This window comes from Cupriavidus sp. HE11 (genome assembly GCF_056097175.1).
Genome location: NZ_CP184465.1, coordinates 1,142,895 through 1,200,565, shown reverse-complemented (window position 1 = coordinate 1,200,565; position 57,671 = coordinate 1,142,895). Strand labels below are relative to the sequence as shown.

Annotated in this window: 45 protein-coding genes and 2 riboswitches (2 of these 47 cut by a window edge); of the genes, 13 read left to right on the top strand and 32 right to left on the bottom strand. The window is 67.3% G+C overall.

The window, feature by feature from the left end:
• The 3 genes from ACOABP_RS22700 to ACOABP_RS22690 all read right to left on the bottom strand — a co-directional run.
• Positions 1–715, bottom strand: the 5' portion of a protein-coding gene (locus tag ACOABP_RS22700) for a D-amino acid dehydrogenase (protein WP_474227907.1). Its footprint begins 554 nt before the window's first position; 715 of the gene's 1,269 nt are visible here — the first part of the coding sequence; it begins with the start codon at positions 713–715; its stop codon lies beyond the left edge, outside the window.
• A 162-nt stretch (positions 716–877) separates the two neighbouring features.
• Positions 878–976, bottom strand: a riboswitch (glycine riboswitch).
• Positions 977–1,035: 59 nt separating this feature from the next.
• On the bottom strand, positions 1,036–2,247 hold the full coding sequence (locus ACOABP_RS22695) for a M20 aminoacylase family protein (RefSeq protein ID WP_474227906.1): 1,212 nt from the start codon (positions 2,245–2,247) through the stop codon (positions 1,036–1,038).
• Positions 2,248–2,291: 44 nt separating this feature from the next.
• Positions 2,292–3,611, bottom strand: a complete 1,320-nt coding sequence (locus ACOABP_RS22690) for an MFS transporter (protein WP_474227905.1) — start codon at positions 3,609–3,611, stop codon at positions 2,292–2,294.
• A 281-nt stretch (positions 3,612–3,892) separates the two neighbouring features.
• On the opposite strand from ACOABP_RS22690, the gene ACOABP_RS22685 reads away from it, so the two are divergent.
• Positions 3,893–4,807: a LysR family transcriptional regulator gene (locus ACOABP_RS22685; RefSeq protein WP_066740950.1), complete on the top strand. Its 915-nt coding sequence runs from the start codon at positions 3,893–3,895 to the stop codon at positions 4,805–4,807.
• Between the two features lie 24 nt (positions 4,808–4,831).
• Here ACOABP_RS22685 and ACOABP_RS22680 read toward each other — a convergent pair whose 3' ends face one another.
• The 3 genes from ACOABP_RS22680 to ACOABP_RS22670 form a co-directional block, all read right to left on the bottom strand.
• Complete coding sequence (locus tag ACOABP_RS22680) at positions 4,832–5,512, bottom strand: type 1 glutamine amidotransferase domain-containing protein (RefSeq protein ID WP_474227904.1); 681 nt, start codon at positions 5,510–5,512, stop codon at positions 4,832–4,834.
• 105 nt (positions 5,513–5,617) lie between these two features.
• A complete protein-coding gene (locus ACOABP_RS22675) occupies positions 5,618–6,178 on the bottom strand; it encodes a cytochrome b/b6 domain-containing protein (RefSeq protein WP_474227903.1) in 561 nt (186 codons plus the stop codon).
• A gap of 2 nt (positions 6,179–6,180) precedes the next feature.
• On the bottom strand, positions 6,181–6,447 hold the full coding sequence (locus ACOABP_RS22670; protein WP_474227902.1) for a PepSY domain-containing protein: 267 nt from the start codon (positions 6,445–6,447) through the stop codon (positions 6,181–6,183).
• Positions 6,448–6,703: 256 nt separating this feature from the next.
• On the opposite strand from ACOABP_RS22670, the gene ACOABP_RS22665 reads away from it, so the two are divergent.
• Positions 6,704–7,702, top strand: a complete 999-nt coding sequence (locus ACOABP_RS22665) for a LysR family transcriptional regulator (protein ID WP_474227901.1) — start codon at positions 6,704–6,706, stop codon at positions 7,700–7,702.
• 47 nt (positions 7,703–7,749) lie between these two features.
• On the opposite strand, the gene ACOABP_RS22660 is transcribed toward ACOABP_RS22665, so the two are convergent.
• The 3 genes from ACOABP_RS22660 to ACOABP_RS22650 all read right to left on the bottom strand — a co-directional run bounded on the left by ACOABP_RS22660 (position 7,750) and on the right by ACOABP_RS22650 (position 14,295).
• Positions 7,750–8,256 carry a DUF6630 family protein gene (locus tag ACOABP_RS22660; RefSeq protein ID WP_474227900.1) on the bottom strand — a complete coding sequence of 169 codons (507 nt, stop codon included), beginning with the start codon at positions 8,254–8,256 and terminating at the stop codon, positions 7,750–7,752.
• 31 nt (positions 8,257–8,287) lie between these two features.
• The gene (locus ACOABP_RS22655) at positions 8,288–8,977 is read right to left on the bottom strand and encodes an ArsR/SmtB family transcription factor (protein ID WP_474227899.1); all 690 of its coding nucleotides are present in this window, start codon (positions 8,975–8,977) and stop codon (positions 8,288–8,290) included.
• Between the two features lie 89 nt (positions 8,978–9,066).
• On the bottom strand, positions 9,067–14,295 hold the full coding sequence (locus ACOABP_RS22650) for a trifunctional serine/threonine-protein kinase/ATP-binding protein/sensor histidine kinase (RefSeq protein WP_474227898.1): 5,229 nt from the start codon (positions 14,293–14,295) through the stop codon (positions 9,067–9,069).
• On the opposite strand from ACOABP_RS22650, the gene ACOABP_RS22645 reads away from it, so the two are divergent.
• A complete protein-coding gene (locus tag ACOABP_RS22645) occupies positions 14,294–15,571 on the top strand; it encodes a Bug family tripartite tricarboxylate transporter substrate binding protein (protein ID WP_474227897.1) in 1,278 nt (425 codons plus the stop codon). The two genes, ACOABP_RS22650 and ACOABP_RS22645, sit on opposite strands and share 2 nt — an antisense overlap.
• Positions 15,572–15,735: 164 nt before the next feature.
• Here ACOABP_RS22645 and ACOABP_RS22640 read toward each other — a convergent pair whose 3' ends face one another.
• Together ACOABP_RS22640 and ACOABP_RS22635 are read right to left on the bottom strand one after the other, a co-directional pair.
• The gene (locus ACOABP_RS22640) at positions 15,736–16,986 is read right to left on the bottom strand and encodes an SfnB family sulfur acquisition oxidoreductase (RefSeq protein WP_474230434.1); all 1,251 of its coding nucleotides are present in this window, start codon (positions 16,984–16,986) and stop codon (positions 15,736–15,738) included.
• A gap of 1 nt (position 16,987) precedes the next feature.
• Entirely contained in the window at positions 16,988–18,256 is a 1,269-nt protein-coding gene (locus ACOABP_RS22635) for an SfnB family sulfur acquisition oxidoreductase (protein ID WP_474230432.1), read from the bottom strand.
• Between the two features lie 281 nt (positions 18,257–18,537).
• Positions 18,538–18,599: riboswitch (Fluoride riboswitch) on the top strand.
• 88 nt (positions 18,600–18,687) lie between these two features.
• Here ACOABP_RS22635 and crcB point away from each other — a divergent pair.
• Complete coding sequence (gene crcB, locus ACOABP_RS22630) at positions 18,688–19,074, top strand: fluoride efflux transporter CrcB (protein ID WP_474230430.1); 387 nt, start codon at positions 18,688–18,690, stop codon at positions 19,072–19,074.
• Between the two features lie 71 nt (positions 19,075–19,145).
• Here crcB and ACOABP_RS22625 read toward each other — a convergent pair whose 3' ends face one another.
• Both ACOABP_RS22625 and ACOABP_RS22620 read right to left on the bottom strand, forming a co-directional pair.
• Positions 19,146–19,289 (bottom strand): MarR family transcriptional regulator, encoded by a 144-nt coding sequence (locus tag ACOABP_RS22625; protein WP_474230429.1) that lies wholly within the window; start codon positions 19,287–19,289, stop codon positions 19,146–19,148.
• An 11-nt stretch (positions 19,290–19,300) separates the two neighbouring features.
• Positions 19,301–20,353 (bottom strand): alpha/beta fold hydrolase, encoded by a 1,053-nt coding sequence (locus tag ACOABP_RS22620; protein ID WP_474230427.1) that lies wholly within the window; start codon positions 20,351–20,353, stop codon positions 19,301–19,303.
• Positions 20,354–20,984: 631 nt separating this feature from the next.
• On the opposite strand from ACOABP_RS22620, the gene ACOABP_RS22615 reads away from it, so the two are divergent.
• Together ACOABP_RS22615 and ACOABP_RS22610 are read left to right on the top strand one after the other, a co-directional pair.
• Positions 20,985–21,224, top strand: coding sequence for a hypothetical protein (locus tag ACOABP_RS22615; RefSeq protein ID WP_474230425.1), 240 nt, complete (start codon positions 20,985–20,987; stop codon positions 21,222–21,224).
• Between the two features lie 255 nt (positions 21,225–21,479).
• On the top strand, positions 21,480–22,193 hold the full coding sequence (locus ACOABP_RS22610) for a response regulator transcription factor (RefSeq protein WP_474230423.1): 714 nt from the start codon (positions 21,480–21,482) through the stop codon (positions 22,191–22,193).
• Between the two features lie 27 nt (positions 22,194–22,220).
• On the opposite strand, the gene ACOABP_RS22605 is transcribed toward ACOABP_RS22610, so the two are convergent.
• The 14 genes from ACOABP_RS22605 to ACOABP_RS22540 all read right to left on the bottom strand — a co-directional run bounded on the left by ACOABP_RS22605 (position 22,221) and on the right by ACOABP_RS22540 (position 43,115).
• Positions 22,221–23,378: an FAD binding domain-containing protein gene (locus tag ACOABP_RS22605; protein WP_474230422.1), complete on the bottom strand. Its 1,158-nt coding sequence runs from the start codon at positions 23,376–23,378 to the stop codon at positions 22,221–22,223.
• Positions 23,379–23,434: 56 nt separating this feature from the next.
• Positions 23,435–25,708, bottom strand: coding sequence for a xanthine dehydrogenase family protein molybdopterin-binding subunit (locus ACOABP_RS22600; RefSeq protein WP_474230500.1), 2,274 nt, complete (start codon positions 25,706–25,708; stop codon positions 23,435–23,437).
• Positions 25,708–26,196: a (2Fe-2S)-binding protein gene (locus tag ACOABP_RS22595; protein WP_474230420.1), complete on the bottom strand. Its 489-nt coding sequence runs from the start codon at positions 26,194–26,196 to the stop codon at positions 25,708–25,710. Before ACOABP_RS22595 ends, ACOABP_RS22600 begins: the two co-directional genes overlap by 1 nt.
• Positions 26,193–27,494, bottom strand: a complete 1,302-nt coding sequence (locus ACOABP_RS22590) for a c-type cytochrome (protein ID WP_474230418.1) — start codon at positions 27,492–27,494, stop codon at positions 26,193–26,195. Before ACOABP_RS22590 ends, ACOABP_RS22595 begins: the two co-directional genes overlap by 4 nt.
• A 182-nt stretch (positions 27,495–27,676) precedes the next feature.
• A complete protein-coding gene (gene poxB / locus ACOABP_RS22585) occupies positions 27,677–29,410 on the bottom strand; it encodes a ubiquinone-dependent pyruvate dehydrogenase (protein WP_474230417.1) in 1,734 nt (577 codons plus the stop codon).
• 172 nt (positions 29,411–29,582) lie between these two features.
• Positions 29,583–35,141, bottom strand: a complete 5,559-nt coding sequence (locus tag ACOABP_RS22580) for a trifunctional serine/threonine-protein kinase/ATP-binding protein/sensor histidine kinase (RefSeq protein WP_474230416.1) — start codon at positions 35,139–35,141, stop codon at positions 29,583–29,585.
• Positions 35,142–35,172: 31 nt separating this feature from the next.
• Complete coding sequence (locus ACOABP_RS22575) at positions 35,173–35,553, bottom strand: response regulator transcription factor (RefSeq protein WP_474230414.1); 381 nt, start codon at positions 35,551–35,553, stop codon at positions 35,173–35,175.
• A gap of 243 nt (positions 35,554–35,796) precedes the next feature.
• Positions 35,797–36,891, bottom strand: coding sequence for a porin (locus tag ACOABP_RS22570; protein ID WP_474230412.1), 1,095 nt, complete (start codon positions 36,889–36,891; stop codon positions 35,797–35,799).
• Positions 36,878–37,156, bottom strand: a complete 279-nt coding sequence (locus ACOABP_RS22565) for a XapX domain-containing protein (RefSeq protein ID WP_066741022.1) — start codon at positions 37,154–37,156, stop codon at positions 36,878–36,880. Before ACOABP_RS22565 ends, ACOABP_RS22570 begins: the two co-directional genes overlap by 14 nt.
• Positions 37,157–37,195: 39 nt before the next feature.
• The gene (locus ACOABP_RS22560) at positions 37,196–38,812 is read right to left on the bottom strand and encodes an MFS transporter (RefSeq protein WP_474230411.1); all 1,617 of its coding nucleotides are present in this window, start codon (positions 38,810–38,812) and stop codon (positions 37,196–37,198) included.
• Positions 38,809–39,243, bottom strand: a complete 435-nt coding sequence (locus ACOABP_RS22555; RefSeq protein WP_474230409.1) for a DoxX family protein — start codon at positions 39,241–39,243, stop codon at positions 38,809–38,811. The genes ACOABP_RS22560 and ACOABP_RS22555 overlap by 4 nt, the downstream gene beginning before the upstream one ends.
• A gap of 48 nt (positions 39,244–39,291) precedes the next feature.
• On the bottom strand, positions 39,292–41,163 hold the full coding sequence (locus ACOABP_RS22550) for an amidohydrolase (protein ID WP_474230408.1): 1,872 nt from the start codon (positions 41,161–41,163) through the stop codon (positions 39,292–39,294).
• Between the two features lie 88 nt (positions 41,164–41,251).
• Entirely contained in the window at positions 41,252–42,256 is a 1,005-nt protein-coding gene (locus ACOABP_RS22545) for an alpha/beta fold hydrolase (RefSeq protein ID WP_474230407.1), read from the bottom strand.
• Between the two features lie 172 nt (positions 42,257–42,428).
• Positions 42,429–43,115 carry a hydrolase gene (locus ACOABP_RS22540; protein WP_066741036.1) on the bottom strand — a complete coding sequence of 229 codons (687 nt, stop codon included), beginning with the start codon at positions 43,113–43,115 and terminating at the stop codon, positions 42,429–42,431.
• Between the two features lie 634 nt (positions 43,116–43,749).
• Between ACOABP_RS22540 and ACOABP_RS22535 the strand changes: the two genes are divergently transcribed.
• Positions 43,750–44,358, top strand: a complete 609-nt coding sequence (locus tag ACOABP_RS22535) for a response regulator transcription factor (protein ID WP_474230499.1) — start codon at positions 43,750–43,752, stop codon at positions 44,356–44,358.
• Between the two features lie 43 nt (positions 44,359–44,401).
• Here ACOABP_RS22535 and ACOABP_RS22530 read toward each other — a convergent pair whose 3' ends face one another.
• Positions 44,402–45,655: an Hsp70 family protein gene (locus ACOABP_RS22530; protein WP_474230405.1), complete on the bottom strand. Its 1,254-nt coding sequence runs from the start codon at positions 45,653–45,655 to the stop codon at positions 44,402–44,404.
• A 621-nt stretch (positions 45,656–46,276) separates the two neighbouring features.
• Here ACOABP_RS22530 and panE point away from each other — a divergent pair.
• Positions 46,277–47,200 carry a 2-dehydropantoate 2-reductase gene (gene panE, locus ACOABP_RS22525; RefSeq protein WP_474230404.1) on the top strand — a complete coding sequence of 308 codons (924 nt, stop codon included), beginning with the start codon at positions 46,277–46,279 and terminating at the stop codon, positions 47,198–47,200.
• 2 nt (positions 47,201–47,202) lie between these two features.
• On the opposite strand, the gene ACOABP_RS22520 is transcribed toward panE, so the two are convergent.
• Both ACOABP_RS22520 and ACOABP_RS22515 read right to left on the bottom strand, forming a co-directional pair.
• Positions 47,203–49,341, bottom strand: coding sequence for a putative bifunctional diguanylate cyclase/phosphodiesterase (locus ACOABP_RS22520; protein WP_474230402.1), 2,139 nt, complete (start codon positions 49,339–49,341; stop codon positions 47,203–47,205).
• A gap of 323 nt (positions 49,342–49,664) precedes the next feature.
• Positions 49,665–51,242, bottom strand: a complete 1,578-nt coding sequence (locus ACOABP_RS22515; RefSeq protein ID WP_474230401.1) for an EAL domain-containing protein — start codon at positions 51,240–51,242, stop codon at positions 49,665–49,667.
• A gap of 219 nt (positions 51,243–51,461) precedes the next feature.
• Here ACOABP_RS22515 and ACOABP_RS22510 point away from each other — a divergent pair, with 219 nt between their 5' ends.
• From ACOABP_RS22510 to ACOABP_RS22495, 4 genes are all read left to right on the top strand, one after another.
• Positions 51,462–53,360, top strand: coding sequence for a bifunctional metallophosphatase/5'-nucleotidase (locus ACOABP_RS22510; protein ID WP_474230400.1), 1,899 nt, complete (start codon positions 51,462–51,464; stop codon positions 53,358–53,360).
• Positions 53,361–53,538: 178 nt separating this feature from the next.
• Positions 53,539–54,744 (top strand): cytochrome P450, encoded by a 1,206-nt coding sequence (locus ACOABP_RS22505; RefSeq protein ID WP_474230399.1) that lies wholly within the window; start codon positions 53,539–53,541, stop codon positions 54,742–54,744.
• A 20-nt stretch (positions 54,745–54,764) separates the two neighbouring features.
• A complete protein-coding gene (locus tag ACOABP_RS22500; protein WP_474230397.1) occupies positions 54,765–55,121 on the top strand; it encodes an antibiotic biosynthesis monooxygenase family protein in 357 nt (118 codons plus the stop codon).
• Between the two features lie 143 nt (positions 55,122–55,264).
• Positions 55,265–56,392 (top strand): extracellular catalytic domain type 1 short-chain-length polyhydroxyalkanoate depolymerase, encoded by a 1,128-nt coding sequence (locus tag ACOABP_RS22495; RefSeq protein WP_474230396.1) that lies wholly within the window; start codon positions 55,265–55,267, stop codon positions 56,390–56,392.
• Here ACOABP_RS22495 and ACOABP_RS22490 read toward each other — a convergent pair.
• Both ACOABP_RS22490 and ACOABP_RS22485 read right to left on the bottom strand, forming a co-directional pair.
• Positions 56,389–56,754, bottom strand: coding sequence for a 2Fe-2S iron-sulfur cluster-binding protein (locus ACOABP_RS22490; protein WP_474230395.1), 366 nt, complete (start codon positions 56,752–56,754; stop codon positions 56,389–56,391). The genes ACOABP_RS22495 and ACOABP_RS22490 overlap by 4 nt on opposite strands.
• 4 nt (positions 56,755–56,758) lie before the next feature.
• On the bottom strand, positions 56,759–57,364 hold the full coding sequence (locus ACOABP_RS22485; RefSeq protein WP_474230394.1) for an IMPACT family protein: 606 nt from the start codon (positions 57,362–57,364) through the stop codon (positions 56,759–56,761).
• 196 nt (positions 57,365–57,560) lie between these two features.
• Between ACOABP_RS22485 and ACOABP_RS22480 the strand changes: the two genes are divergently transcribed.
• Positions 57,561–57,671 carry the 5' end (the start) of a PhoX family protein gene (locus ACOABP_RS22480; protein WP_474230393.1) on the top strand. It continues 1,875 nt past the right edge of the window, so only the first 111 of its 1,986 coding nucleotides appear in the window; it begins with the start codon at positions 57,561–57,563; the stop codon falls past the right edge of the window.

The window sequence follows — 57,671 nt, the reverse complement described above, 5'->3', positions numbered from 1 at the left end:
GGTTGTCTTCGGCCGACACCACCGTCGCGCGCCGGCCCGTGGTGGCAATCGAGCGTACGTCCTGGTTGTACAGCGTCTGCACGCCCAGGCGGCGGATCGCGGCGGCCAGGCCGCCGGTGAACTTGTGGATGTCGCCCGTGGCGTCGCTTTCGGTGTAGTAGCCGCCATAGAAGTTGCCGGCCAGCGTGGGCTCGATGTCGCGCATTTCCGCCGGCGTCACCGCGTGGCGCTCCAGACCGCCTTCGGCAAGCAGCTTCGAGACCCGCCCGGCATGCTCGAAGCCCGCCTTGTTGCGATAAATATGCAGGATGCCGCGCCGCTTCAGGTCGAAGTCGATGCCTTCCGCGTCGGCCCAGGCAAACAGGTGCTGGCGTGCGGCGATTGCCAGCCGCGCGGTCTCCACCGTGTTGGCGCGGTAATGCGGGATCGAGGCCATGAATTCCGCGAACCAGCTCAGCTTGTGCCAGGTGGGGCGCGGATTCACCAGCAGCGGCGCATCGGCGCGCAGCATCCATTTGATGCCCTTGGCCAGCGTGGACCAGTGCGTCCAGACTTCGGCATTCGACGCGGACAGCTGGCCGCCGTTGGCGAACGACGTTTCCATGGCCGCATAGCGATGGCGCTCGAACAGCGTGACGGAGAGTCCGCGTTTTGCCAGCGCGTACGCGGTCGTGACGCCGGTAATCCCGCCGCCGATCACTGCAATGGATTTCATGTGGAAGGTCTTCCAGGACGTCATGGGGTGGCAGTCCACGGCGCACCATGCGCTTCTCGCGGACGCCCCCTCTGTCCTTGACCTGAGAGATTCGCGAGCAGGGCTCGCTTGCTCCTTCGGTACCGCCGGCCGACGTACAGGCCGGGGGTTCTTCAGAGTTCAATGGCGATACCGGTCCTTTTGCCTGAGAGTTTCCGGGGCGGTTGCTCCTTCGGCGCCGCGCTGCCTGGCGGCAGCAACGGGCTCTCCCGATATCGCGGGATACAACGGTGGCAACTATGCCACAGAATTTAAAGATTCGGCTATTGGGTTTTTCCGGGTCAGCACGCGGGGACCAGGAAGCGCTGCGCCAGCCGTACCCACGCCGCGGCGCCCAGCGGCAGCACCTGGTCGTTGAAGTCGTAGCCGGGGTTGTGGACCATGCAGCCACCGAATTCGCCTTCGCCGTTGCCCAGGATCAGGTAGCAGCCGGGCACCGCATCGAGCATCCAGGCGAAGTCCTCGCTGCCGTTCAGGCCCTTGGGCGCCTGCGTGACCACCTGCTCGGTGCCCACCAGTTCCTGGCAGACCTCGGCGGCCAGGGCAGTGGGACCGGCCGCGTTGACCATCGGTGGCGTCAGCTGGCGGTAGTCGATCTGCGCCGTCACACCGTGGGCCTGCGCGGTCAGGCTGACGATCTCGTAGATGCGTGCTTCCACCAGTGCGCGCGTCTCGGGCCGTGCCGCGCGCACATTGAGGCCGATCTTGACCTCCTCCGGAATCACGTTGTGCGTGGCGCCGGCGTGGATGAAGCCGACCGACACCACCGCCGTGTCGTCGGGCGCCACGTTGCGCGCCACCACTGTTTGCAGGGCGGTGATGATGGCCGCCGACGCGGCAATGGGATCCTTCGAACGATGGGGCATCGCGCCGTGGCCGCCCACACCGCGAATCGTCACGTCGGCCACATCGGACGACAGGCTCACGGGGCCCTCCAGTACACGGAACGATCCGGCGGGCACGCCGGGCATGTTGTGCAGCGCGAACACTGCATCGCATGGAAAGCGCTCGAACAGGCCATCGTTGATCATCGCGCGCGCGCCGCACAGGTTTTCTTCGTCGGGCTGGAAGATCAGGTTCAGCGTGCCGTCGAAGCTGCGCGAATCGGCAAGCGCCTTGGCGGCGGCCAGCAGGATGGCGGTGTGCCCGTCGTGCCCGCACGCATGCATGCGGCCCGGGGTCTTGCTGGCGTAGGGCAGGCCGGTGGCCTCGACGATCGGCAGGGCGTCCATGTCGGCCCGGATGCCCAGGCGGCGCGTGCCGTTGCCCACCTTCAGCTGGCCCACCACGCCGCTCTTGCCGATGCCGGTATGCACCGTGTAGCCCCAGCTTTCCAGCAGCGTGGCGACGAGCCGGCTGGTGGCGCCCACCTCGAAGCCCAGTTCGGGCTGCGCGTGGATCTGGCGGCGAATGTTGACGAAGGTCTCGGTGTCGATGGCAGGCAGCAGGTGCGGCAGCAGCTGAAACGGGGTCAGGGTCGGTTCGCGGGTCATGGAGAGGTCTCGGAAAGTGGGGCTCGCGGGAAATCGATGGTGGATCAGTGTTCGCGTTTCTCGGCAATGCGCAGCACGGCAACCAGGGCCAGCACGCCGCACGCCATCATGTAGAAGGCCGGGGCCATCGGATTGCCGGTCTTCGCCAGCAGCCAGGTGACGATGAATTGCGACGAGCCGCCGAACACCGTCACGCCCACGCTGTAGATCACGGCCAGGCCCGTGGCACGCACGCCGGCCGGCAGCATCTCCAGCAGCATCAGGAACAGCGGCGTGGTGCCCAGGTTGATGCTGGCGGTCAGCAGCGCGGACAGGCCCAGCACCAGCGGCACGCTCGGGTAGTGGTTCATCAGCCAGAACGCGGGATAGACGGCAATCAGGCTGAACAGCAGCGACCCCGCCACCAGCGGCTTGCGGCGTTCCAGACGGTCCGCCAGCGTGCCTGCGGCCAGCGACACCACCAGCAGCGTGACACCCGTGACGCAGCCCGACAGGAACGACAGCGACGCCGGCATATGCAGCACGCGGATCATGTACGTCGGCATGAAGAACACCACCAGGTACATCGTGGCAGTACCGGCGGTGCCGGCCAGGATGCCCAGCACCACCTTGCTGGCGTGATGGCGGAACAATTCGCCAACGGGGCTCGGTGCGTGCGCGTCGGCCTCATGCGTTTCATCGAGATTGGCGCGGATATAGAGACCCACCGGTGCGATCAGCAGGCCCATCAGGAAAGGTACGCGCCAGCCCCAGTTTTCCAGCGCGGCAGTGGGCAGCAAGGCGTAGAGCGCGGCGCCCGTGGCGGCGCCGGCCAGCGCGGAAATGCCCTGGCTCCCGATCTGCCAGCTTACGCGCCAGCCGCGGCCCCGCACGTCGCCGCCTTCCATCAGCATCGCGGTGGACGCGCCAATTTCGCCACCAAGCGAGAAACCCTGCAGCAAGCGGCCCGCCAGGATGGTCAGCGATCCGAACACGCCGGCCGTGGCGTAGGTGGGGGCCAGCGCGATGCACAGCGTGCCCAGCACCATCAGGCCGATGGTCAGCGTCATGGCGGCCTTGCGGCCATGACGGTCGGCATAGTTGCCGATCAGCACGCCGCCCAGTGGGCGCATGACAAAGCCGATGCCGAACGTGGCGACGGCCAGCAGCAGCGAACCGTAGGGGCTGTCGGACGGAAAGAACAGCTTGCCGATCAGCAGCGAGAAGAAGCTGTAGACCGTGAAGTCGAACATCTCCAGCGCATTGCCGATGGAGCATGCGGCGATCAGGCGGAACTGGCTTTGCTTCGCCTTGGCCGGGGTGGCGGGGGCAGCGACGGTGGCAGCGGAGAGCGGCGCGCCGGCGGGCAGGGTTGCGTCGTTCATGTGAGGGGCTCCACGAACTGGGTTACGGGAATCGTGGAGCCTGGGGTGGCATCCATCGCGCAAGTCGTACGTCCTTGGCGATGCAGTATTCCGGCAAACACGCCGCCCCAAAAATCATTTATTGTCATCGTGATAACCAAATGGCATCACGGACATCATCACTCGCCGCGCACCATCAGGACTAGTACCTACGCGGCGCATTCAGAAGTGCCATGCACGGCAATTGCGCACGCGCGCACCAAGGCAAGGCATCGGCAACCGGACGATGGGGAGAAACCCTGATGAAGCTGCAACAACTGCGCGTGCTGCTGGCGGTGGCCCAGCACGGCAGCATCCACGAGGCTGCGCGCAGCCTGCATACGTCGCAGCCGGCGCTGTCCAAGGCCATTGCCGAGCTTGAGCGCGAACTGGGCGTCACGCTGATGTCGCGCTCGGTGCGCGGAGTGAGCCTGACGGCCTACGGCCTGGCGCTGGTGCGGCGTGCCACGGTGGTCGAGCAGGAACTGCGGCATGCGCTGGAAGATATCGAATCGATCCGCGGCCATGCCGAGGCGCAGCTTCACATCGGCTTTACCGCCGTGGCGTCCAGCGCCGCGCTGCCCGATGCAATGGCCGCCTACCGCCAGCGCTATCCGAATGTGACGCTGCGCGCGCAGGAGCTGCGCCCGCAACAGATCCTGGAAGGGTTACGTGAAGGACGGCTCGATCTTGGCCTGATCTCGACCAACAGCGGCCCCGGTGGTGGCGGCATGCAATGGGAGCCGCTGTTTTCCGTCGGCATGGGCCTGGCAGTGCGGGCGGGGCATCCGCTGCGCCGGGCACGACGCCTGCGCGCGTTGCTCGATGCCGACTGGCTGACGCTCGATCCGCTGGACGATCCGGGCAGCCCGCTGGCCAGCCTGATGCGCCTGCACCGCCTGGACATGCCCAAGCGCATCGTGCAGAGCGCATCGAACCTGCTGGGGTTGCAGCTGGCGACGAAGACCGACCTGATCAGCGTGTGGTCGAACTACGTGTTCGATGGCACGGGGCCGCTGAAGCTCGATCCCGAGGCGCTGGTGCGATTGCCGATTGCCGACGAGCTGCCGGACTTCCAGCTGTTCCTGGTCTATCGTTCCGAGGACCTGATGACACACGCCTGCGCGCAATTCACGCGCGAGGTGCGGCATGCGGCGAAGCCGCGCCGCTCGCGTTGAGGCGCGCGGGCGCGGCGGCACGAATTACTTCTTCAGCAGCTTCAGCAGTTCATGCGCACCGGCCTCGGATGACGCGGGGTTCTGCCCTGTGACCAGCAGTCCGTCGACCACGGCATAGCTGCCCCAGTCATCGGTTCGCGAGAACTGGCCGCCGTTCGCCTTGAGCACGTCTTCCACCAGGTACGGCACCACATTGGTCAGCTGTACGGCCTCTTCCTCGGTATTGGTGAAGCCCGTGACCTTGCGGCCCTTGACCAGCGGTTCGCCATCGGCGCGCTTCACGTGGCGCAGCACGCCGGGCGCATGGCACACCAGCGCCATGGGTTTGCCGGCGCGGTCGAACGCTTCGAGCAGCGCGATCGACCGCTTGTCTTCGGTCAGGTCCCACAGCGGGCCGTGGCCGCCCGGATAGAAGACAGCATCGAAGTCGTCGGCCTTGACCTGGTCCAGCGTCAGCGTGGCGGCCAGGTGCTTCTGGGCGGCAGGGTCGCTCTGGAACCGGCGCGTGGCGTCGGTCTTGAAGTCGGGTTCGTCACTCTTGGGATCGAGCGGCGGCTGGCCGCCCCTGGGTGTCGCCAGCGTGACATCGACGCCCGCATCCTTGAACACGTAGTAGGGCGCGGCGAATTCCTCGAGCCAGAAGCCGGTCTTCTTGCCCGTATTGCCAAGCTTGTCATGCGAGGTGAGCACCATCAGGATCTTCATTGTCGTTCTCCGGGTTGGTTGGCACCGCTGCCACGCACGCGCAACGGCGTTGGCAACCATCGTAGCCAGCGCGTGGCAATTCCGAAAGCTCGACAATCCCGATTTTCAGGAAGGCTGGTCGGTGTCGCGGCGCTTGCGCCCGGTAAGCATTGCGGCGATCAGGTTTTCGCCACCCTTGATGCTCATCGCAATCGCCGCGGCCACATGCAGCGCCACCAGGACAAGCAGCGTATTCGACAGCCAGCGATGAATGTCGATGGGCCAGTCCTCGCCCCAGAACGGATCGAGCCGCGACATCCAGCCGGTGACGGCCAGCGCCAGGATCAGCGCCCACATCGCCAGCATCATCACCGCGCCCAGCGGGGTATGGCTGATAAAGCGCGGCGCACGGCCGCGCATCAGTGCGCGGCCATAGGCCAGCACACCGGCGGGGGGTGGCAGCCAGGCCCGAAAGCGCGCGTGCTCGGTACCGAAAAATCCCCAGACAATGCGGAACAGCACCAGCCCGGCGGCCACATAGCCCACTACGCGATGCACCTGGTCGCCCGAATCGTCGATCAGGTCATAGCAGACGATGGCCGCCACGCTCCAGTGCGTGAAGCGGACGGCCAGGTCCCAGACGCGAATCGTGTCGCGCGGATACACGCGATCCGCCGGGGTTGCCATGCTTACTTCCCGATTTCGGATTTGACGATGTCCAGCGTCTTGGTATCGAAGTAGATCTCGGCCTTCTTGCCGTCCTTCGTGGTGCCGTAGATTTCGTAGCAGTTGCCGTCGACCTTGAACTTCTTGATGTTGTAGCCCTGGGCCTCGATCTTGGCCTTGGCGTCGGCCTCGGGCATCCATTCGGACTTGGGATGCTTCTCGCAATTGGCACCTGCGAATGCGGCGGTGGAGAACAGGCCGATAAAGGTTGCGGCAACGATCTTGTGCATGGATCCACTCCTCGGACAAAAAAGCCCATCAGGGCGACGTGTGTGAATCGTAGAGTCTAATGAGATCGATTCTCAATGTAGGTTTTCCCGATCTGCACCGTGGCTGCAATCGCACAGTCCATGCAAATGTCACGTTGATGTCACGTTCTCGTAATATCCCTACTTCGAACGTGGACTCCACGATTGTTCGTGTTGTGGGACAATCGCGGCCGATCGGGTAAGGGTTTTCCCGATGCCAAGCTTCGAAAGGTTGCGCATGAAAACGATTGACTGGAAGGACTGGGAGATCTTCTGCCGTGTGGTGGAAGGCGGCGGCTTTACACAGGGGGCCGAACTGGCCGAAGTCCCGAAGTCATCGGCCAGCGCCGCGGTGGCAAGGCTGGAAGGCCAGTTGGGCGTGCGGCTTTTCGAGCGCACCACCCGCCGCGTGCGCGTCACCCAGCGCGGTCAGCAGCTCTACGATCGCGTGTCGCCATTGTTTGGCGCGCTGCGCGAGATCAGTGCCGAGGCGGCTTCGGTCAGCGCCGAAGTCAGCGGCACGATCCGAATCGCCACGCCGTACGAAGTGGGCTCGCAGCACCTGTCGCCGACGGTGAACCGGCTGCTCAAGCAGCATCCGTCGCTGCGTGTGCAGCTGGACATGAACTGGGACCAGCCCGACCTGATCCGCCACGGCTACGACCTGGCGTTCGTGATGACGGATACGAGCCTGCACGACAGCTCGTTTGCCAGCAAGCGTGTGGTGCTGATCGAGCGTGCGTTCTATGCGGCGCCCTCGCTGATCCGCGAGCGCGGCCTGCCACGCGCGCCCCAAGACCTGCAGGGCTGGCCCACCGTCGGCAATCTCGACGACTCGCACTGGGAATTCCTGCGCGACGGCGTGGAGACGCTCTCGCTCGACGTGGAGCCGCGCATCTGCACGCACAACGCCGAGGTGCGGCTGAAGGCGGCGGTCGATGGCCTGGGCGTTACGCGCCTGTCGCCGCGGTTCGTACACGAACAACTGGTGCAGGGGCAACTGGTGCGGGTGCTGCCCGGCTATTCGTCGTCACCGCTCAAGGTCTATGTGCTGATGCCCGCGCGCAAGCTGATGCCGGCCAGCGTGCGCGCCTTCCTGAACGCGCTGGAAGAAACGCTGGGCGTGCCGGAAAACGCGCGGCGCCCCGCATCGCGCCTGGGCGCCACCTTGCTGCCGGACGTCACCGAAGCGCTGGAAGAAGACGATGCCGCGCCCACTATCCTGACGCTCGAATAAACGGCAGGCGGCCGGCAACTGACGGCCGGCCCGGACAGCGGGGCGAATCAGTAAGGCTGGTCGCCGCTGCGCAGGTCGAAGCTGAGCGTGTCGGCGATCTCCAGCATTTCGTCGTCGTCCTCGCTGCGCGTGATCCAGCCCGCGTACGCGTCGCCACCGGTATCCCAGTTCCATAGCGTGTAGCCGGCCACGCGCAGCTGGTCGGTGGCCAGTTCCATCAGTTCGGGCACGCTGGTACCTTCCAGGAAATCCTCGTCCTCGGGGTCGTCGGTGCCCCAGTCGATCTCCAGGTCAATGCGCTCGCAGAGCTGGGTCAGGCAGCCGATAAAGGACTCCACGTCCTTCCAGTCGACATAGAAGCCTGCTTCCCAGTCGATGATCTCCTTGATCTGGAAGAGCAGCATCTCGGCGTCGGCCTCGTCCCCCTCGTCATCCTCCAGCGCTTCCTCGAACAGCGCCAGGTGCCGCGTGGTCTGCTGGGTGTCTCCCAGGTTGATCAGCGCGAACAGCCGGCTTACGGCGTCCTGCGCGTCGTCATCCAGTTCTATTGCCATCTGTGACTCCTTTGTGGCCCCGTTGCTCCAGTCATGCGGCCACTTTCCCGATCTCGCGATGCCCCCGTGGCGTCACGCGCAATGCCCGTGACGCGTGGGTTGGCTCGATCCAGCCCTTCTCCAGCATGGTTTCCAGCAAGGCCGCGCCCAGCGCGCCGCCCAAGTGCGGCTTGCGCTCGCTCCAGTCGGGGCAGGTACAGGCGAACTGGCGGCGCTTGCGCCGCGTGGCGTCCAGGTCGATGCCCAGCAGCGTCATGGCCTGCGTGCCGTCGCCGGTCAGGTCGATCCGCGTGCCATCCACGGCCAGCCAGCCCGCCTGCGACATTCGTTCGAACAGACCCACCGCAAGTTCCCCGGCCAGGTGGTCATAACAGGTGCGCGCCTGGCGGAGTGCAGGGGGCGTGCCGCGCGAAACGGGCACGACCCGCATGCGCGGCGGCTGGCTCACCAGCGATGCCGTGGCCAGCGCCTCGATGGCAACGCCGATTTCCGGCGCCGCCAGGCGGTAGTAGCGATTGCGCCCGCGTGATTCCACGGCAAGCAACCCGCCTTCGGACAGCCTTGCCAGGTGGCCGCTGGTGGACGACGCCGACAGCCCGGCTATGAGCGCCAGCTCGCCAGCGGGCCGGGCACTGCCATCCATCAGCGCCCACAGCATCGCCGCGCGCCCGGGGTCGGCCAGCAGGCCAGCCAGCTGACTGATGCCTGGAGCGTATTCCATAGTTCATGCATGGGTGAAGGGACGGATGCAGTATAGGCAATTTGGGGTTGAAGTCCACCGAACCCCGCCACCGTCACGTCGCACGGGTACTACCGGCTATTCAATCCCCATCGCCCCATCGCCCCATCCTCCACCGCCGGCAGGCTGAAGCCGAACACGGCCCCCCTGGGCCGGTTCTGCCACGCCTGCAAATGGCCGCCGTGCGCTTCGAGGATCGTGCGGCAGATTGACAGGCCCATGCCCATTCCTTCCGGCTTGGTCGTATAGAACGCCTCGAACAGCTGTTCCGGATCGTCAGGCAGGCCGATGCCGGCATCGTGCACCGTTACCAGTACCTCGCGCGCCGGGTTGACGGCCGTGCGTACCGTCAGTTCGCGCGCATGCGGCTCGATGTCCCGCATGGCCTCGATGGCATTGACCGCCAGGTTCAGGAACACCTGCTGGAGCTGGATCTTGTCGGCCGACACAATGGGCAGCGCCGGCAGCAGCTCGGTCTTGAGCATGACCCGATGCCGCGTCAGTTCGCCCGCCAGAAGCGGCAGCGTTCCGGCGATCATCGCGTTGAGGTCGATCCGTTGCGCTTGCGGCCCGGTCTTGCGCAGCATGGCCCGCATGCCGACGATGACGTCGCGCGCACGCTGCCCCTGCTGGACGATGCTGTTCAGCGACTCCACCGCTTCGTCGACGTTTGGCCGCTCCCGCTTGAGCCAGCGCAGCGCCACATTGGCTTCGATGGTCAGCGCGGCCACCGGCTGGCTGACCTCGTGCGCGATTGACGCCGTCAGCGCGCTGAGCGTCATGACGCGGCTGACGTGCGCCAGTTCCGCCTGGGCGCGATGCAACGCTTCGTCAGCTTCCCGGCGCTGTTCGCCAAGCCGGCTGTTTTCGATGGCGCTGGCGGCCTGGAACGCCAGCAGCTTGATCACTTCGATCCGTGCCGGCACGAATGCCCCCGGCGCCAGCGCATTCTCCAGATAGAGCACGCCGATCAGCTTGCCCTGGTTCAGCAGCGGCAGGCAAAGCATCGAGCGCGCCCGTCGCTGGCGAACGTAAGGATCCGCCGAAAACGAAGGCTGGGCCGCGGCATCGTCGATCACCACATGCTCATGGCACTCGAGTACGTGCCGGACGATGGACAGCGGCATCTCGGCGGTGTCGAGCGGCCAGTCGGCCAGCGTAACCACGGTGGTGTCGTCCCGAACCGCCGCTTCGGCGGCCACGCGGTGTTCGGCCCCCTGCGGCAGGATCAGCAGCCCGCGTGATGCGCCTGCGTGCGCGATGGCCGTGCGCATCAGCGTGGCGAGAAGCCGGTCCAGCCGGGTCTCGCCGGACACCGCCTCGGAGATCGCCATGACCGTGGCCAGGTCCAGGTGCCGGAGCGGTGCGCCGATGGTGCCCATCAACGGCGCCGAGGCCGGCACGGCGTTGGCGCTGGCGTCGGCCGCCAGGGCGGGATACAGCTTGTCGAGCTGCCAGACCTTTGCATCGGCACCCCAGTGCAGGTAGCCATGGCGAGCCTGCCGCAGGTACACCACGGCCACGTTGTCGAGCCGGCGGCTTACATAGAAGCGCGCCGCAAGCTCGTTGGCCAGGGCCTGCATATGGATCAGGTCGCTGTCCCGCGCTGACGCGATGGCCGCCTCGTATCCACGCATTGCATCCACGTCGCGCGCTTCGAGCCGGGCAATCTCTGCCTCGACCAGCAAGGCCCGGTGCGCAAACGTCGCCGGGCAGCGTCGCGCCCATTGGGCCAGTTGCCGATGGTGTCCGGCCAGCGCGGGCAGATGCGTAGCCAGGTCATCCGCGATGGCCGGATTGCAGCAGGCGGCCCGCGCCAGCGCGGCATAGAAGTGATACTCGGCCTGCTCGAAGTAGGCCGGTGACGTCCACAGCAGCGGGCGGGCCTGCTCGGCAGCTTCGAGCGCCTCGGCGGCTTCGCCCGCCAGGTAGCGGGCCTGCAGCTTGCGAATCCAGTACCAGCACGCGGCAAGCCGCAGCCCCACGTCGCGGCCCAGGCGCGCTTCGAACTCGGCCTCGCTGAAATCCCTTGCGTCGAAGCGTCCGAACACGGGCGTGAGCCCGCGCAATGTCCGCACGAGCTGGCGCTGCGCGGCGAGACGATCCGCCACCAGCGCGAAGCGCGGCCCCCACGCGAACACGCTGCCCGCGTCGGCATCGTGCTGGACGCGGCCGAGCGGGTCGCCAATCGCGAGCGCGTGGGTCATCAGGTTGCTGCGTATGTAGGCCGCATAGGTGAGGTCGCCGATCTGCCCGGTCAGTTCCAGCGCCTGGCGCAGCAGGCCGCGTGCCACGCGCAGCGGTTGCGTCCAGTGCAGCAGGTTGCCACCGGCGATCTGGTACACCCGGGCGCGGATCCGCTCGACGCCGCGCTGCTCGGCCACCGCCAGCGCCAGACGCTGGAATGCCACGCCGGCCGCCTCGTCGGGGGATGCCGCCGTGCGCAGCATCGCCAGCCAGGCATAGGCCAGGCACGATTCCTCGCTGTTCCCCAGCGTCATACTCAGGTTGACCATGCGCAGGACGACCAGCGTGCGCAGGTGATCGTCCGTGTACCAGGCCGGCTGCAGCAGCGCCGTGAGCACGCGCATCGTGGCAAGACCGCCCGGATCCGTCATGCGCGGCAAGGCGGCAAGGGCGGCGATCTCCCTGCCATCCAGCAGGCTCGCCAGCAACGCCTCTTCCTGCGCCACGACCGGCGCTGCGGGCTGTGCGGACCAGTCGATGCCGGCGCGGCGCAGATAGGCCAGGCCTACCGTAACGGCTTCGGCGCGGCGCCCGCCCGTCAATAGCAAGCCTAGCTGGAGCTGTGTGACAACGGCCAGCGCAGCCAGTGACGACGTGCGCGTAGCCAGTTCCGCCAGCCTGAGTTCGGCGCGGGCCGAATCCCCGGTCAGAAATTCGCATTCGGCCATGTGCTGCGTCAGCGAGAACGCGAGGGTCTCGCATCGCGCAAAGGCATCGCTGCCCAGCAACGCGAGCCCGGCCGACAGGTAGTGAAGTGCCGCCGTATTGGCACAGGCGGATTTTGCGCGCAACCCCGCGGTCAGATTCAATTCCGCGAGCCGGTCGCGCTCGTCCTGATCCTCGATCCGGTCGGCCGCACGGTTCAACTGGCCGACGATCGTAAAGACATTGGCCTCGATTTCCGCCGGCGGCGTGCGGTCCAGCAGCAGGCGGCCAAGGCGCAGATGGAACCCCTGCCGCTCCGGTTCGGGAATGCGTGCGTAGGCGGCTTCGAGGATCCGGTCGTGGCGAAAGCGCAGCACGTGTTCCTTGCGCGAGACCAGGCCCGCACGCACGGCTTCGCGGATCGCCGGGTCGAGCTCGCCCGGGTCGCGCATCCAGCCGCGCGCCAGCGTGTCGACCGTGGTGTCATTGCCCAGGCAGGCCAGCAGCTTCAGCGCCACGCGGGTGCTGGCCGGAAGCCGGGCAATACGTCCGACCATAAGCGCCACGACGTTGTCGGTGAATCCCTTTGCCGCGATCTGGCCGAGGTCCCAGGTCCAACGCGCCGCGCCGTGGTCGAAGCGCAGCAAGCCTTCGTTGGCGAGTTCGCTCAGGAACTGCGTGGCGAAAAACGGGTTGCCGGCCGTCTTCTCCATTACCAGGCATGCCAGCGGCGCGCTTGTCCCGATATCGCAATGGAGCGATTCGGCCACGAGCTGGTGGAGTTCGGGGGCGTCGAGGCAACCCAGTTCGACATGGGCGACGCTGGCGCCATCCGCACGCAAGGCCGCGACGCAGCGCGTGACCGAGTGACCATCGTCAACCTCGTGGCTACGATAGGCGCAGACCACCAGCAGGTTCGTTGTGGCCGGATCGGTCAGCAGCTGGTGCAGCAGCGTGGTGGTTTCATGGTCGAGCCACTGGATGTCGTCGAAGCACAGCGTCAGCGGCTGCGCGGCGCGGGCCAGTGCCGCCAGCAGGCTGTGCAATGCCAGCTGGAGCCGGGGGCCAGCCTCGCGCGACTGCGTGTCGGGCACCCACGGCACCGGACCCAGCATCGATTCGAGTTCGGGCAGAAGCGGTACAAGCAGGCCGGCGTTCGGCCCCAGGGCCTCGGCAATGACGGTGCGCCATGGCGCGGCGTCGGCCGGATCACGGGCCAGCCATGTCCTGAGCAGGCCGCGCAGCGCTTGCGCGAGCGTGGCATAGGGCAGCCGCGCGCCGCCATCTGCGGGCGCATCGGTCGATACATCGGCCGGCGCATCCGATTTGCCGGCAGCGTAGACGCCGCCACGCGTGGCGACGGCTCGCGCGAACGACTGCATGACCGATGTCTTGCCGACACCCGAATGCCCCGACACCATCACGATCTCGCTGCAGCCAGTGGACGCGACGCGGTCGAACGTATCCTCCAGCATCGTCACGGCCTGTTCGCGGCCATAAAGGCGGCCATGTATGACGAAGATGTCGGAAAGATCGCCCTGCCCAAGCGCAAACGGCGCGATGCCGCCCTGCGCGGTCAGTGCCTGGTGGCAGCGCTGAAGGTCACGCAGCAGTCCGGCGGCGGTCTGATAGCGTTCCTCGGGCGCCTTTGCCAGAAGCTTCATGACCAGGTCAGACAGCATCGCAGGCACTGCGGCGACACGCCCGGCCGGCGGCACCGGCGAGCGTGCCAGGTGCGCATGGACCCAGTCTATGGGCTCCGCGCCAACGAACGGCAGCGCGCCGGTGAGCATCTGGTAGAACGTGACGCCAAGCGAATACAGGTCGCTTCGCGTATCGATCGCCCGATTCATCCGGCCTGTCTGCTCGGGCGCCATATAGGCGAGCGTGCCGGCGATTTCGCTGGTTTCCAGGGACGGGTCGGCGCCGCGTGGCATCCGCGAAGCGATGCCGAAGCCGATCAACCAGGCGCGGGTGCGGTCTGCGGCCACCAGAAAATGGGCGGGTTTCAGGTCCTTGTGAATCAGGCCACGCTGATGGAGCTTGCTGACGGCGCAGGTCATGGCCATGGCGGCGTCGAGGAACGACGCGGGATCCATGGGGTCCGCAAGCATGTGGGAAAGCGGCGCGCCGCCCGGGTCCTCGAGCAGCAGCACGGCCGTATCGCGCTCGTGCAGCAGTTGCAGCGGCCGGGCCGCCCAGCTTGCGTCGATCTCGTCGCGAAGTGCGTACTCGTGCGCCAGCCGTTCGAGCGCGTCGGGCGTGCGCTGCCCATCGGCCGCCCAGACCCCGAGCGCGGCTGTCTTGCCGCCGTCGTCATGCAGCAGCCAGCCGCGCCCGAACAGCCGGTCGCCAGCGTCCCACGTGGAATCGAAGCCGAGGCCGACGCCGGCCCGGGGGAAGAACATGGAAAACATCGCAGTGCGGACGGATGGCGAAAGGGAAACCCGCGGATTCAGGGGTGCCGAAGGCAGCCCTGATCTTATCAAATCGCCCACGGCCGGGCAGGCGTATGATCTCGTCCGGAAAATCCTCCGCGACCCTACCTTCTCCATGGCGCTTCAGGCGTTGCCGTCCACTTTGAAACGAACCCGATCTGTACTGCCTGCGGCCATCGAGCGCGTCTCGACGTGGCTCAGGCGGGCAGCGCCGGCACGCTTGCCAGCCTTGCGGCCGTCGATGGCAAGGCGCGCCGGGATATGGCTGGCAGGGATGGTATTCGTCTGGGCGCATCCGGCATGGGCCGCCTATCCGGATCAGCCGATCACACTCATCGTGCCGTACCCCCCCGGCGGGCCGGCGGATCTTATCGCGCGCCCGCTGGGCGCCGGGCTGCAGAAGCGCCTGGGCACCCCGGTGGTACTGGAGTACAAGCCGGGCGCGGGCGGACAGATAGCCCTGCGATATACGCAGCGGGCCAGGAACGACGGCTACACCCTGGTGCTCGCCCTGGCCGCCTACGCCATCGGGCCGCTCGTGAGCCAATCGGCCGGCTACGATCCGGTCAAGGATTTTCAGCCCGTTTCTCTCGTCGCCAAGCAACCGCTGGTGCTCTACGTCGGGGCCAATTCGCGATTCCAGTCCGTAGCCGACCTGATCGCGCGTGCGAAGTCGCATCCCGACCAGGTGACAGTGGCGTCATCGGGGTTTGGCAATACCAGCCACCTTGCCATCGAGATGTTTTCGCAGGCGGCCGGGGTCCGGGTAATGCACGTCCCGTACCACGGCGGGGTCCAGTCGGTGGCCGCGGCAATGAGCGGCGATGTGGATGCCGTGTTCGCAGGAGCCGACGGCCTGCGCTATGTCAGCACAGGCAAATTGCGGGCGCTGGCCGTTGCCAGCGACGCCCGCTTGTCCATCGCTCCCGAAACGCCGACGTTTACGGATGCTGGCGTGCAGAACATGTTCGTCACGGGCTGGTACGGCGTGCTGGCCCCCAGGGGAACGCCCGGGAACAGGATCGAGACCCTTGACCTCGCAATCAGGCAGGTACTGTCGGAGCTGGCGCTGAGCGAGCAGCTGGCGGGCTACGGTTTCAAGGTGCTGCATGCCGGCCCGGCGGATTTTCAGGCGTTTATCCAACAGGAACTGATGCGTTGGAGCCGGCTGATCGACGATCGACACATCGTTCCGGACCAGATCGACCTTCGAGGGCCCAACAAGGCGGGCGCCGGGCGCCGGTAGCGGCGGGCATTCCGGCCGGGCCCGGAATTGCCGAAGTGGCGGCAACCGTTCGACGAGAACGAGAAAATCACCGATCTGTTACGCGCAGTTGCCGGCTCACAGCCCTCCTGGCGCATGACGCACAACGCACACCATGCACGTCTGCCGTGGCGGACGACGGCCCGTCAGATGGCTCCGTGCCTCGGCGGCAACGTGCCGTTCAGGTGGTAATTGCCGATGGCGTGGTACTTCCAGCGTACCGGGTCGTGCAGCGTATGCGTGCGTGCGTTGCGCCAGAAGCGGTCCAGGCCCTGGTTGTCGAGCGTGGCCGATGTGCCGCCCAGTTCGAACAGCCGCGTACCGGCGAGCAGCGACGCGGTGGTCGCCGCCGCGCGGGCGGCGGCCACGGCCAGCGATGCCTGCGCGACGCTCTGCTCGTCGGGCGCACACCGGGCATCGTCGGTGGCGCGCCCGGCCCGACGGACCAGCGCCTCGGCGGCACGCAGCCTGACGTGGACATCGCCGATCTGGTGGATGGTCAGCGGATCCTGCGATGCGGCGGATACGCCGGCATCGATCCACGGCCGCGCGTGGTCGCGCACATACGGCAGCGTGGCGGCAAACGCGCCACGGCCGATGCCGAGGTCGATGGCTGCATGCAGCAACTGGGCAAACGGACCGACCGTCGTCGGCCGTTCGAACGACGCCAGGAATGGCACGACCCAGCCGGCTTCGATCCGCACGTTCTCGAAGGTCACCGATCCGCTGCCGGTCACGCGCTGGCCGAAGCCATCCCAATCGTCGGTAATGCCCACGCCTTGCGCCGTGCGGGGAACGAAGGCCAGCCACGTCACGTCGCGGCCGTCGTCCTGGGTAACCACGAGCGTCGGAATCCAGTGCGCGTACAGCGCGCCGGTGCAGTAGAACTTCTGACCGTCGACGCGGAAGCCGTCGCCATCGCGCGTCAGCCGCGTGCGTCGCTGGAAGTCCTTGTGGCCAATCTCGGCCAGAGCGTTGCCAAAGCGCTCGCCGGCCAAGGCGCGCTGGTAGAAGAAGGCCTGCTGGGCGGGCGTACCGCCCACGCGCAATACCTCCAGTGCGTAGAAGTGGTTCTGCGGGATCTGTCCGAGCGATCCGTCGGCGGCGGCGATGATCGCAATGACTTCTGCCAGCGTCACATTGGACACGCCGGCGCCGCCGTGATCGCGCGGTACGGTGATACCCCACAGGCCGCTGGCGCTGAAGGCTTCCAGTTCCTGCCAGGGCAGCAGGCGCTCGCGGTCCCGTCTGGCGGCGCCGGGCGCAAACTGCGCGGCCAGACGGTGCGCAATGGCAATCGCCTCGGCATCGTCGGCGACGGCATGGGGCACGGCTGCGGGCGCAGCGGCTGGGCGCGCGCGGCCATCGGCCGGCGGCGGAGTCAGTAGCAACGACATGTCAGTTCCAGGAGTGCCTTTTGGGCAGCGCATTGTTCAGGTGATAGTTGCCGATCAGATGCAGCTTCCAGCGCACGGGATCGTGCAGCGTGTGCGTGCGGGCGTTGCGCCAGTGGCGGTCGAGGTTGTGTCTGGCGCGCGTGGCCGACGACCCGGCCAGTTCGAACAGCTTTTCGCTCGCCTGCAGCGCAACCTCGGTGGTCAGCACCTTGGCCTCGGCCACGGCCACCGATGCACGGGCACCCGATGCCTCGGTCACCGGCTGTGCCGCGATGGCGTCAAGCGTCAGCCCCGCCTCGCGCAGCACTGCGCGGGCAGCCTCGATGTCGATGGCCAGCCGGCCGACGTCGGCGATCAGGTGAGGGTCTTCACTGGCACGTGCCACGCCGGCATCGATCCACGGGCGGGCGTGCCTGCGCACAAAATCCACTGCATCGTCGAATGCCGCCTGCGCAATGCCCAGGTCGATGGCGGCCTGGATCAGTTGGGAGTTGGCGCCATGGAGCCCCGGCTTGTCGGCAAGCTGCCAGAGCGGAATCACGTCATCCGGGGAGATCGACACGCGGTCGAATTCCACCGTGCCGCTGGCAGTGGTGCGCTGGCCGAACGATGACCAGTCGTCGATCACGGTCAGCCCGGCGGCATCGCGCGGCACCCAGACCTGGACAGGGCGATCGTCGTCGTCCAGCGCGCGCGTGGGCACGCGATGGGCATACAGCGCGCCCGTCGAGTAGTAGCGCTTGCCGCTGAGCCGCAGCCCCTGGGCGGTTCGCCGCAGGCGCGTGGTGCCGTCGAGCACGGTGCGGCTGCCTGCCGCGCGCCGCTCGGGGCCGGCATTGCCAAGCCGCTGGCCGGCCAGCACTTCCGCATGGAACCGGCGCTTCTGTGTATCGGTTCCGGCTTCGCGCAGCACCCCAAGCAGGCCAAACTGGTTTTGCGGAATCTGGCCCAGCGACGCGTCGGCAGCGCTGACGATAGCAAAGACCTCGGCCAGCGTGGCGAACGAGACCTCGGCGCCGCCATGGGCCTTTGGCACCGTGATGCCGCCCAGGCCGCTTTCCGACCAGAGATCCAGCTCGTTCCAGGGCAGCAGGCGTTCGCGGTCGCGGGCCGATGCGCCCCGGCGGTAGATGGCGGCCAGCGCGTGCGCGGCGTCGATGGCCTCGGCGTCGGTACGGATGCGGCGTACGCGCGACGGATCGGGAAGACGCGGTTCGTGCCGGCCGGTGGCGGCAGGCTCCACGGCGTGAATGTCTGAAAGGTCGGTCATGGCGTGTCGAAGGAATGCGCGGCGCGGACCCGGCGGCCCGCCAGCCATATGCGGCGCCGGAAGCGGGACGGCCCATGGCGCGGCACGGTTCCGACACCATACTGCGGCAGATCCGGCATACGAACGACGCGTTTGTTCTATCCAAAAGCGACCGCTGCGCATAAGACCATGCGCATTCCTTCGATCGGGCAGCAACACCGTGCGGCCCCGAAATACCACGGTCCCTGAGGAAAGGCGGGGCCGGCGTGCCGCTGCTACAATGCCGCCCAGCAGCTCTCACGCTGCACGATGGGAATGGAGCTTCCCGAAACCGCCCGCAAGGGCTGATGGCTCCTGTCACGGTGGATGGATTCCGCCGATGGCGGGGCCGCGTCTTCACCCTCCCGCCGTCGGCGGGCCTGTCCCGAAGTCATCTTCCAACAAGGACAGTCATGGGTATCTACGGTTTTCTCTTTGCATTTCTTGGCGGCGGCCTCGGCTCGGCCGGGCGTCACGGCATGAATCTGCTGGCGGCGCGGCTGGTCGGCACCCACTATCCGTTTGGCACCTTTGCGATCAACGTGCTGGGGGCCTTCGCGATGGGTGCCGTCGTGGAACTGTTCGCGCTCAAGGTTTCGCTGCCGCAATCGGCGCGGCTCTTTCTGACGACCGGCATCATTGGTGGCTTCACCACCTTTTCCACGTACGCGCTGGAGATTGCCTTGCTGTATGAGCGGGGGGAACTGGCCCATGCCGCGCTGTATGCGCTGGGCTCGCTGCTGCTGGGCGTGGCTGCGCTGTTTGCCGGGGCCGCAGCCGTCAGGTGGGCCGGTGTCTGACACCGGGGGAAGCAGCGGCATGCCCCCGGAGCATGCCAGCCAGTGCCGCAATCGGCATGGTGCCCGTCGGCCTAGACCTTGCGCCGCCGGCCCGGCGCATCCACCCGATACTGGCCGGGCATGCCCTTCCAGGCGCAGCGATCGCCGGCGCCGCCCAGCTCGCAGGCCAGCGCCGACAGCGTCATGGTTGCCAGTATCAGCAGTCGATGCAGCATGGCGGCCCCGGTTACTTGCGGTCGATATCGAGCACGGCCTGCGCAAACGCGGTGGGCGCTTCCTGCGGCAGGTTGTGGCCGATGCCGCCCGTGATGTCGCGATGCTCGTAGCGGCCCGTGAACTTGCTCTTGTAGGCGCTGGGTGCCGGGTGCGGCGCGCCGTTGGCGTCGCCTTCCATCGTGATGGTGGGCACGCTGATGGTGGGCGCCGTGGCGAGCTTCTTCTCGATGTCGTCGAACTTCGATTCGCCTTCGACCAGACCCAGGCGCCAGCGGTAGTTGTGGATCGTGATGGCGACGTGATCGGCGTTGTCCAGCGACACGGCACTGCGCGCGAACGTGGCGTCATCGAATTTCCACTGCGGCGAAGCGAGCTTCCAGATCAGCTTGGCAAAGTCGTGCGTGTACTTCTGGTAGCCGGCCACGCCACGGTCGGTGGCGAAGTAGAACTGGTACCACCACTGCAGTTCGGCCTCGGGCGGCAGCGGCTGCTTGCCGGCGGCCTGGCTGCCGATCAGGTAGCCGCTGACCGAGACCAGGCCACGGCAGCGGTCGGGCCACAGCGCAGCCATGATGTCGGCGGTGCGCGCGCCCCAGTCGAAACCGGCCACCACCGCATTGCGGATCTTGAGCGCATCCATCAGGGCGATCATGTCGGCCGCGATGGCGGACGGCTGGCCGTTGCGCTTGGTCTCCGGCGACAGGAAGGTCGTGGTGCCGTAGCCGCGCAGGTGCGGGATGATCACGCGATAGCCGCGCTGCGCGAGCAGCGGTGCCACATCGACAAAGGCGTGGATGTCGTACGGCCAGCCGTGCAGCAGCAGGGCCACCGGACCGTCGGCCGGGCCCAGCTCGGCGTAGCCGACGTTGAGCACCCCGGCGTTGACCTGCCGGATCGTGGCGAACGACGTATGCGTGCCCGGTGAGACCGGCGCCAGCGGCGCGGCCTTCGACACGCCCGACTGCGCGTGCGCGGAGCCGATCACGCCAAGCTGGGCGGCGGCCAGCGCCAGGCCGGCGGTGCCAAGAAAGTTGCGGCGCGGCAAATCGATGGTCTTGCTCATGTTTTCTCCTTTGCGTCTGACGCTAGCGTTTTACTTCGAGGGTGACTTGAGGGGTTTCGCTTCTATCGGGCGCATGCGCCGCGGGGAACCGGGTGCCGCTGGGGCACGGCCGATGCCAGCACCCATACGATGGGGTGTAGCGCCAGCGCGATCACACCGATATCGACCGGGAACGATCCGTTTCCGAATGGCACGGTGCAGACGGGCTTCCGTCCCATCACGAGGGCAAGGCCGCGGCCGCCCTTCGAATGTCTTGTCTCCATGCCTTGCTCCCTGAGCGTTGCGCTTCGGCTCGGCAAGCCGTTGAACTGACTGGCTGGCACCGAAGGGTTGGCACGAGTCTAGGGAGACAGCGCAAGCCCCATGTGTCGGTCTGCCCCGGTTTTGTATCGCAGTGTATTCAGCCCCGGGCGGCCGGATATGCGGATACAAATCTGCCGCCTGCCGCCTGCCGCCTGCCGCCTGCCGCCTGCCGCCTGCCGCCTGCTTGCCGCCGCCGATACGTCTTTGGTATGACCCCTGCATGCCCATGCGCTACGGCGGTCGGACCAACGGGCAATGCACACACGGGCCGCGCATGCCTACCATGTGCTCACGGGGCACGCGGGCGTTGGCTCCAGGGAGAAACTTCATGGATCAAGCAAATGGGCTCGAACTGGTCCGGCTGCGCGCGGCAGCATCCGCGCTTAGCCAGGACGCCCGGCTGTGGCGCTGGTTTTCCGACCAGATGGAAGAGCACCGGCTGTGCTGCGAACGAAACCGCGACTGGTGGCGCATCACCATCGCCGGGCGCGAACTGGCCTGCGACCGGTCCTTCGACGTGGCCGTGCGCACCGCCTACACGCTGAGCCGGGCGCTGGAGGCCGTGTAGCGGCCATCTCCGGCCGGCACTGGGCCCTGCTGCCGCGCTAGCGCCACACAATCGTTTGCAATTTCATCGAAAGCGTCGATAATTCCGCTTCGCATTGGGCGGACTGACGTCGATATCGCGCCGTTTCCCGGCAATTTCATCGTATCTTTGTGCATCTTCAGGCATCTGGCCTGGGGCACGGTTCGTCCAACTGCGCCAGGCGCAGCGCCCTGGGGCCGCCCCCGCAAGCCCCGGCCAGAACGTCCATGCATGCACATGAGAACCACGATAAACAGCAGTGCCGCCTTGTTGCGGGAATCGACCGACGACGGTGTCGTACTGGTTGTCGATGACGACCTGGATGTGCGGCGCGCCCTGTCGGGGCTGTTCCGCTCGGTCGGGCTTGCGAGCGAATCCTTTAGTTCCGGCGAGGAACTGCTGGCCCACGAATTCCCGGACCAGCCCATCTGCATCGTGCTCGATGTGCGTCTGCGTGGCGCCAGCGGGCTGGACCTGCAGACCCATCTCAACCGCGCCGGCAAGTGCGCGTCGATCGTGTTCATCTCGGGCTATGGCGATGTACCGATGACCGTGGCGGCCATGAAGGCCGGCGCCGTCAATTTCATCGCCAAGCCGTTCCGCGAACAGGATCTGCTCGATGCCGTCAACGAGGCATTGCAGCGCGACCGCGACCGCCGCCAGGCCAGCTCGCAGACACAACTGCTGCGCGAGCGTCTCGACGCGCTGACCGGTCGCGAGCGCGAAGTCATGAAGCTGCTGGTCCACGGTCTGATGAACAAGGAAGTGGCCGACGAACTCGGCATCAGCCAGGCCACCGTCAAGATCTATCGCGGCCAGGCCATGCGCAAGATGCAGGCGCGCACCTTTGCCGAACTGATCCTCATGGCGCAGGCGCTGGGCATGGTGACCCGTGGTGCGGCGTTCGATGGCAACGGTGACGATGGTGGCCCGGACCCCGAGGCCGACTGACCCGTGCTCCATGCTGGCCGGCCACGTTCAGGCCGGCTGCACGGCGCCCATGATGCGCTGACCCAGCGCGATCCCCCATTTGACCAGGCGCCGGTCGGCCGGCAACTGGTCCTGTTCCCAGGCGGCCAGCGCCGCATCGATATCGCCCGCATTGCCGGTCCCGCGCTCCTGCAGCGCCCGCGCCAGGGCCACGGCATTGGCGGCGGCCTTGCCGGCCCCGGCGCCGGTATGCGGCCGCGCCACAAAGGCCGCGTCACCCAGCAGCACCACACGGCCGAACACCATGCGTGGTGCCTCGTAGTCGTGAATCAGTTGCAGGAACGGATCGGGCGTGGCGGTGACCAGCCCCGCCAGCGCAGGCGTCAGCACGTCCAGCGCGGCCATCTGGAGGTCACGGATCTCGGCGTCGCGCATCGCGCCCGGCGGCAAGGAATAGTTGTGACGCTGGCCCGCGCGGTCCTGCAGCAGCGCATCCAGCGTCGGACCCTGGGCGATCTTGCGGTACCAGACCCAGTTCTGCCGGCGCTTGCCGGGCCGCACGCTGCCGTCCTCGCCCGGAATCCGGTACGACAGGAACTGATGCGCCCGGCCATCCTGGAACACGAAGCTGTCGCGCAGCAGCGGCTCGCTGGCGCCCAGGAGCGCGGTCTCGGGAATCACGCCGCGCCACGCTACGTATCCTGCATAGCTGGGCCGTGCGCCGGGCAGCAATTGCGCGCGCACGGCCGACAACGGACCATCGGCGCCGACCAGCAGATCGCCTTGCTCGATACGGCCCGAGGCGAAGCGTGCCGTCACCTGGCTGCCGTCCTGTTCGAATGCGGTGAAGGTCTCGCCGGCGTGCAGCATGGCCGGATCCAGCGCGCGCCGCATGCGCAGGTACAGGCCGTTCCAGGCGATCTGGGTCTGCGGCATGTAGGCGCGGCGCTCGGCGCCATTGCGGTCTACAAACACGCGGTCGCGCGACGGCACGCCGAAATCGGCGCCCGGATCGACACCGGCGAAGTCCAGGGCGTCGATCACCGCAGGCTGCAGCACCAGACCGCCGCCACGGCTGTCCAGCTCCTGCGGCGAGCGCTCGAAGATGGCAACGTCCCAGCCGGCTGCCCGCAGGCAGATGGCGCTGAACAGGCCGCCAAGCGAGCCACCGACGACGATGGCGCGGGGACGTGGGGGGATGGACATGGTTGGCTCCGCGTGGATGGGGGCAGGTTGCACAGGGGGTATCGGGGATGGGGAGATCACGGTGCGATCAGGTCACGCAGCCGTTCCCCGGCCAGCGGCATGTCGCGCAGGCGCTGGCCGGTGGCATCGAACAGCGCATTGCCGATGGCGCCGGCGGTCGGCCCCATCGCTGCTTCGGCCACGCCAAGGAACGGCATGCCCGGGCGATCCACCAGATGCACGCGTACCTGTGCGGGCACGGCCGAGAAGCGCATGATCGGATAACTGCCCCAGTCGAAGCTGCGCACGCCGTTGGCATCAAAGCGCAGTTGCTCGTAGAGCGTCCAGCTGGCCGATTGCAGGATGCCACCCTCGATCTGGTTGCGTACGCCGTCCGGGTTGACGATCTGGCCGCAGTCCACCGCCACGTCGGCGTGCGTGAGTCGCACCTGGCCGGTGTCGCGATCCACGGCCACCTCCACTGCCATGGCGACGTAGGCCATCAGGTTCTTGTACTTGCCGAACGCAAAGCCCACGCCGTGCCCCGGCTTGCGTTGACGGCGCGGCCAACCGAACCGTTGTGCCGCCAGGCGGATCACGTCGAGCGCGCGGGGATCGTCCATGTGGCGGATGCGGAATGCCACCGGGTCGGCGCCGGCCGCACGGGCCAGGTCGTCCATGAACGTTTCGATGGTGAACACGTTCATATGCGCGCCCAGCGACCGCATGGCCGATGTGCGCAGCGGCATGGCGGGCGAGAAGTTGTTCACGATATGGCTCGCGGGCAGGCGGTACAGCGGCACCGCATTGCGGTCGCCGCCGCCTTCGGGCTGCATCATCGGCCTGGATGGCGCGGGCGTGAACGGCCGCGCCAACTGCGTGGCAGGCAGCAGCCGGCCGGCGTTCACCACGCGCTCGTTGTGGGAGCTGCTCCACAGCGCGTAGTCCCAGTCGACAATGGTGCCGTCGGCCGACAGCGATGCCTTGACACGCGTGACCATGGCCGGCGTGAAATGGTCCCACATGTGTTCCTGGTCGCGCATCCACTGCACGCGCACGGGGCGGCCGGGCAGGGCGCGGGCCAGCAGCGCGGCGTGGGCGGCCACGTCGTCGGCGCCGTTGTGGCCGTAGCAACCCGATCCTTCCACATGGATGCAGCGCACGCTGTCCTTCGGCATCGACAGCATTTCGGCCAGGCCGTCGCGCAGCGGGTAGACGCCCTGCGAATGGGTCCAGACCGTGAGCTTGCCGTCCGTCATATGCCCCACGGCACACGACGGCCCGATCGAGCCGTGCATCAGGTAGCGCTTGGTAAAGGTGGCCGCCAGCGTCTTCACCGCTGGCGGCATCGATGCGGTGGTATCGGCAATCACGATTCGCTCGGTGGCGATCTGGCGCAGTTGCGCCGCCACCTGGTCCGGCTGGGGCAGCGCACGGCCCTTGCCCCAGCGGCACCCGGCCGACAGCGCGCGCTGGGCCAGTACCGCCTGCCACTCGCGCTGCGCCACCACGGCCAGCATGCTGCCGTCGCGCACGATGGCGATAAAGCCGGGCGTGGCGCGGGCGCCGGCTTCGTCGACGGACAGCAGCGGGGCATCGTAGGCCGGCGGCAGGACCACGCGCGCATGCAACATGCCCGGCATCTTCAGGTCCTGCACGTAGCTGGGGCCGCCGGTGACCTTGCCCGGGATATCCAGGCGCGGCATGGCGGTGCCGATCACGGTGAACGCCGCCGGATCGCGCAGCGGCGAAGTCGGCGTGGCGATCGTGTGCAGGTTCACATGCGGAAGCAGTTCGGCAAACGTGACCGAGCGGCCGTCGCGGGCTGCGATGCGCGCATCGCGCGCCGTCAGCGTGGCAGGGTCCGCGCGCAGCACGCGCGCGGCGGCATCGGTCATCAGTCCGCGTACCTGGGCGGCGGCGTTCAGCAGCGCGCTGCCGCTGTCGGCCATCGTATGACTGCCCGCGGTAAGCCCCTCGTCGGGCAGGCGTGCGGTGTCGGCCGTCAGGAACGTAATGCGGCGCGGATCGATCTGCAGTTCCTCGGCTGCCACCTGCAGCAGCGCGGTGCGTACACCGGTGCCCAGTTCGACCTTGCCCGTATGGACGGTGACGCCGTTGTCGGGCGCCACCCGGATCCACGCGTCCAGATACGGGTTGGTCTTCAGGCTGCCGGGTAGCTTGTCGAATCCTTTGGCCACGTGTACGGCAGCGCCTTCGTCGGCCAGCACCATCTGGGCCAGTGCCTGCCGGCCCGGCAGCAGCGTAAAGCCCACCAGCAGCGAGCCGGACACCATGAAGGCACGCCGGCCGGGATTGGCCGGGCTTGCGATATCGTCGACGGCGTCCATCATGCGGCCTCCGTGGTGGGTTTGCGGCCGGTCTTGCCGGCGTCCGCTACCGCGCGGATGGCGGCGAGGATGCGCATGTGGGTGCCGCAGCGGCACAGATTGGGTTCCATGTGCGCGCGGATCTCGGCATCGTCCGGATGCGGGTTGCGGTCAAGCAGCGCCTGGGCGCGCATGATCATGCCCGCGATGCAGTAGCCGCACTGCGCCGCCTGGTGATCGATGAACGCCTGCTGCAGCGGGCCGGGCTTGCGTGCGGTGCCAAGGCCCTCGATGGTGCGCACCGGGCGCTTGCCCACGGCCGACACTGGCAGCAGGCACGAGAACGTGGGCTGACCTGCGACGATCACGGTGCAGGCGCCGCATTGGCCCAGGCCGCAGCCGAATTTCGCGCCGTTGAGTCCCAGGTCGTCGCGCAAGGCATAGAGCAGCGGCGTGGCGGGATCGATGTCGAGGGAATGGGTGGTGCCATTGACGGTGAGCTGGATCATTGCGAGGCATCTCCCTTGCGGATGTCGGTAACGGCCCGCGCAACGCCGTCCCACGGCGGCAGGCGGGAATAGGTGGCCCGGAGGTAGGTCGCCAGGTCGGCGACCTGGCGGTCGTCCAGGGCCTGGCTGAACGGGGGCATGAAGTGCAGCGCATCCTCGCCTTCCCATGGCACGCCCTGCTGGATCATCTGGATGGTGTTGCGCGGCGTGGCCGCATGAATGGCGCTGCTGGTCGCCAGGCCGGGGCGGTCGCCGAAGCGCTGCATGGGCGACTGGTCGCCGTGGCATGACGCACACGCGCCGGCAAACAGCACCTTTCCGCGCTGCACTGCCTGTGTGTCGACCGGCGCGCCGGCTGGGACGGGCTGTCTGGGTGCGGGCTTGCGCAGGGCCAGCAGATAGGCCGCGATGGCCTCGGCATCGGCTTGCGGAGCGGTGCCCAGTTCGCGTGTCACGGGCAGCATCGGCCCGGCTGCGGCGCCATGTGCGGACGAGATGCCGGTGCGCAGGTAGGTCACCAGTTCGGCCTCGGTCCACGGCACCGGGCCATGGGCCAGCCCCGCCAGTGGCGGTGCCTCCCAGCCGTCGATCACGCCGCCTTCGAACGCCTGGCTCCACTTTTCGCCGCCGATCAGGTTCAGTGGCGTGTGGCACGCGGCGCAGTGGCCGGCGCCATCGACCAGGTAACGTCCGCGGTTCCATAGCGCGCTGCGCGATGCGTCTGCCGTGGTTTCCGGCGCACGTTCGGGCGCATGAGGCCCGGGCCGCAGGAACAGCACGTTCCAGAACGCCACCAGCGGCCGGAAGTTCAACGGGAACACCAGCGCATTGGCCGGCGTGCGGGCCTGCACGGGATCGCGCCGCATCAGGTAGGCGTAGGCGGCCGCGATGTCGTCGTCCGACATGTGCGTGAAGTGGATATACGGAAAGGCCGGATAGAGCTGATGCCCGTCGCGGGCGATACCGCGGCGCATGGCCCGCGTGAACGCCTGGGGCGACCAGTTGCCGATGCCCGTCTCCGGGTCAGGCGTGATGTTGGTGGAGTAGATCGTGCCGAACGGCGTGGCGAGCGGCAGGCCGCCTGCAAACGGCTTGCCGCCCTTTGCCGTGTGGCATACCGCGCAATCGCCCAGCGCCACCACGCGGGCGCCGCGCAGCACCAGCTGCCGGTCGAACGATGCCGGGGCCGGCGGGGTGACCGGCGCAATGGCCGGTTCCCACATCAGGTACGCCGCCAATGCAATGACTGGCAGGGCGGCAATCAGAAAGATGAATAACCATCGGCGTTGCAACTGCATCCGGGGCTCCCGTGGATTCCTGTGTCGTGTTACCAGGCATCGTAGAAGTCAGGGCAGGTTGGCTTCAATTGCCGCGTGGTCGTTGCCGCGCTAAACGAAGGTATGAGATGGGAGGAACCTGAGGCGCGTGGTCCGGGCGTCTGGACGTGGGCGAGGTGCCCAGACGACCGGCTTGCCAGCGCCTATCGCAACAGATTCGTCTTTGCCAGCTCGACCAGTTCGTCGGCACGGCCGTTCATGACCGCCTTCAGCGCCCACAGGCTGAAGCCCTTGATCTGTTCGGCCTTCAGTGCAGGCGGCATCGCCAGCTCCTGCGTGTTCGTCACCACGTCGAGCAGGGCAGGGCCGTCGTGCGCCAGCATCGACGCCACGGCTTCGGGCAGCAGTCGCGGATCTTCCACGCGCTGGGCATGCACGCCCACCGCGCGTGCCATGGCGGCGAAATCGGGGTTTTGCAGCGACGTGCCGGTTTCGAGAAAGCCCGACGCCTTCATCTCCAGCGCCACGAAGCCCAGCACGCTGTTATTGAAGATCACCACCTTGACCGGCAGCCCTTGCTGCACCAGCGTCAGGAAGTCGCCCATCAGCATGGCGAAGCCACCGTCGCCGGACAGGCTCACCACCTGCCTGTCCGGAAACGCCGCCTGCGCGCCAATGGCCTGCGGCAGCGCATTGGCCATCGACCCATGCGCCAGAGAGCCGATCAGCCTGCGCCGGCCGTTCATGCGCAGGTAGCGCGCGGCCCAGATGGTGGGCGTGCCCACGTCGAACGTGAAGATGGCGTCTTCGGCGGCCTGCTCGCTGATCAGCCGGGCCAGGTATTGCGGATGGATCGGGCGTCGGCCGCTGTCGCCGGTAGCCAGGTCGTCCAGTTGCTTGCGGGCATCGCGGTAGTGGCGCACGCTCTCGTCCAGGTGGGCGGAGTCAGCCTGTGGGCTCAGGCGGGACTGCAGCGCGTCGAGCGTGGCCGCCACGTCGCCCACCAGCCCAAGGTCCAGCCGCGTGCGGCGGCCCAGGTTCTCGGGCCGTATATCGATCTGGACCACGCGCGCACCTTCCGGATAGAACTGGCGATACGGAAAGTCGGTACCGAGCATGACCAGCGTGTCGCAGTTCTGCATGGCGTGATAGCCCGAGCTGAAGCCGATCAACCCGGTCATGCCCACGTCATACGGATTGTCGTATTCGATGTGCTCCTTGCCGCCCAGCGCGTGCACTACGGGTGCCTTGAGCGTTTCGGCCAGCCGTACCACCTGGCCGTGCGCGCCGGCGCACCCACGCCCGCACAGCAGCGTCGTGCGCTGGCTGCCGCGCAGCAGGTCGGCCAGTGCGTCCAGCGATGCGGTGTCAGGCACCACCACCGGTGGCGGCAGCGTCATCGATGCCGGCGCGGAAACCCCCGCGGTGGCCGCAGCCCGCAGCGCCACGTCGCCCGGAATGACGATGACCGCCACGCCACGGCGCCCCACGGCCGCGCGGATGGCAGTCTCCAGCACGCCCGGCAGTTGTTCCACGCTGGATACCAGCTCGCAGTAGTGGCTGCATTCGCGGAACAGCTGCTCGGGGTGGGTTTCCTGGAAATAATTGCGGCCGATCTCGGCGCTTGGAATGTGCGCGGCAATGGCGAGCACCGGCACGCGCGAGCGGTGGCAGTCGAACAATCCATTGATCAGGTGCAGGTTGCCCGGCCCGCAACTGCCGGCGCAAACCGCGAGATTGCCGGTCAGGTGTGCTTCCGCGCCAGCCGCGAACGCAGCGGTTTCCTCGTGCCGGGTGTGGATCCAGTCGATGTCGCCGCGCTGGCGCAGCGATTCGGTCAGTCCGTTGAGGCTGTCGCCCACGACGCCGAAGATGCGGCGAACGCCGGCGCCGTGCAGCACCGAGGTGATCAGATCGGCAGCGGTTTCCGTAGCCATGCTGTGCTCCTTGTCCGGAAGGGGATGCCTGTCGGATTAGCCAGGCAGGGAAAGATTCAACCTAGCCTACGCAGGGCCGATCCGCCAACCTTGTGTCCCGGTGGGTGCACTTCCGGATTCGCACGATGCAAGCATGCCACCGTCGCGCTACCTGAGAGCCTGCCTGTGGCCGCTACGGCTGTCGCGGGATGGAAAAGGCGAAGCGGCTGCCATGCGGCGCCAGCGCCTCGGCGCGCAACTGGCCCCGGTGCGCTTCGACAATCGACTTGCAGATCGCCAGCCCCATGCCCATGCCATTGACCTTGGTGGTGTAGAACGGCTCGAACACCTGTTCGGCAAGGTCGGGGCCGATGCCGGTCCCGCTGTCGGCCACGCTGACTTCCAGCAGCTGGTCATCGACCAGGCGCGTGGACAGGTGCAGCACGCGCGGGCGGTCGTGGATCTCGCTCATGGCGTCGATGGCGTTCAGCACCAGGTTCAGGATCACCTGCTGCAACTGGATATCGTCGCCAAAGGCATGCGCGGGTTCGGCATCGAGCGACAGCTTCAGCGCGATCTGGCGCCGGTCGATCTCGTTGCGCGAGATCGCCAGGATATGGCGGACGGCCTGGTGGATGTCCACCTGCGCCAGCACCGGCGCGGCGTTGCGCGTCAGCGCCTGCAGGCTGCGGATCATGTCGCCGGCGCGCTGGCCCTCGCTGCGGATGGCCTCCAGCCCTTCGCGCGCATTGGCGATGTCGGGCGTGGCCCGTGCCAGCCAGCGCAGGCTGGCGCCCGCATTCGACACGATCGACATCAACGGCTGGTTCACCTCGTGTGCGATCGAGGCGGTCAGCTGGCCTACCGTGGTGGCGCGCGCCACCCGGGCCAGGTCGGCCTGGGCGCTGCGCACCGCGTCTTCGGCCTGGCGCCGGGCGGTAATGTCGGTCACGGTGCCCACGTAGTCGAGTTCGCCATTGTCGCCGGGCAATGGCTTGCCGATGGCGGCCAGGTAGCGGATCGATCCGTCGGCACGCACGATGCGGTGCTCGACGCGGACGGTGGCCTGCCGCGCGACATGGGTTTCCGTGACGTGCCGCACCATCTCGCGGTCCTCGGGATGCATGCGCGACAGGAACACCTCGAACGGCAGGTCCTGCTGGTCCGGCTGGAGTTCGTAGATGCGGCGCAGCTCGTCCGATCCCGTGAAGCGGTCGCGCTTCAGGTCCCAGCGCCAGCTGCCCGTGTGGCTGACGCTCTCGCCCATGGCCAGCGATGCCTCGCTGGCCCGGAGTTCGCGTTCCACCTGCTGGCGGCGTTCGTTCTCGGCCAGCAGGTCGTCGTAAAGCCGCGCCGTGCGCAGCGAGATGGCCGCCTGCGAGGCGATCAGTTCCAGTACGCGCGTGCGGTCCAGCGTAAAGGCGTCGCGCACCAGCCGGTTTTCCAGGTACAGCGCGCCGATTGCCTCGTTGTGGCGCAGCATCGGAATGCACAGGGCGGAGATGTCTGCCATGTCAGGCTGGCTGCCGGTCAGTCCGAAGTACGGATCGATCGCAAACGGGTTGGCGCCCATCGACGTACCCGTCATGGCCGCCTGTCCCGTGCGCACGGCCGTATGGAGCATGGCAACCGGCAAGGCGCTGGCGGTGACGGCGTCCTGGGTGATGCGCACGCGGATGCCGTCGGCGGTGGTGTCGGCACAGGCCTCGACCACCGGCCCTTCGGGCCGCATGCGGATCAGCAGGCCGCGCTGGGCTCCGGCGTATTCGAGCACGATCGTCATCAGCTTGTCGATCAGGCGGTCGAGCCGGATCTCCTCGCTCAGCGCCCGCGATGCCTTGATGACGCTCTCCGCATCAAGCGTTTGCGCGCTGGCGCCCAGATGCCAGGTGCGGAGCGGCGTGGCATCCACGATCTCCGGGTGATCGGCCTCCAGTTGCCGTGCCTTGCCGATGGCGCCCCAGCGCAGGTACGCGTCGCGCGCATGGCGCCGATGCCCGTCTGCGGCCGATGCCAGCCCCTGCGCAGCGCATAGCCGTGCCGCGCGCTCGTGGGCCATGGCGGTGACCTGCACGAACCCATGCGCGGCCGCATGGGCGATGGCCTGTTCGTAGCGCGACATGGCCGTCAGCACGTCGCCTTCCAGGCGAGCCAGTTCCGCTTCCACCAGCAGCGCCTTGTCGGCAAAGGTCAGCGGATTGGCCTGCGCCCAGTCGCGCAGCCTGCGGGCATCGGCCTGCAGCGTCTGCCAGGCCGCCGCATCGGTCATATCCGGGGATGTATCGAGCCGTGCGGCAAGGGTCAGCGCGCGTATCAGGTGGAAGTCGATCTGATGCACATGGGCCGGGGCCGACCACGCAAACGTGGCGGCCAGGTCCAGGCATTGCGCTGCGGCATCCACGCGGCCGGCCAGCAACTGGACGGTCGCGCGGTACACCGCATGCCAGAACTCGAACGTGCTGAGGCTTTCCGCCGCCGGCGCCTGATCTGCCGCCATGCTGGCGTCCTGCCATGTCAAAGTGCGCAGCCCGTCGACAAGGCGCTGCTGCAGCAGCAGGATGGCCTCCACGTCGCCGAACCGGGCGGCACGTACGAATTGCAGCCCGCGCGAGATTTCGGCCTCGACATCGTCGAGCGGATCGCCGCGCACAAGCATCACGGCCACCACGTGGCAGCACTCGTAGCAGGCCGTGGTGATATCGCCGTGTGTCACGCCCGCGGCAAAGCCCGCGCGTGCGCACTCGACCGAATAGGACAGAGGCTGGGTCCACACGCTGAGCTGGTCCAGCGGCAACAGCGTGCGTGCTTCGTACGCGGCGTAGCCCTTGCGGGTAGTCAGCCGGCGCGCGAGTTCGCCATAGCGAAAGCCGTCCTGGTACGCGCCATAGCGGTGGCACACCTGCACGCCGAGCCATGCCAGCGATGCGGTGGCCGGTGCGCTCATGCCGTGTGCCAGCGTCAGCCGCATCATCTGGCACAGGGTGGCGAACGCCAGGTTCTGGTCCGTGAAGCTGGCGGGGATCTGCAGCGCCGACAGCAAGCCCATGGCGGCGTCGATGCGGGCATCGGCAACCTCAGGCAGCGCCAGCAAACCGTCGAGGTGCGCGGCATCGAGCTGTGGCTGGATCTCGGCGTACAGCGCGTCGCACAGGGCATCGGACGGATGCGGCGGCAGGTCGATGCCGAAGCCATGCAGCCCTTCCAGCGCCTGCTGTACCGCCAGCGCGTTCTCTGATCGCCGCAGATGCATTTCGATCTTCAGCCGGTACACGCCTGCCTGCCGCAGCGGGCCCGCAGGCCGTTCCAGCAGATCGACGGCTTGTGCCAGCGCGTCGTCAAGCCGGCCCTGCAGGAACCAGCAATGGGCCCGTTCCTCGAGCAACGCGAACGTGAGCCCGTCAGCGGCGGGTAACGGCATGCCAGGCCCGCGAGCACGGCGCAGGCCACTGTCGACGTAGAGCAGCGCCGCCGTATAAGCGGCGGTGCTGCGTGCGCGCCGCGCGGCATCCAGGAACAGCGTGGCGATCATGCGGGCATCGTCGGCCGATGTCTCCTGCGCTTCGCCGTGCATCAGCAGGTCTGCGGCGCGGAACAGCAGGTCGTCGCAGGCATCGTGCCGGATCGATTGCGCCAGCAGGCGTCCCGCATGCAGGTACAACCGGGCGCGTGTCGCCGCGTCGATCCCGTCATGGGCGGCCTTCTGGATGCGGTCATGCGTGAACACGTACTCCTGCTGGGCCAGCATGAGCAGGCCGGCCGCGCGTGCCGGCGCCAGCCGCGCATGCAGCGCGCGTTCGGACAGGCCAAAGACGTCGCACAGCAACGTGACCGGCGAACGGCTGCCCAGGCAGGCCATGCCGCCCAGGCAGTCCCGCGTTTCGGCCGGCAACCGGTGCAGCCGCTGCAGGCTCAGTTCGGCCACGTTGTCGGTGTAGCTGCGCTGCTCGATGGCAAGCAGGTCGAACTGCCAGCTGTCGCCCTGGGGCGAGCAGGTGATCAGGCGTTCGTCGGCCAGCGTCTTCAGGAACTGCCTGACGAAGAACGGGTTGCCGAGCGTCTTGACGTGTACGCGTTGCGCCAGGGTCTGCACCGCCGCCTCGGGCATGCGCAGTGCCTCCGCGAGCAGCGTGGCGACCGATGCCAACGACAGGTTGCCCACGGGGATTTCCTGTACGGCCGCGTGCTGGCGCAGTGCGTCCAGCGCCGGCGCGTCGGCGGTGCGGGCACTGCAGACCAGCAGCAACGGCAGCGGCGCCGATGCATCGGCCAGTCGCGACAGCAGCTGCAGCGAAGGCTGGTCAAGCCAGTGGATATCGTCGACCAGCAGCATGAAGGGCAGGTCGGGTTGCGCGAATGCCTGCACCAGCTGGCGCATCGCAATGCCGACGTGCACGTCGGTATCGGCGCCCTGCGCGGCGGGCGGCGGTGGAAAGTCGTTCACCAGCAATCGCAGCGCCGGGGCGATGCGCGCGGCGATTTGCCCGTAGCTGCCAAGCACCTGCACCAGCCGCATCTGCCAGTTCCTTACCGCTTCCTCGGGCAGCCCGAGGATCTGGTGAACCAGCGTGCGGAAGGCGTCGGCCAAGACGGCGTAGGGCACGTTCTGGCGGAACTGGTCCGCCTTGCCGACGGCGCAGCACGCGTGCTGCGCCTGGATGGCCTGGGTGAACGCCTGTGTCAGCGTGCTCTTGCCGACCCCCGACGCGCCGGTCAGCGCCACCACGGCCGGTGTGCCGGTGGCCTGAACGCTGGCGAAGGCTTCGGTCAGGCTCGCAAGCTCGGCATCGCGGTCGTAAAGGTTGTCCGGCAGCGCCAGGTCGGCGGAAACATCGCGTTTGCCGGCTTCGAACGGCGCGATCTGGCCGTGCGCACGCCATGCATCCGCACAGCGGGCCAGGTCGGCATGCAAGCCGGCCGCGGTCTGATAGCGGCGCGACGGGCTCTTTTCGAGCAGCTTGAGCACGATCCGCGACAGCATGGCCGGCACATCGGGTTCGATGGCTTCGGGCGGCAAGGCCGTGCCGGCTACGTGGCTGTGAATCCACTCGCCAAGGTCGTCCGGGTTGCGGACGCCAAACGGCAATTGACCGGTCAGCAACTGGTAGACGATGACGCCCAGCGCGTACAGGTCGCTGCGTGCATCGACCTGATGCCGGGTGCGCCCCGTATGTTCGGGCGACATGTACGCAGGGGCCTCGCCGGCCAGCCAGGTTACGGCGGGGCGGTCGGCTTCGGGCTGCGATACGTGGATGGCAAAGCCGAACCGGCCGATGCGGCAATGTCCGGTGTCATCGACAAACAGGCTGCACGGCGTGATGGCCCGATGCACGAGGCCGCATTCGTGCGCGGCCTTCAGCGCCGCGCTGGCGCCCAGCGCAATCGACAGCACGCGCGCCACCGGCATGCGCTGGCCCAGCAGCGCGAATACGGGCGTGCCGGCATGATCGTCATAGACGGCGGCCACGCCCTGGCGGTAGCGGGTCAGGGCGCGCGGCAACAGCGCCCATTCGGCGCGCAGCAGGCCGCGCAGCGCGTATTCGGCCTCGATGCGCCGCGCAGCATCGGGCTCCACGCGCCCGGACACCGCGTGCGCCAGCATCAGCGTGTTGCCGGTGCGGGCATGCACGCCGCGCGAGAACGCCACGATGCCGTCCTGCACGCAGGGCACGAAACGGTACTCCGACAGGGAGAGGGTGTCTTGCAGGGTGTTCTGTAGCCGGTTCGGCAGGCTGGATTCGTCAGTCATCATCATGCGGCGCCGGAAAGGGGGCGGCCTTGGGGGCCTAGTTTCCGGGTCGGATCTGCAGGGCGTTCTCGATGCAGTCGATGATATCCGTATCCTGGAAGGGCTTGTTCAGGAAGCAGGCCGCGCCGGCGTCGCGGGCGCGCTGCTCGTAGCCTTCCTGCGCGAAGGCCGTCATGAAGATGACCGGCATCCGGTGCCCCCGGGCGCGCAGTGCCTCGCACAGGGCAAAGCCGTTCATCACGGGCATCTGCACGTCGGTGATCACGCAGTCGATGCTGGCGATCGATGTGGATGCCAGCAGTTCGGGGCCGCCACCATAGAGTTCCGCGGTCATGTCCAGCGAGCGCACCAGTCTGCCCATGGCATGCCGGACGGAAGCGTCGTCGTCGACAATGGCAATCACGGGGGTGGCAGTCACACGGAATCCTTGAGAAGTCTGGAACGGTGACAGGGGTCACCGCTTGCTCACAGCATAATCCCGCCGGGCCTGGCTCGACATCATACGGTGGTATTGCCGGTGTGCCGCCGACTGCGGACACCGACGCTGCAACCATGATCCGCGCGGAAACCGACAAGGATATTCGCTTCGGGCCCGCTCCGCCACGAATCGGAGCGAACCCATACCAAGGTATTAGTCACGCACGGTGCGTGGCATCGGGCCTCAGAAGTTGTGCCGCATGCCCAGGGCGAACGTCTGCGGATCGGCGCCGGCGCTGACGCCCAGCTCGTTGATGGCGAAGTCGTAGATCGCGTTTTTCTTGTTGTTGATGCGGCTGTAGAAGACAAAGAGCGCCGTGCGTTTCGACAGCGGATAGTCGTAGCCAACCGTAAACTGGGTGGCGCCGGTCTCCGGTCCGCTGCGGAAGAAACCGATCGTGTCGGTGGACGACCCGGTGCCATTGGCGGCCAGCGCAAAGCCCACGCGCACACTGCCCGGGCCCAGCTGCTGCACCAGTGACGCATAGTAGCCGTTGCGCTGCAGGTCGCCCGTGTCGGTGCGGTAGTGCAGGTGTTCGTAGAGCGCCGAGATACGGGTGCCCTTGAACAGCTGGTAGGCCACGCCTACTTTCAGTGCATCGTCATTGCGACCGGCCGCCTGGTAGTGCTGATGGATCTCGTACGCCAGCGTGGCATTCAGCGGGCCCTGGTCGTAGACCACGGCGGCCGAGTACAGCGCCGGGTTGCGCGGCACCGTGTTCTTCTCCTCGGGCAGGCCCCAGCCCAGCCAGACGCTGACGCCGGCCAGCTGCGGCGTGCGGTACTGCACGATGTTCTTCTGGCGGCGGTCGAACGAACTGGTGTCCTGCACGTTGTCGGAGCTGGACGTCGAGCCGTTGCCAATCAGCGCCATGTAGCCGGCCGTGGTCGGATAGTACGGGTCGTACGCCATGGTCGACTCGGTGTACGGCGTATGCCAGTGCCCCATGAACAGCAGGCCATAGTCACCCTGCAGGCCGATGCGCGAATTGCGCGTGGCGATGCCGCCCTGGCCGTTGTCGATCGACAGGTTGCTTTCGATCTGCCAGATCGCCTTCAGCGAGCCGCCGAGGCCTTCCTCGCCGCGCAGCCCCCAGACCGACCTGTAGTTGGTCTGGCGAACCACGCTGCCCAGCGACGTGCCGTCGGTGGCCGTGCTGGCGCGCGAATATTCGATGGCGGTGTTCAGCCGGCCGTAGATCGTCACGGAACTGTCGGCCAGCGCCGATGCGGGGGCGGCCAGAGCCGCCAGCAAGGCCAGCCCTTCAGTGCGCCGCATCGGTCTTTTCATCATTCTTGGCCGTCAGCGTGGCGGGTCCGGGCGTGCCGGTGATCTTCGGAACGCATTCGGAATGGAACCAGGCAACGGTCACGGGCTCGCCCGCAATCATGCGCTTGATCGGGGGCACCACCTGTTCGCCGATCAGCATGCCCAGCAACCCGAGCAGTGCCACGGCAGGCGGCGCGGGCGAGCGCACTTGCATGAGGGCATAGATGATGCCAACCAGCACGCCGGCGCCAAGGGAAACAAGGTAGATTTTCATGATGGTCTCGCAATACAACAACAGATATCAGGTCAGGGGTCAGCGCGGGGTGCCGGGCAGTCCCACGCCCAGCAGGTGCCGCACGCGCGGCGGTTCGCTTGCCACATGGAAGCCGGCCACGTCGCGCTGCAGGTCGGCATCGGCATTCGGTACCCGCCGATGCTGGCGCAGGTGTTCGGCCCATGATTCGACCAGGAACCATTCGGTCAGCAGCTCGGGGTTGGCCGGGTCTTCCATGACGCCCCAGTTGAACGCGCCGTCGCGCAGGCGTTCTTCCGAGAGGTGATGCACCGCGCGCAGGAACGCGTCGCGGTTGGCCGCCGGAATGCAGTATTCGATCAGGATCATTACCGGGCCGCGATCGTGGGCGATGTCGTCGGCCATCTCCGGCTCCGGCCAGTGGCGCGACGGCCCCAGGTCTTCCTCGCCACGCGGCAGGCGCACGCGGTTCAGCAACAGCGCCGCCACGACCAGCCCGGCCGCGGCAATCAGCAGCGCGTGGGGCGTGCCCAGTGCCTGTGCCACGAAGCCCCAGAGCAGGCTGCCGCCGGCCAGCGCACCGTTGAACACCATCTGATAGACGGCCAGCGCCCGGCCGCGCACCCAGTTCGGCAGGATGGCCTGGGCGGCGCCGCCCAGCGTGGTCAGCGCCAGGATCCACGCCGCGCCCAGCACCAGCAGCAGCGGCAGTGCCAGCCAGACCGGCGGTGCGAACGACAGCGCGGCCATGACCACGGCGGTTGCGATGGCGGACACCAGGATCACGCCGTCGCCATCCAGGCGTTTCTGGAGCGTGGGCATCGACAGCGCGCCGAGGATGGCGCCGGCGCCTACCGCGCCGAGCAATACGCCATAGAGTCCCGCGCCGCCATGCAGCAACTGCCTGGCTACCAGCGGCAGCAAGGCCCAGACGCTGCTGCCGAATGCAAAATGCACGGCGGCGCGCAGCAGCACGATATGCAGCTTGCTATGGGCGCGCGTGAAACGCAGACCGGCGCGGAAGGCGCTGAAGAAATGCTCGCGCAGCGGATCGCTCGGTTGCACGGGGCGCTTCCACCAGATCAGCGCGCCAACCACGAATACATAACTGATCAGGTCGGCACAGTAGGTGGCGGCCGCGCCAAACGCGGCCAGCAGCAGGCCGCCCATGGCCGGGCCGATGGCGCGGGCAATGTTGACGCCCAGGCCGTTCAGCGCCACGGCCTGGCGCAGTGTGTTGGCGGGCACCAGTTCGGGCACGATGGACTGCCAGGTCGGCCCCATCATCGCCGCGCCGATACCGCCGGCAAACGCCAGCGCAATCAGGATTTCGATCGTCAGGCCGTTCTGCCAGGACAGGAAGGCCAGCGAGCCGCTGACTGCCGCCAGCGCGATCTGGATCACGATCAGGAAGCGGCGCCGGTCCAGGATGTCGGACAGCACACCTGCCGGAATCGCCAGCAGGAACACCGGCAGCGTGGCCGCCGCCTGGATGGTGGCGACTGCGGCAGGCGACGACGACAGGTCGGTGGCCAGCCAGGCACTGGCGACATCGCGCATGAAGCTGCCGATATTGCCGAGGATCGTCGCTCCCCAGAGGACGGCGAACGTCGACTGGGCAAGTGGTGCGAAGGAGCCCGACGACTTGCCGGAGGAGCTTGCGGCAGCCTGCGTCATGCCCGGCTCCGGGTGCGCAGGTCATGCCAGGCCACCAGCAGGAAGCCGCCGACCAGGCCCAGGTGCTCGAAGAACGCGTTCATCAGCATGAAGTAGGCATCAGGCGGCGCGCTCCAGAAGCGGTTTGCCATGAACGTGGCGGCCAGCGTGAAGCCGGCCAGCGCCAGCGCGCCGAGCCAGCGGTACACGCCAAGCAGGATCATGGCCGGCGCGGCCAGTTCCAGCGCGATCGTGGCCGCGGCCATCGGCGCAGCGGGGCTCAGGCCAAAGTGCTGCATCTCGGCCACCGCGCCGGAGAAGTTCGACAGCTTGACGAGCCCGCCTTGCAGGTACGCCGCGCAAAGCAGCAGCAGGGCGATCCAGTGCATCCAGCGTGGCAGCCGGTGCGTGGTGTCGCCGGCCGCCGCCAGCGGGGAAGAAGTAAGGGGCATGACGGGTCTCCGGGTCAATGCAATGCGGATGGCTGAATGCAGCCGGCGTCAGAACGCCCAGCAGGAGCAGCCCAGCGCGCCCCAGAAGCTGCTTTCGTCCGACGTCGGTACGCTCGACGTCCATGCCTTGGCATGCGAGTGGCCGTGCACGCCGCACGAACTGGCGCAGGCGCAGGCCGTGCTCATCGCGAGCTGCCGGGCCTGAGCCGTCGGGCGCGGCTGGTACTGGCTGCCATGGCGTGCCGGCGACCAGTCCGGCATGGCCGGCGGAATGTCGGGCGAATGCGTGCCGAACTCGTTGTCGCCGTAGACCACCTTGCCGCCCAGCACCGTCATCACGGACGTGATGTCCTGGATGTCGTCGCCCGGCACGGCGAAGTAGTCGGCCGACAGCACAGCCAGGTCGGCCAGCTGGCCGGCCTTGATCTGGCCCTTCTTGCCTTCTTCGGACGAGAACCAGGTATTGGCCTCGGTCCACAGGCGCAGCGCGGTCTCGCGGTCGAGCAGGTTGGCCTGCGGGTACATCGACATGCCGCCCACGGTCTTGCCGGTGGTCAGCCAGTACAGCGATACCCACGGGTTGTACGAGGCGACGCGCGTGGCGTCGGTGCCGGCGCCAACTTTCACGCCCTTTTCCAGCATCTTCTTGATCGGCGGCGTGGCTTCGGCAGCGCGGGCGCCGTAGCGCTCGACGAAATACTCGCCCTGGTAGGCCATGCGGTGCTGCACGGCGATGCCGCCGCCCAGTGCCGCGATGCGGTCGATGTTGCGGTCGGAGATCGTCTCGGCGTGGTCGAAGAACCAGTTCAGGCCGTTGAACGGCACGTCCTTGGCCACCTTTTCGTAGACGTCCAGCGCGCGGTCGATCGTCTGGTCGTAGGTGGCGTGCAGGCGCCACGGCCAGCGCTTTTCGGCCAGCAGGCGGATCACGGGCTCCAGGTCGGCTTCCATCGACGGCGGCATGTCGGGGCGCTCGACGCGGAAGTCCTCGAAGTCGGCGGCGGTGTAGACCAGCATTTCGCCGGCGCCGTTGTGGCGGTACAGGTCATCGCCCTGGCCCGGCTTCACGGTCGACGTCCAGGTCTTGAAGTCGCTCAGTTCTTCCTTGGGCTTCTGCGTGAACAGGTTGTAGGCCAGGCGCACCGTGAGCTGGCCGTCCTTGTGCAGCTCCTCGATGATGTTGTAGTCCTCGGGGTAGTTCTGGTAGCCACCGCCGGCATCGATCACGCCGGTCACGCCCAGGCGGTTCACTTCGCGCATGAAGTGGCGCGTGGAGTTCTTCTGGTATTCGGGCGGCAGCTTCGGGCCCTTGGCCAGCGTGGCGTACAGGATGGTCGCGTTGGGCTTGGCCAGCAGCAGGCCGGTGGGGTTGCCGGCCTTGTCGCGGATGATCTCGCCGCCCGGCGGGTTCGGGGTGTCCTTGTTGTAGCCCACCGCACGCAGCGCGGCGCCATTCAGGATGGCGCGGTCGTACAGGTGCAGGATGAACACGGGCGTATCGGGTGCCGCGGCGTTCAGTTCCTCGATGGTCGGCAGGCGCTTTTCCACGAACTGGTGCTCGGTGAAGCCGCCGACCACGCGCACCCATTGCGGGGCGGGCGTGCGGGCAACCTGGTCCTTGAGCATGCGCATGGCGTCGGCCAGCGAGCGCACGCCGTCCCAGCGCAGTTCCATGTTGTAGTTCAGGCCGCCACGAATGATGTGCATGTGGCTGTCGATCAGCCCGGGAACGGCCCGCCGGCCATTCAGGTCGATCACCTTTGTCCTGGCAGCCGCGAGCTTCATGATCTCGTCGCGCGTGCCCACGCTGATGAAGCGTCCGTCCTGGATGGCTACGGCATCGGCCTGGGGGTTGGACTTGTCAAGGGTGGTGAACTTGCCGTTGACGAGGATGAGATCGGGAGTCGGGGTCGGTGACATGGCGAAAAGCTCCGAAGAGGCTGCCGCGCCAAGCGCGGCGGCCGAGGCGATGAATTGCCGGCGGGAAACTGACATGGGCTCAGGCGGCTCAGGCGTTCAGGAAGGCCAGCAGGTCGGCATTGACTTGATCGGCGTTGATCACGCACATGCCGTGCGATGCGCCCGGGTAGACCTTCAGCGTGGCGTTCTTCACGAGCTTGGCGGACAGCTTCGCCGAGTTGTCGATCGGCACGATCTGGTCGTCGTCGCCGTGCAGGATCAGGGTGGGCACGTCGATCTTCTTCAGGTCCTCGGTGTAGTCCACTTCCGAGAATTCCTTGATGCACAGGTACTGGCCCAGGATGCCGCCGGCCATGCCCTGCGCCCAGAAGGCGTCGATGGTGCCTTGCGAAACCTTGGCGTTGGGACGGTTGAAGCCGAAGAACGGCGTAGCCAGGTCCTTGTAGAACTGCGAGCGGTTTTCGGCAACGCCCTTGCGGATGTTGTCGAACACTTCCAGCGGCAGGCCGTTCGGATAGGCGGCGCTCTTTGCCATGGTCGGCGGCACGGCGCCGATCAGCACGGCCTTGGCGACGCGCTTGGTGCCGTGGCGGCCGATGTAGCGGGCCACTTCGCCGCCACCGGTGGAGTGGCCGATCAGCGTCGCGCCCTTGATGTCCAGCGCGTCGAGCACGGCGGCCAGGTCATCGGCGTAGGTGTTCATGTCGTTGCCCTGGGCCGGCTGGTCCGAGCGGCCATGGCCACGGCGGTCGTGTGCGATCACGCGGAAGCCCTTCTGCACCAGGAACAGCATCTGGGCGTCCCAGGCATCGGCGTCGAGCGGCCAGCCGTGCGAGAACACCACAGGACGGCCCGAACCCCAGTCCTTGTAGAAGATGCGGGTGCCGTCCTTGGTCGTCACGTAGTGACCCTGCTTCGACTGGCGGCCCGTGGCTGGCGCGGCTTCGGCGGCGGCCGGCGTCAGGGCGGCCATCGATGCCACGGTGGCTGCGGCGGCGCCCACGGTGCTGCCAACCAGCAGCTTGCGGCGCGATGCGTCGTGTTGTCCGGCTTGATCAGCTTGTTCGCGGGACTGGGGGGCGAGGTTCGACATGAGATTTCCCTGCAAAAATGGTTCAGTTTGTTTGAGTTATCGGCCTGGCGCGTTTCGGTGCTTTTTGCCGGCAGCGCTGCGATGGGGTGAACTTTAGCCGCGCGAATGCGGTGACTGCCGCACTCGCGCTGTACGTTTTATTCAAATAAATTGAATATCCGTGGGCTGACGGTCAGCGGGCCGGTACCGGCGCGATCGACTCGTGCGGCGTGGCGGTGCGCTGGGCAGCCTTGTGGACCATCGTGTAGGCGTAGTCGACGCCCATGCCGTAGGCGCCCGAGTGCTCCTTGACGAGCTTCATCACGGCGTCATAGGTGTCGCGGTGCGCCCAGTCGCGCTGCCATTCCAGCAGCACCTGTTGCCAGGTCACGGGTACGGCGCCCGCCTGCACCATGCGCTGCATGGCGTAGTCGTGCGCTTCCTTGCTGGTGCCGCCGGAGGCATCGGCCACCATGTAGATCTCGTAGTCGCCTTCCAGCATGGCGCACAGCGCGAACGTGGTGTTGCAGACCTCGGTCCACAGGCCCGCCACCACCACTTTCTTGCGGCCGTTGGCCTTCAGGGCGTCACGCACCTTCTGGTCGTCCCACGAGTTCATCGACGTGCGTTCCAGCGTCTTGGCGTCGGGGAACACATCGAGGATCTCCGGGTACGTGTAGCCCGAGAACGATTCGCTTTCCACGGTAGTGATGGTGGTCGGCACGTTGAAGATCTTTGCGGCCTTGGCCAGGCCCACCACGTTGTTCTTCAGCGCCTGGCGGTCCATCGACTGCACGCCAAAGGCCATCTGCGGCTGGTGGTCGATGATGATCAGCTGGCTGTTCTGCGGCGTCAGTACTTCGAGCTTCGGGTTGGACATGATGTGAATTCCTTGAGACGAAGGTTGGGGCGGGGCACGGACGGTGCAGCACATGCTGGCCCGTTCCGCGCCGGTTGCATCGAAGCTGTCATGCCTGGGGATGGGCACGATGCAACCCGACGCAAGACTAGACGGCGCGTGCGTATGCAGCCATTGGCCCATCGTATTAGGCGATCGTGTCTACGGATTAGCTGTCCGCGGCGGCTTTCGCGAGCGGGCTTGCCGGCGAACGCGCGAGCGCCAGGCAAGCGGCGGCCAGCAGGCGTGGGATCACGCCAGTGGGCAGGGCTGGGCATGGTCGATGGGGGCGATGGGGGTAACAATGCACGCGCAGGGTAGGTGTGCGCATGCGGCTTCGCCATACTCACTTGGTATAGGTATTGGCGAGCCCGACGACAAGCCTGGCCGCGCTGTCCACTCACACAATGGTATGAGTGGCGAAGCGGCGTATGCTGTGCTGAAATGCTGGGCGCGCCGGCAGGCATATTGTTGCCGTGCGCCCGAATTTCATCCGATTGCCGTCCGACGACACCCCGGTGCCATGGGCGGCATCCGCAACTTGCTCTTGGGCACCTTGGAGAACAGAGCCGTGACATCCCAGAACGGGGACCCTGCCGGTACCGCCGACGACGCGATGGTGCTGATCGTCGACGACGATGCCATGTTGCGCGCCGGCCTGGGCAATCTGTTCCGTTCGGTGGGGATGCAGGCGATGCTGTTCGGTTCGGCGGCAGAGTTGCTGGAGTACAGCCTGCCCGATGTGCCGTGTTGCCTGGTGCTCGATGTGCGCCTGCGCGGCCCGAGCGGCCTGGACCTGCAGACCCGCCTGGCCCAGATGGGCGTGCATATCCCGATCATCTTCATGACCGGCTATGGCGATATCGCCATGACGGTGACCGCCATGAAGGCGGGCGCCGAGGATTTCATGGCGAAGCCGTTCCGCGACCAGGACCTGCTCGATGCGGTGTCCGCGGCCATCGAGAAGGACCGGCTGCGACGCCGGGGCCTGCGCAAGGTGGAGGAGATTCGCGGCAACTATGCCACGCTGACGCCGCGCGAGGCGGAAGTCATGGGCATGGCCGTCTCGGGCCTGCTGAACAAGCAGATCGCCGGGGAAATCGGCATCAGCGAGGTCACGGTGAAAATCCACCGCGGCCAGGCCATGCGCAAGATGAAGGCCCGCACCTTTGCGGACCTGGTGCTGATGGCGCAGCAGATCGGCCTCTGCAAGGCCGAGCAGTAAGGCCGTCTGCCAGCGTCCCCGGCGTGCGCCCGTGCCGAGCGGATCAGCCGAACTTGCGCGCCGCGTCCAGGGCCAGGCCCGAACCGATACCGCCGAACAGATCGCCTTCCACGCGCCGCGCGCCAGGCAGCAGCCGCGCCAGTTGCTCGCGCAGCATCGGTACGCTGCTGGAGCCGCCCGTGAACAGGATGGTGTCCACCGCATCGGCCGGCACGCCGGCCGTCTTCAGCATGCCCTTGACCGTGCTGGCCGTCTTGTCGACCAGCTTCGAGATCGATTGGTCGAAATCGTCGCGCGTGACGTCCAGCGTCGTATCGGGGGCGATGCGCGCCAGGTCCATCGTGGCAAGCGGCGTCTCGGACAGCGCGATCTTGGCGGCTTCCACCTGGATCGCCAGCCAGTGGCCCGCGCGGTCCTTGATCAGCCGGATCAGGCGGTCGAGCTTTTCGGTTTCGGCCGCATCGCGATAGTTGTCCATCACGATTGCCCAGGCCTTGCGCGTGTAGACCAGGTTGATCGTATGCCAGCTGGCCAGGTCGAAATACTGGCCCGATGGCATCGCCTTGCCGTTGCGCAGCTGGCTGTTCAGGCCCAGCATCGGCATGACGCTGGCCAGGCTCAGCGCGCGGTCGAAGTCGGTGCCGCCGATATGCACGCCGCCATTGGCCAGGATGTCCTCGCGGCGGTCGGTCTTCTTTGCACGCTCGGGCGACAGGCGCACCAGCGAGAAGTCGGACGTACCACCGCCAATGTCGGCCACCAGCACCAGTTCCTCGCTGCCGATCCCGGCCTCGTAGTCGAACGCGGCGGCAATCGGCTCGTACTGGAAGGCGATGTCCTTGAAGCCCGCGTCGCGGGCGATCTCGGCCAGCGTGTCTTCGGCAAGCTGGTCGGCGGCGGCATCCTCGTCGATGAAGTGCACGGGGCGGCCCAGCACTGCGGCGCTGAACTGGCGGCCGGCGGAGCGCTCGGCGCGGCCCTTGAGCTCGCCGATGAAGTGCGACAGCAGCTTGCGGAACGGCATGGCCTGGCCCATGACCTCGGTGCTGTCGTCCATCATCGACGTACCCAGCAGGCTCTTGAGCGACCGCATCATGCGGCCCTCGTAGCCGGCCAGGTAGTCGGCCAGCGCGGCACGGCCATAGCTGACGAGCGGGTCCTCGGCGTGGAAGAAGATCACCGATGGCAGCGTGGCCTTGTCGTCTTCCAGCGACAGCAGCGTGGGTGCGCCGGGACGCAGCCAGCCGACGGTGGAATTGGACGTGCCGAAGTCGACGCCGCAAGCGTTTGAGATCATGGGAATGCAGGGGTTCAGGTGCAGCAGGGAGCAGGCGGCGCGCTTGTCCGGTGCCGGTTGGGGCGGATCGGGTGCCGCTGCGTGGGGCGCTATTGTAGGGGTTTTCCTCGCATGGGGTGGAAACCCGCAGCGCGGCATGCCATCGGGGATCACCCCATGCGGGTTTGTGCCAACTGTTCCGCACACCGGCGTTGCAGTCTACTGAAGTCGCAGGTTGCAGTGAGACCGGCAGGTACAAGAGTCAGTACCGGCCGGCCGTTTGGAAAACCGACTGGAGACAATACCATGGTGACCAAGCAGGACGAATCACGCATTTTCCGCGAACTGGTAGCGCTGGCCACGCTGGAGGCACTGGGCGGCGCGATTGCACTGGGCTTCGTATTCAATCTGCTCACATGACGCGACGCGAGGACGGGGGCCGCCACTGACGGCCCCTTTTTGCGTCCGCGCCACCGTCCCCGCTGCCGTCCCGTGGCACGTTCCCGCCTGCCTTCACGGCAGGATCTGGACTGCGCACGGCCTGATCCGCCCGGATCGGCGTGGCCTCCGGCAGCCTTGCCGGAACCCCACTAGAATGGCGCATCGCCCGGCAAGGTGCCGGGCCAGACCTGGGAGTCGAGGATGCGTATTCTGGTGGTCGGTGCCGGCGCGACTGGTGGCTATTTCGGAGCACGGCTATTGCAGGCCGGGCGTGACGTAACCTTTCTGGTGCGCGCGCGGCGGGCTGGGCAACTGGCGGAGCACGGACTGCGCGTGAAGAGCCCGCACGGCGATCTGCATATCGCCACCCCCCCGGTCATCCTGTCCGAGCAGATCACCGCGCCGTTCGACGTGGTGCTGCTGAGCTGCAAGGCGTATGACCTTGACAGCGCCATGGATTCGATCGCCCCGGCCGTGGGCCCGGACACCGTGATCGTGCCCCTGCTCAACGGCATGCGGCATCTGGACCAGCTCGACGCCCGCTTTGGCGCTGCCCGCGTGATGGGCGGCCGCTGCATGATTTCGAGCACGCTCGACGACCAGGGCACCATCCTGCATCTGTCGGCGTTCCACATCCTGTCGTTTGGCGAGCGCCCTTCGGGCAACAGCCCCCGTGCGCAGGCGCTGGCCGAAGCGTTCGGCAACGCGGGCTTCGACGTGCAGCGCAGCGACGCGATGCTGCAGGACATGTGGGAAAAATGGTTCTTCCTGGCCACGCTGGCGGCGTCCACCTGCCTGATGCGTGCCACGATCGGCGATATCCTTGCCGCACCGCGTGGCCGCGAGACCATCGCCGCCTTGCTGGACGAATGCGCCGCCATTGCCGCGGCCAACGGCTATCCGGTGCGCGAACCGGCGATGAAGCAGGCCACGACCACGCTGTTCACGGAAGGCTCGCCGATCACGGCGTCGATGCTGCGCGACGTGGAGCGTGGCGCCGCCATCGAATCGGACCAGATCGTCGGCGACCTGCTCGCGCGTCGGGGCAGTACCGAAGCGCCCGCGCTCGGCATGGCGCTGACCCACCTGAAGGCCTACGAGGCCCGCCGCGCACGCGGCGGCTGACGTCAGTCGGTGCCGGCTGCAATGCTGGCCGTGCTGCTGGCCGTGACCGCGCGGGCGCGCAGCCACGCCAGCAGGTCCGCTTCGGGCATCGGACGCGCCAGCAGGTAGCCCTGCATGGCATAGCAGCCGATGCCGATCAGCGTCTGCCGGTCGGCTTCATGCTCCACGCCCTCGGCCACCACTTCGAAGCCGAACGAACGCCCAAGGTTAAGCACCGCGCGCATCAGGTCCTGGTTGCGGGGCGAGCGCGCGATATCGGTGATGAAGCTGCGATCCACCTTCACGCAGGCCGCGCCAAGCTGGCGCAGCGCACCCAGGCCCGAATAGCCCACGCCGAAGTCATCGAGCGCAATCGCCACGCCGGCCTTTGCCATGTTGGCGAGCTTGCCCTGCACGGCCACCACGTCGAGCGCCACTTCCTCGGTAATCTCCACGGTCAGCAGGCCCGGTTCGATCTTGCAGGCCTCCAGTGTCGTCAGCAGCAACTGGTCGATTTCCACCTGCGCCATCTCGCGCGGCGACAGGTTGATGGCAATGGGAATCCGCTGCCCGCCCTGGGCTTCGATTGCCTTGGACAGGCGGCAGACCTTGGACAGCGTGGCGCGCAGCAACATCTCGGACAAGCCGGACGCGGCGGCCACCGACACCAGCTCCGGCGGTGGCACCCAGCCGTGCCGCGCGTGCTTCCAGCGGATCAGTGCTTCAAGGCTGCGCACCCGCGTGCCGCCTTCGGCAAAGATCGGCTGGAACCAGACTTCCAGCGTATCGTCGGCCAGCGCGCGCGGCAGGTCGCGCTCGATATCGCGCTGCATCTGCAGGTGCCGGTGCAGGTCGTCGTCGAACGTGTAGACGCTGTTGCGGCCCGCGCGCTTGGCCGCGTACAGCGCGGCATCGGCAAACAGCAGCATGTCGTCCAGGCTGATGTCCGGGCCCCGGCAGATGCCGATGCTGATGCCGATGGCGCAGAACTCGTAGCCTTCCAGCGGCTGGCGCACGGCCTCGATCAATCGCGCGGCCAGCGACGACGGGCATTCGTCGTTGTCGAACGGGTCGTAGAGCAGCATGAACTCGTCGCCGCCCATGCGCCCGGCCAGCATGCCGGGGCCGGCCACGGTCTCGAGGCGCCGTGCCACCTCGCGCAGCACGCCGTCGCCGGCCTTGTGCCCGAACGCGTCGTTGATGAGCTTGAAGCCGTCCAGGTCCAGCATCAACAGGCAATGCCGGCCGCTGGTGCCGTTGGCAAAGCGCTTGCTGGCCCGGTCGAAGAAGCCGCTGCGGCTTAGCAGGCCGGTCAGCGGATCCAGGCTGGCAAGCGTCCACATTTCGTCGGCCCGGTTCACCGCGTCGTCATGCGCGATGCGCAGCGAATCCTGGATCGCGGTGGCCTCGTTCTTGAGGCGGATCGAGTGCCGGATCTGCCGTTCACTTTCGAGCGTGCATCGAATGAGCGCGGCCAGGTAGAGCAGTGTGGTGCCGGCCAGCCAGTACTTGTCGAAATCGCCGTACCAGAACAGGCATGCGGCCGCCGACAGCAGCGGCGGCGTGATGAAACAAAGTGGAATGCGCGCGTACGCAAAGCCGTGGGTCACCGCGCCGGCCGTGATGCCGCAGACCACGGTCAGGTAGAACAGCGTCTGCGGCGACGTGTAGCCGTCGCACAGCACCGGAATGGCGGCCCATGTCAGGCCGGACAGCAGTGCCAGCGCGCAGTGGATGCGCAGATGGCGCGCCACCGTGCGTGCCATCAGGGCGTCGGCGGGCCGCGTGGTACCGGGAGCGCGGCCTACCGGCAACTGGCACATCCAGATCCGCAGCACGTTCCAGAGCAGGGAAATCACGAACCATACCGCCGCCGTGCTGCCGCGTCCGGCGTGCCAGGCCACGGCCAGCACGCTCAGGCCAAGGACGATATTGATCGGGATCGACATCCGGACCGTGCGGCGCACGGCCAGCAGCTGGTCGTGGCGGGTTTGCCAGGGCTGCGTGGTCTCGACGGGCTTGATGGGCCCGTTGCCGGGCTTGCCAACGGCTCCGCCGCCGACGCCTGCGCCGGTGCCCGCACCAATATTTCCGCCCGTTGCCCCGTCGGCAGCGCGCACGCCGGTCAGCGCCGCGCCCTGCGCACGTTGTGTGTTGTTCATGGGTTCATGCCCACCGCCGGTCGCTTGCCCCGGGGGCTGTGCGCCCCAGGGCCGGATGGCAGCCTTCCGCGTCCGGACTACCCGGTTCCTGCTTTTATTGATATCTGCCCTGCGCCGTGATGTTCGCCATCTTCGACGACAGGCTCATGAACCGTGGTGCCCCGTCAAACTCCGCCATGCCGGCCATGTCCCCGATGCCGGCAACGCGGAACCTTCGTTCCGTCAGGTGTTTGATCACTCAAGGCATGGTTGTTCGCTTTCGTTTGCGCGGAGGAAACGGCGAGTATAGGTCCAAACTGCCAGGCAGACGCCGGGATATCGGCTCAGGCTTCGACGGTGGACTGCCTGTGTTCGTGCCAGAACGCCAGGAATTCGGCCAGCGGCATGGCTTTGCCGAACAGCCAGCCCTGGCCGAACTGCACGCCGCGTTGCCGTAGCGCCACGCGCTGCGCGTCGGTCTCGATGCCCTCGGCCACCATGCGGATGTCCAGCGAGCGGGCCATTTCGATAATATGCGGGCCAACCGATTTCGAAGGCGCATCGGTTGTCATCGAGCCGACAAAGGCCTTGTCGATCTTGATGCCATCCACGTCCAGGTCCTGCAGGTAGGCCAGGCTCGAATAGCCGGTACCGAAGTCGTCGATCAGGATCGGATGCCCGGCCTTGCGGAAGGCGGCGATCATCTCGCGGCAGGCGGCGTCATTGGCAAAGCCGCGCTCGGTGACCTCGATCCAGATCTGCCCGGCGCGCACCCCGGTGCGGACCAGTGCCGCGCTGATGGCGGGCAGCGTGTCGTGCGCGCGGAAGTCGTCAGGCGACAGGTTGATCGACACGTGCATGGCCGGGTTGGCCGCCAGGTGCGGGCCCAGGTCCGCCAGCACGGCCTCGATCACGCACGTGGTGATGGCATGGATAGCGCCAACCGATTCGGCCATCGGGATAAAGCGGTCGGGCAGCACGATGGAGCCGTCCGGCATGCGCCAGCGCAACAGCGCTTCGGCGCCGACGCAGCGGCCGTCACCGAGGGCCATCACGGGCTGGTAGACCGCGAAGAACTCCTTGCGGCGGATGGCGTCGAGCAGCGTGTATTGCGGACTGCGCAGGCGCCGGCCCCAGCGCAGCATCAGCCAGGTAGCCAGGCCGCTGACCAGCAGCGCCACCGGCAGGCCGATGACCAGCAGTTGCCGCCAGGTGCCGGTCATCGTCTCGAACGGCTCGTAGGCCACCACGGCGAACGGAAGCTGCTGCGACACCTTGACGTCCAGGTAGCGGCCCCGGCGCACCTTGCCATTGAGCTTTTCAGCCCAGGCGCGCTGCAGCGTGGCTGTATCGGTATCGCCCCAGGTTGCCACCGCCTTGCCCGTGCGCGTATCGATCATGCCAAGACGAATCAGCGCATCGAGTGGCACGATGTCGATAAAGAACTGGGCGTGAACGATTGCCACATGCCGGCCCACGCGGAACTGCACGGCGGGTGGCGGATCCCTTGCGGCGTCGATGCGGTACGCGGCCTGCATCTGCGGCAGCGCGGTCCAGCGCGGATCCTGGCCCTCGATGCTGCGCAACGCTCCCGGGAACGATGACGAAGCGCACAGCAGTTGCTCGCCGTCGAGGTAGATGATCTGGCGCGCGTAGCGGTGCTGGAGATCGGCCTCGCGCATGGCGTCCAGGTGGGCCTGGCTGCAGGGTGCGCCGGTGAACTGGTCCGCCTGGCGGGCGGCTTCGACGGCATCTCGGGCCACCACTTCCACGCGCAGCAGCGCGCGTTCGGTGAACCCGTCCACCCGCTGGCGGAACAATTGCTCGGCCAACTCGCGGGACACCCATGTGGTGAGCGCTACCGGGCCGCAAACGCCCAGCGCGATCACGCAGAACATGAAGAGCCAGAGACGCCGGGTCATTGAGTCAGGGTGGATGGACTGCGTGGCAGCATAGCAGAACGATCTCCATGACAAATCTGATATTGCGCATGCAGCGACCGGTTGCCGGGCTGCCGCCCGGCCTCGGCAAGCCGCGCATTGACCGACGTCACGGCGGGGAGGGCGGTGGCTTGCGGCTGTAATGCCTGTGTCACCTGCATTGTCGAAGATACATTCTGATACACAACCTTCACATTGCCCGTGACACGCCAATCCAAACGCCAGGCAGGCGCGTATTCGCTGGTCCTGCTGTCCACCCTGTTCGCGCTGGCCGCATGCGGCGGCGACGACAAGCCGACGACTTCCCAGCCCCCATCGACGCAGCAGCCCGAGACCGCGAAGCCGCTGTCGCTGACCGTGCTGCACGTGAATGACCACCATTCGCACCTGGACCCGGAATCGGTCAAGCTGAACCTGAAGACGGCCGCAGGCGCCCGCGAGGCCATCGACGTCGAGTACGGCGGCTTTGCGCGCGTGACCTCGGCCATCCAGTCGCTGGCGGGTGCGTCGGCCAACGTGCTGAAGATCCATGCCGGCGATGCCGTGACCGGTGACCTGTACTTCAATATCAGCAACGGCAAGGCCGATGCCGAGATGATGAATACGGTCTGTTTCGACTCCTTTACGCTGGGCAACCACGAGTTCGACAACACCGACAGCGGCCTGAAGACCTTTATCGACTACCTGCACGCCGGCACCTGCAAGACGCCGGTCCTGAGTGCCAACGCGAAATTCGCCGCCACTTCGGCGCTGGCCAACGGCCCGGTGAAGGCGTCGACCGTGGTGGAGCGTGACGGGCAGAAGATCGCCATTATCGGCCTGACCGTCGCCGGCAAGACCAAGAACTCGTCGCGCCCCGATGCGGGAACCACGTTCGACGACGAGGCCGTGGCCGCACAGGCCGAGATCGACCGTCTCCGCGCGCAGGGCATCAACAAGATCGTGATTGCGTCGCACGTCGGCTATACCGGCGAACTGGCGCTGGCCGCGCAACTGAGCGGCGTGGACGTGATCGTGGGCGCCGACTCGCACACGCTGCTGGGGCCCAGGGCCACCATGGAGCCGCTGGGGCTGACGCCGGCCGGCGACTACCCGACCCGTGTGACCAGCAAGGACGGCAAGCCCGTCTGCGTGGTGCAGGCCTGGCAGTACAGCTACGTGGTGGGCGAGCTCAAGGTCGAATTCGACAAGAACGGCGATGTCACCAGCTGCCAGGGCACGCCGCACGTGCTGATCGGCGATACCTTCAAGCGCGGCACGGTGGCGGTTTCCGATGCCGATGCGGCCGCCATCCGTCAGGACATCGCCGCCAGCGGCGTGCTGCGGACAACCACTCCCGATGCGGCCGCTGCCGCGAAGCTGGCCGTCTACAAGGCCGACAAGGACGCACTGGGCACGCAGGTGGTAGCCACCGCCCCGGCCAACCTGTGCCTGCGCCGCGTACCGGGCACCAGGCGCGACGCCACGCGTTCCGTGCTGGGCGATATCTGCAACAAGGACGCCAATGTCGAAGCCCATGGCGGCGATGTCCAGCAGCTCGTGGCCCAGGCGTTCCTGGAACGCGGCAAGGCGTTCTTCAATGCCGATATCTCGATTCAGAACGGCGGCGGGGTGCGCGTCGACCTGCCGGCCGGCAACGTGACCGTGGGCAATATCTACAGCGTGCTGCCGTTCAAGAACACGCTGGTGCAGCTGAAGATGACCGGCGCCGAGGTGAAGGCTGCGCTGGAGGACGCCATGACGGCGGTGGTAGCCAACAACACGGGTTCCTACCCCTATACCGGCGGACTGCGCTGGAACGTGGACCTGAACCAGCCGGCCGGCGCGCGCCTGAGCCAGCTCGAAGTAAAAACCGCCTCGGGGTATGTGGCGCTGGATCTGGCCGCCACCTACAACGTGGTCACCATCAACTTCCTGGCGGACGGGCAGGATGGCTACACGTCGCTGAAAACCATCACCGGCGCACGCCGTACGGAAGTGGGCCTCGATTACGCCGAAGCGTTCCTGACCTACGTGGATAGCCTGCCCGGCGGCACGAAGCAACTCAACAAGCTGCCGGTGGCCGACTACAGCACGCAGACGTTCACCGACACGCCGTAATGCCATCTGGCGATCGAGGACAGGACCGGGGCTTATGCCCCGGTTTTTCGTTGGGGCGCGCCGGCTGATCCATGCGAGCCCCATTTGTCCCGCATTCGACATTTCACGACACGACGAACCTTTCACGGGCCGCGCACTGCGAATATGGCGACATCGCCAGTTCAGCCGGAAAACCGTGATGAATTCGTCCCTTGATGTCCCGCAGGCGTTGCCCCCTTCGGCCGAGACGGCGGTCGCCCCCGCCGACCCTATTGCCGCGGTCACGCATCCCGATCCCTATCCCTGGTATCGCCAGCTCGCACGCACGCGTCCGTTCCACTACGACGTCACGCTGAAGCTATGGGTGGCCGCCAGCGCGGCAGCCGTGGCCGAAGTGCTGGATCATCCCGCTGCCCGCGTGCGCCCGCCCGGGCAGCCCGTGCCGCCCGCGCTGGCCGGAGGCCCCGCCGGCCAGTTGTTCGGCCGCCTGATGCGCATGAACGACGGGCCGGCGCACGCAGCCTTGAAATCCATCGTGCTGCGCCGGCTTGCGGGGCTCGACCTGGGCCTGGTGCATGTGCGTGCCCACGCGCTGGCAGCGGGGCTGCCGCGCATGACCGACGACGATGCGCACGAGGCCACGCGCTGGATGTTCACCTTGCCCGTGCTGACCGTGGCAGACCTGCTGGGCCTGCCGCTCGAACGCGATGCCGACGGCCATGTCTCCACGCGCGTGGCCGGCTTCGTTTCCACCTTTGCCATGGCAATGTCGCCGCTGGCTACGCCGGCGGAAGTGGAGGCCGGCGCGGCAGCTGCGCAATGGCTCACGCAGTGGACACACGACTGTGCGCCCGCCGCACCGGCCGGCAGCCTGCTGCAGAGCCTGTCGCGGGACACCGCGCTGGCTGGCATCGATGCCCCGGCGATGGTTGCCAACGCCATCGGCCTGATGATCCAGGCGTGCGAGGCCACGGCGGGCTTGACCGGCAACACGCTGGTCCATCTGGCGCGCACCGGCCAGTTGCCGGGCCCGGCCGATCCGGTCGACCCGCTGGTGGCGCAGGTGGCCCGTCTGGACCCGCCGGTGCAGAACACGCGGCGTTTCATGGCCGCCGATGCCATCGTGTGCGGCCAGCCGGTTCGCGCCAACGATGCGGTGCTGGTGCTGCTGGCCGCCGCGTCCCATGATGACGCCAGGCGCGACGGCGCTGAGGCGGCTACCCGCCCGTGGACATTTGGCGCCGGGCGCCATGGCTGCCCCGGCGATGCGCTGGCCCAGGTGCTGGCCGCCAGTACCGTGCAGGCGCTGCTGTCGCGTGGCATGCGGCCGGCGCGCCTGGCCGATCGCGTACGCTATCGGCCATCGGTCAATGCACGCATTCCGCAGTTCTCCGTACAACCATGAACCGTGACAAGGAGCCCCCGATGATTGCCGTCATTTTCGAAGTCGAGCCCGCGCCCGGGCGCCAGGACACCTATCTGGATATCGCCGCCCATCTGAAACCGACGCTGGAAGCCATCGACGGCTTTATCTCGGTGGAGCGCTTCCAGAGCCTGACGACCCCCGGCAAGCTGCTGTCGCTGTCGTTCTTCCGCGACGAAGCCGCCGTGATGGCCTGGCGCAATACGCTCGACCATCGCCAGGCCCAGGCGGCCGGGCGCGGCGGCGTGTTCGCCAACTACCGGCTGCGCGTGGCGCAGGTACTGCGCGACTACGGCCTGCACGAGCGCGACGAAGCGCCGGCCGACAGTCGCGCCGTGCATGATGCGGGCGGCCAGTGACAAGGCGGTAGGCGGGGCGGCTGCGGCCTGGCGCTTTCCGACGCGTGGATTCATGACAATCTGACATATTCGCCCCGTAGACTCGTGCATCATCGCAGCGGAGGTATGACCACGCAGCAGCGGAAACGAAAGGGCGATGCGGCATGAAACGGCGCACTGGCGGCACGAAGTTGTGGGCAACGCTGAGCAAACAGGCGACGCGCAGCGCACGCCAGTTCAGCCGCACGGTCACGAAAACCGTGACCGACCCGATGATGCGCGCGGCCAGGCAGCAGAGCCAGGCCGTCAGCAAGGCCATGGGGCGCGCCGTGGGCAAGGTGGCGCGGCAGGCGTTGACCGGTGTGGTCACGCCGGCGCGCGCACCGGTCAGCAAGGGCGGCGGATCCTGGGAGGAGGGCCAGTGGGGCTTCAGCCTGGGGATCGGCCGCATGGGGCAGCGCCGCTACCGGGTGTTTGTCCCGCCTGGCGTCAGCGCGGCCCGGCCGGCGCCATTGCTGGTCCTGCTGCACGGCTGCGGGCAGGATGCCGCCAGTTTTGCCGCGTGCGCCCGCGTAGCCGCGGTGGCGCGCGACGCGCGCTGGGTCGTGCTGATGCCCGAGCAGTCGATGCAGGCTAACGCCCAGCGCTGCTGGAACTGGTTCCGGCCCGCCGCGCGCGGCGCATCGGAAACCGCGCTGCTGATGTCGATGATCGACCATGTCAGCCAGCGCTACGCCATTCTGGCGAACCGTGTCTGCGCGTTCGGCCTGTCGGCTGGCGGCGCCATGGCGATGATGCTGGGGCTGCGCTATCCGGATCGCTTCGCGGCCATCGGTTCCCATTCGGGCGCCGCCCCCTATAGCGCCATCAACGCCACGCAGGCACCCAAGGCCATGCGCGGCGAACGGGCGCCCGACGCCGTGGCGGCCCGCCTGGCACTGGCCGGGCGTTGTCCGCCGCCGCTGCTGCTGCTGCATGGCGACGAAGACAGCGTGGTGTCCTATGACAATGCCACCTCCACGGCGGCGATGTGGCTGGAGTTGCTGCCACCCGGCAGCCCGGCACCCGTCGCACTGCCCGCCAGGCGTGTGCGGCGTGGCACGCGGCGTGCCGTGGACGTGTTCGACTGGCAGGCCGGACCCCGTCCCTTTCTACGCGTGGTCAAGGTGGAAGGGTTGCGCCACGCGTGGAGCGGCGGCGCGCCCGGGCAGGCGTTCTCGGACCCGGGCGGGCCCGATGCCCTCAAGATTGCGCTTCGTTTCTTTTCGGTGAACGGCCGCCAGCGCGATTAAGCCGTGCCGGTGTCGCCTGCGGTCTCCCGGCGAAGCCAGTCCGCGCCAACCGGCTCGAACACCACATCGCTGGTAGGGCATGCCACGCAGGGCAGGATGAATCCGTCATCCTTTTCGTCAAGACTCAGGCCGGGCCATTCGATCCGATAGCGCACGCTGCCCGCGTGCAGCTTGCTCATGCAGGCGCGGCAGGTGCCGTTGCGGCAGGAACTGGGCAGGCTCAGGCCATCGAGCAGGGCGCTTTCGAGCAGGCTGAGCGACGCGGGCGCGGCAAAGCGCACCTGGCCGGGCAGCACCTGCGCCGTGAATTCCCGGTTGTCATCGAGGATGTCGACGGGCATGCCGTATTGCGACTCGGCCATGCGGCTAGTCCTGGTGTGCCGGAAACCCGGCGCGGCCATGGGTGGCATCGCGCAGGGCCGCCTGCGCCTGTTCGCGCAGCGCGGCCGGCAGGCGGATGACCAGCGTGGCCAGCGCACCGTAGCGGGTCTCGGTCAGCGTGCAGCCCGCATCGCCCGACTGCTCGATCCAGCGGCGCACGCGCGGTTCGTCCGGGTAGTCGACCAGCACGGTCAGCGTGGCATAGGCGATGCGCTCGATGCGTGCCGCATCCTTGAGCGCGACCGCGATGGCGTCGGTATAGGCGCGCACCAGGCCACCGGCGCCAAGCTTGATGCCGCCGTAATAGCGCACCACGGCGGCCAGCACGCCATCCAGGTCGTGGTGGCGCAATACCTCGAGGATGGGCCGGCCCGCCGTGCCGGACGGCTCGCCGTCGTCGGACATGCCCGATTGCCCGCCCGCCAGCAAGGCCCAGCAGACGTGCGTGGCCGCAGGGTGCTGGGCCCGCAGGTCCGCAATCACGGCCATCGCCGCCTCGCGATCGGGCACCGGCACCGCCAACGCAATAAAGCGGCTCTTGCGTATCTCGATCTCGGCGTGAACGGGGGCGGCTAGCGTGAAGGTGGGCAAGGCAGGTCTGGCAATCGGCAGGCAGGAGGGGCGAGTGTAGCGCAGCCCGTCGCGGCACCGATTGTGTGACAGCTTGCTGACCGTCAAATACTTGTCATGAAAGCGCCTTACCATCCGGACGGGGCAGATGCCGTTCCTGCCGCAGCGCGTGATTTCAGAAGAACTATCAGACACCCACCAGAGCCCACTGAATCCCATGTCCGACCAGACCGTCAATGCCCGTCGCCGTGCCCTGAAAATCCTGGGCGGCGCCCCGATGCTGCCGCTCGGCGCGGCTGCCGCCAGCCTGGCAGGCGGCATGTCCGCC

Bases quoted from the DNA above. Each gene is read 5' to 3' on its own strand.
- ACOABP_RS22695 (WP_474227906.1), bottom strand. From the start codon at position 2,247: ATGACCCGCGAACCGACCCTGACCCCGTTTCAGCTGCTGCCGCACCTG.
- ACOABP_RS22690 (WP_474227905.1), bottom strand. From the start codon at position 3,611: ATGAACGACGCAACCCTGCCCGCCGGCGCGCCGCTCTCCGCTGCCACC.
- ACOABP_RS22685 (WP_066740950.1), top strand. From the start codon at position 3,893: ATGAAGCTGCAACAACTGCGCGTGCTGCTGGCGGTGGCCCAGCACGGC.
- ACOABP_RS22680 (WP_474227904.1), bottom strand. From the start codon at position 5,512: ATGAAGATCCTGATGGTGCTCACCTCGCATGACAAGCTTGGCAATACG.
- ACOABP_RS22675 (WP_474227903.1), bottom strand. From the start codon at position 6,178: ATGGCAACCCCGGCGGATCGCGTGTATCCGCGCGACACGATTCGCGTC.
- ACOABP_RS22670 (WP_474227902.1), bottom strand. From the start codon at position 6,447: ATGCACAAGATCGTTGCCGCAACCTTTATCGGCCTGTTCTCCACCGCC.
- ACOABP_RS22665 (WP_474227901.1), top strand. From the start codon at position 6,704: ATGAAAACGATTGACTGGAAGGACTGGGAGATCTTCTGCCGTGTGGTG.
- ACOABP_RS22660 (WP_474227900.1), bottom strand. From the start codon at position 8,256: ATGGCAATAGAACTGGATGACGACGCGCAGGACGCCGTAAGCCGGCTG.
- ACOABP_RS22655 (WP_474227899.1), bottom strand. From the start codon at position 8,977: ATGGAATACGCTCCAGGCATCAGTCAGCTGGCTGGCCTGCTGGCCGAC.
- ACOABP_RS22645 (WP_474227897.1), top strand. From the start codon at position 14,294: ATGGAAAACATCGCAGTGCGGACGGATGGCGAAAGGGAAACCCGCGGA.
- ACOABP_RS22650 (WP_474227898.1), bottom strand. From the start codon at position 14,295: ATGTTCTTCCCCCGGGCCGGCGTCGGCCTCGGCTTCGATTCCACGTGG.
- ACOABP_RS22640 (WP_474230434.1), bottom strand. From the start codon at position 16,986: ATGTCGTTGCTACTGACTCCGCCGCCGGCCGATGGCCGCGCGCGCCCA.
- ACOABP_RS22635 (WP_474230432.1), bottom strand. From the start codon at position 18,256: ATGACCGACCTTTCAGACATTCACGCCGTGGAGCCTGCCGCCACCGGC.
- crcB (WP_474230430.1), top strand. From the start codon at position 18,688: ATGGGTATCTACGGTTTTCTCTTTGCATTTCTTGGCGGCGGCCTCGGC.
- ACOABP_RS22625 (WP_474230429.1), bottom strand. From the start codon at position 19,289: ATGCTGCATCGACTGCTGATACTGGCAACCATGACGCTGTCGGCGCTG.
- ACOABP_RS22620 (WP_474230427.1), bottom strand. From the start codon at position 20,353: ATGAGCAAGACCATCGATTTGCCGCGCCGCAACTTTCTTGGCACCGCC.
- ACOABP_RS22615 (WP_474230425.1), top strand. From the start codon at position 20,985: ATGGATCAAGCAAATGGGCTCGAACTGGTCCGGCTGCGCGCGGCAGCA.
- ACOABP_RS22610 (WP_474230423.1), top strand. From the start codon at position 21,480: ATGAGAACCACGATAAACAGCAGTGCCGCCTTGTTGCGGGAATCGACC.
- ACOABP_RS22605 (WP_474230422.1), bottom strand. From the start codon at position 23,378: ATGTCCATCCCCCCACGTCCCCGCGCCATCGTCGTCGGTGGCTCGCTT.
- ACOABP_RS22600 (WP_474230500.1), bottom strand. From the start codon at position 25,708: ATGGACGCCGTCGACGATATCGCAAGCCCGGCCAATCCCGGCCGGCGT.
- ACOABP_RS22595 (WP_474230420.1), bottom strand. From the start codon at position 26,196: ATGATCCAGCTCACCGTCAATGGCACCACCCATTCCCTCGACATCGAT.
- ACOABP_RS22590 (WP_474230418.1), bottom strand. From the start codon at position 27,494: ATGCAGTTGCAACGCCGATGGTTATTCATCTTTCTGATTGCCGCCCTG.
- poxB (WP_474230417.1), bottom strand. From the start codon at position 29,410: ATGGCTACGGAAACCGCTGCCGATCTGATCACCTCGGTGCTGCACGGC.
- ACOABP_RS22580 (WP_474230416.1), bottom strand. From the start codon at position 35,141: ATGATGATGACTGACGAATCCAGCCTGCCGAACCGGCTACAGAACACC.
- ACOABP_RS22570 (WP_474230412.1), bottom strand. From the start codon at position 36,891: ATGCGGCGCACTGAAGGGCTGGCCTTGCTGGCGGCTCTGGCCGCCCCC.
- ACOABP_RS22565 (WP_066741022.1), bottom strand. From the start codon at position 37,156: ATGAAAATCTACCTTGTTTCCCTTGGCGCCGGCGTGCTGGTTGGCATC.
- ACOABP_RS22560 (WP_474230411.1), bottom strand. From the start codon at position 38,812: ATGACGCAGGCTGCCGCAAGCTCCTCCGGCAAGTCGTCGGGCTCCTTC.
- ACOABP_RS22555 (WP_474230409.1), bottom strand. From the start codon at position 39,243: ATGCCCCTTACTTCTTCCCCGCTGGCGGCGGCCGGCGACACCACGCAC.
- ACOABP_RS22550 (WP_474230408.1), bottom strand. From the start codon at position 41,163: ATGTCACCGACCCCGACTCCCGATCTCATCCTCGTCAACGGCAAGTTC.
- ACOABP_RS22545 (WP_474230407.1), bottom strand. From the start codon at position 42,256: ATGTCGAACCTCGCCCCCCAGTCCCGCGAACAAGCTGATCAAGCCGGA.
- ACOABP_RS22540 (WP_066741036.1), bottom strand. From the start codon at position 43,115: ATGTCCAACCCGAAGCTCGAAGTACTGACGCCGCAGAACAGCCAGCTG.
- ACOABP_RS22535 (WP_474230499.1), top strand. From the start codon at position 43,750: ATGGTGCTGATCGTCGACGACGATGCCATGTTGCGCGCCGGCCTGGGC.
- ACOABP_RS22530 (WP_474230405.1), bottom strand. From the start codon at position 45,655: ATGATCTCAAACGCTTGCGGCGTCGACTTCGGCACGTCCAATTCCACC.
- panE (WP_474230404.1), top strand. From the start codon at position 46,277: ATGCGTATTCTGGTGGTCGGTGCCGGCGCGACTGGTGGCTATTTCGGA.
- ACOABP_RS22520 (WP_474230402.1), bottom strand. From the start codon at position 49,341: ATGAACAACACACAACGTGCGCAGGGCGCGGCGCTGACCGGCGTGCGC.
- ACOABP_RS22515 (WP_474230401.1), bottom strand. From the start codon at position 51,242: ATGACCCGGCGTCTCTGGCTCTTCATGTTCTGCGTGATCGCGCTGGGC.
- ACOABP_RS22505 (WP_474230399.1), top strand. From the start codon at position 53,539: ATGAATTCGTCCCTTGATGTCCCGCAGGCGTTGCCCCCTTCGGCCGAG.
- ACOABP_RS22500 (WP_474230397.1), top strand. From the start codon at position 54,765: ATGATTGCCGTCATTTTCGAAGTCGAGCCCGCGCCCGGGCGCCAGGAC.
- ACOABP_RS22495 (WP_474230396.1), top strand. From the start codon at position 55,265: ATGAAACGGCGCACTGGCGGCACGAAGTTGTGGGCAACGCTGAGCAAA.
- ACOABP_RS22490 (WP_474230395.1), bottom strand. From the start codon at position 56,754: ATGGCCGAGTCGCAATACGGCATGCCCGTCGACATCCTCGATGACAAC.